General features: G+C 62.8%; 52 protein-coding genes and 3 tRNA genes (1 of these 55 running past the window's edge). 11 read left to right on the top strand and 44 right to left on the bottom strand.

Annotated features, from left to right (window positions below; all coding sequences use genetic code 11):
• From ACMGE0_RS11225 to ACMGE0_RS11210, 4 genes are all read right to left on the bottom strand, one after another.
• Positions 1–342 carry the 5' portion of a type I restriction endonuclease gene (locus ACMGE0_RS11225; protein ID WP_436815938.1) on the bottom strand. 717 nt of this gene lie to the left of the window's left edge, so only the first 342 of its 1,059 coding nucleotides appear in the window; it begins with the start codon at positions 340–342; its stop codon lies off the left edge, out of view.
• Positions 343–630: 288 nt separating this feature from the next.
• The gene (locus tag ACMGE0_RS11220) at positions 631–2,253 is read right to left on the bottom strand and encodes an ABC-F family ATP-binding cassette domain-containing protein (protein ID WP_436815937.1); all 1,623 of its coding nucleotides are present in this window, start codon (positions 2,251–2,253) and stop codon (positions 631–633) included.
• Positions 2,254–2,336: 83 nt separating this feature from the next.
• Positions 2,337–3,833 (bottom strand): trigger factor, encoded by a 1,497-nt coding sequence (tig, locus tag ACMGE0_RS11215; protein WP_436815936.1) that lies wholly within the window; start codon positions 3,831–3,833, stop codon positions 2,337–2,339.
• 148 nt (positions 3,834–3,981) lie between these two features.
• Positions 3,982–4,066: transfer RNA gene (locus ACMGE0_RS11210), tRNA-Leu, on the bottom strand.
• Between the two features lie 723 nt (positions 4,067–4,789).
• On the opposite strand from ACMGE0_RS11210, the gene ACMGE0_RS11205 reads away from it, so the two are divergent.
• From ACMGE0_RS11205 to trmFO, 3 genes are all read left to right on the top strand, one after another.
• Positions 4,790–4,936: a DUF1127 domain-containing protein gene (locus tag ACMGE0_RS11205; protein WP_436815935.1), complete on the top strand. Its 147-nt coding sequence runs from the start codon at positions 4,790–4,792 to the stop codon at positions 4,934–4,936.
• A gap of 248 nt (positions 4,937–5,184) precedes the next feature.
• Positions 5,185–5,328, top strand: a complete 144-nt coding sequence (locus ACMGE0_RS11200) for a DUF1127 domain-containing protein (protein ID WP_085424168.1) — start codon at positions 5,185–5,187, stop codon at positions 5,326–5,328.
• A 168-nt stretch (positions 5,329–5,496) separates the two neighbouring features.
• On the top strand, positions 5,497–6,906 hold the full coding sequence (gene trmFO / locus ACMGE0_RS11195; protein ID WP_436815934.1) for a methylenetetrahydrofolate--tRNA-(uracil(54)-C(5))-methyltransferase (FADH(2)-oxidizing) TrmFO: 1,410 nt from the start codon (positions 5,497–5,499) through the stop codon (positions 6,904–6,906).
• Here trmFO and ACMGE0_RS11190 read toward each other — a convergent pair.
• From ACMGE0_RS11190 to yajC, 4 genes are all read right to left on the bottom strand, one after another.
• Positions 6,884–7,375, bottom strand: a complete 492-nt coding sequence (locus ACMGE0_RS11190) for a hypothetical protein (protein WP_436815933.1) — start codon at positions 7,373–7,375, stop codon at positions 6,884–6,886. The two genes, trmFO and ACMGE0_RS11190, sit on opposite strands and share 23 nt — an antisense overlap.
• 74 nt (positions 7,376–7,449) lie before the next feature.
• Positions 7,450–8,301, bottom strand: a complete 852-nt coding sequence (locus ACMGE0_RS11185) for a phytoene/squalene synthase family protein (RefSeq protein WP_436815932.1) — start codon at positions 8,299–8,301, stop codon at positions 7,450–7,452.
• A gap of 3 nt (positions 8,302–8,304) precedes the next feature.
• The gene (locus tag ACMGE0_RS11180; RefSeq protein ID WP_436815931.1) at positions 8,305–8,691 is read right to left on the bottom strand and encodes an Mth938-like domain-containing protein; all 387 of its coding nucleotides are present in this window, start codon (positions 8,689–8,691) and stop codon (positions 8,305–8,307) included.
• 93 nt (positions 8,692–8,784) lie between these two features.
• The gene (yajC, locus tag ACMGE0_RS11175) at positions 8,785–9,132 is read right to left on the bottom strand and encodes a preprotein translocase subunit YajC (RefSeq protein WP_436815930.1); all 348 of its coding nucleotides are present in this window, start codon (positions 9,130–9,132) and stop codon (positions 8,785–8,787) included.
• A 198-nt stretch (positions 9,133–9,330) separates the two neighbouring features.
• On the opposite strand from yajC, the gene ACMGE0_RS11170 reads away from it, so the two are divergent.
• Positions 9,331–10,215, top strand: coding sequence for an ATP-binding protein (locus ACMGE0_RS11170; protein WP_436815929.1), 885 nt, complete (start codon positions 9,331–9,333; stop codon positions 10,213–10,215).
• A 60-nt stretch (positions 10,216–10,275) separates the two neighbouring features.
• Here the strand turns inward: ACMGE0_RS11170 and ACMGE0_RS11165 are convergent, their stop codons facing one another.
• From ACMGE0_RS11165 to ACMGE0_RS11100, 14 genes are all read right to left on the bottom strand, one after another.
• Positions 10,276–11,880 carry a peptidoglycan DD-metalloendopeptidase family protein gene (locus ACMGE0_RS11165; protein ID WP_436815928.1) on the bottom strand — a complete coding sequence of 535 codons (1,605 nt, stop codon included), beginning with the start codon at positions 11,878–11,880 and terminating at the stop codon, positions 10,276–10,278.
• Between the two features lie 149 nt (positions 11,881–12,029).
• Entirely contained in the window at positions 12,030–12,671 is a 642-nt protein-coding gene (locus tag ACMGE0_RS11160; RefSeq protein WP_436815927.1) for a protein-L-isoaspartate(D-aspartate) O-methyltransferase, read from the bottom strand.
• Positions 12,672–12,679: 8 nt separating this feature from the next.
• Positions 12,680–13,453 (bottom strand): 5'/3'-nucleotidase SurE, encoded by a 774-nt coding sequence (gene surE, locus ACMGE0_RS11155; protein ID WP_436815926.1) that lies wholly within the window; start codon positions 13,451–13,453, stop codon positions 12,680–12,682.
• On the bottom strand, positions 13,453–14,736 hold the full coding sequence (serS, locus tag ACMGE0_RS11150) for a serine--tRNA ligase (RefSeq protein WP_436815925.1): 1,284 nt from the start codon (positions 14,734–14,736) through the stop codon (positions 13,453–13,455). Before serS ends, surE begins: the two co-directional genes overlap by 1 nt.
• Positions 14,737–14,787: 51 nt before the next feature.
• Positions 14,788–15,612, bottom strand: coding sequence for a twin-arginine translocase subunit TatC (gene tatC, locus ACMGE0_RS11145; protein WP_436815924.1), 825 nt, complete (start codon positions 15,610–15,612; stop codon positions 14,788–14,790).
• Positions 15,609–16,325 carry a Sec-independent protein translocase protein TatB gene (tatB, locus tag ACMGE0_RS11140; protein WP_436815923.1) on the bottom strand — a complete coding sequence of 239 codons (717 nt, stop codon included), beginning with the start codon at positions 16,323–16,325 and terminating at the stop codon, positions 15,609–15,611. Before tatB ends, tatC begins: the two co-directional genes overlap by 4 nt.
• A gap of 32 nt (positions 16,326–16,357) precedes the next feature.
• Positions 16,358–16,570 (bottom strand): twin-arginine translocase TatA/TatE family subunit, encoded by a 213-nt coding sequence (locus tag ACMGE0_RS11135; protein WP_085424155.1) that lies wholly within the window; start codon positions 16,568–16,570, stop codon positions 16,358–16,360.
• A gap of 39 nt (positions 16,571–16,609) precedes the next feature.
• A complete protein-coding gene (locus ACMGE0_RS11130; protein ID WP_436816194.1) occupies positions 16,610–17,707 on the bottom strand; it encodes an ABC transporter ATP-binding protein in 1,098 nt (365 codons plus the stop codon).
• Between the two features lie 52 nt (positions 17,708–17,759).
• Positions 17,760–18,452 (bottom strand): SMC-Scp complex subunit ScpB, encoded by a 693-nt coding sequence (gene scpB / locus ACMGE0_RS11125; protein WP_436816193.1) that lies wholly within the window; start codon positions 18,450–18,452, stop codon positions 17,760–17,762.
• Positions 18,453–18,472: 20 nt separating this feature from the next.
• Positions 18,473–19,330, bottom strand: a complete 858-nt coding sequence (locus tag ACMGE0_RS11120; protein ID WP_436815922.1) for a segregation and condensation protein A — start codon at positions 19,328–19,330, stop codon at positions 18,473–18,475.
• 26 nt (positions 19,331–19,356) lie between these two features.
• Positions 19,357–20,373, bottom strand: coding sequence for a beta-N-acetylhexosaminidase (gene nagZ / locus ACMGE0_RS11115; protein WP_436815921.1), 1,017 nt, complete (start codon positions 20,371–20,373; stop codon positions 19,357–19,359).
• Positions 20,374–20,452: 79 nt separating this feature from the next.
• A complete protein-coding gene (locus tag ACMGE0_RS11110; RefSeq protein ID WP_436815920.1) occupies positions 20,453–23,452 on the bottom strand; it encodes an SPOR domain-containing protein in 3,000 nt (999 codons plus the stop codon).
• A gap of 66 nt (positions 23,453–23,518) precedes the next feature.
• Positions 23,519–25,276, bottom strand: a complete 1,758-nt coding sequence (argS, locus tag ACMGE0_RS11105) for an arginine--tRNA ligase (RefSeq protein WP_436815919.1) — start codon at positions 25,274–25,276, stop codon at positions 23,519–23,521.
• 62 nt (positions 25,277–25,338) lie between these two features.
• Complete coding sequence (locus tag ACMGE0_RS11100) at positions 25,339–26,556, bottom strand: deoxyguanosinetriphosphate triphosphohydrolase (RefSeq protein WP_436815918.1); 1,218 nt, start codon at positions 26,554–26,556, stop codon at positions 25,339–25,341.
• Between the two features lie 174 nt (positions 26,557–26,730).
• Here ACMGE0_RS11100 and erpA point away from each other — a divergent pair, with 174 nt between their 5' ends.
• Together erpA and xth are read left to right on the top strand one after the other, a co-directional pair.
• Positions 26,731–27,060 (top strand): iron-sulfur cluster insertion protein ErpA, encoded by a 330-nt coding sequence (gene erpA / locus ACMGE0_RS11095; RefSeq protein WP_436815917.1) that lies wholly within the window; start codon positions 26,731–26,733, stop codon positions 27,058–27,060.
• Positions 27,061–27,159: 99 nt separating this feature from the next.
• Positions 27,160–27,963 carry an exodeoxyribonuclease III gene (gene xth, locus ACMGE0_RS11090; RefSeq protein ID WP_436815916.1) on the top strand — a complete coding sequence of 268 codons (804 nt, stop codon included), beginning with the start codon at positions 27,160–27,162 and terminating at the stop codon, positions 27,961–27,963.
• A 9-nt stretch (positions 27,964–27,972) separates the two neighbouring features.
• On the opposite strand, the gene exoR is transcribed toward xth, so the two are convergent.
• From exoR to ACMGE0_RS11055, 7 genes are all read right to left on the bottom strand, one after another.
• Entirely contained in the window at positions 27,973–28,743 is a 771-nt protein-coding gene (gene exoR / locus ACMGE0_RS11085) for an exopolysaccharide production regulator ExoR (RefSeq protein WP_436815915.1), read from the bottom strand.
• 542 nt (positions 28,744–29,285) lie between these two features.
• Positions 29,286–30,425, bottom strand: coding sequence for an OmpP1/FadL family transporter (locus ACMGE0_RS11080; RefSeq protein WP_436815914.1), 1,140 nt, complete (start codon positions 30,423–30,425; stop codon positions 29,286–29,288).
• Between the two features lie 359 nt (positions 30,426–30,784).
• Positions 30,785–33,616, bottom strand: a complete 2,832-nt coding sequence (locus ACMGE0_RS11075) for a valine--tRNA ligase (RefSeq protein WP_436815913.1) — start codon at positions 33,614–33,616, stop codon at positions 30,785–30,787.
• A gap of 205 nt (positions 33,617–33,821) precedes the next feature.
• Positions 33,822–34,679 (bottom strand): PopZ family protein, encoded by an 858-nt coding sequence (locus ACMGE0_RS11070; RefSeq protein WP_436815912.1) that lies wholly within the window; start codon positions 34,677–34,679, stop codon positions 33,822–33,824.
• Between the two features lie 246 nt (positions 34,680–34,925).
• Positions 34,926–35,579 (bottom strand): protein-L-isoaspartate O-methyltransferase family protein, encoded by a 654-nt coding sequence (locus ACMGE0_RS11065; RefSeq protein WP_436815911.1) that lies wholly within the window; start codon positions 35,577–35,579, stop codon positions 34,926–34,928.
• A 154-nt stretch (positions 35,580–35,733) separates the two neighbouring features.
• Complete coding sequence (locus ACMGE0_RS11060; protein ID WP_436815910.1) at positions 35,734–35,931, bottom strand: hypothetical protein; 198 nt, start codon at positions 35,929–35,931, stop codon at positions 35,734–35,736.
• Between the two features lie 234 nt (positions 35,932–36,165).
• On the bottom strand, positions 36,166–36,459 hold the full coding sequence (locus ACMGE0_RS11055) for a hypothetical protein (RefSeq protein WP_436815909.1): 294 nt from the start codon (positions 36,457–36,459) through the stop codon (positions 36,166–36,168).
• A 380-nt stretch (positions 36,460–36,839) separates the two neighbouring features.
• On the opposite strand from ACMGE0_RS11055, the gene ACMGE0_RS11050 reads away from it, so the two are divergent.
• Positions 36,840–37,781 carry a lytic transglycosylase domain-containing protein gene (locus ACMGE0_RS11050; RefSeq protein ID WP_436815908.1) on the top strand — a complete coding sequence of 314 codons (942 nt, stop codon included), beginning with the start codon at positions 36,840–36,842 and terminating at the stop codon, positions 37,779–37,781.
• Between the two features lie 20 nt (positions 37,782–37,801).
• Here ACMGE0_RS11050 and ACMGE0_RS11045 read toward each other — a convergent pair.
• Positions 37,802–37,875 (bottom strand) — tRNA-Cys (locus ACMGE0_RS11045).
• Between the two features lie 379 nt (positions 37,876–38,254).
• Between ACMGE0_RS11045 and ACMGE0_RS11040 the strand changes: the two genes are divergently transcribed.
• A complete protein-coding gene (locus ACMGE0_RS11040; RefSeq protein WP_436815907.1) occupies positions 38,255–38,515 on the top strand; it encodes a DUF982 domain-containing protein in 261 nt (86 codons plus the stop codon).
• Between the two features lie 143 nt (positions 38,516–38,658).
• On the opposite strand, the gene ACMGE0_RS11035 is transcribed toward ACMGE0_RS11040, so the two are convergent.
• Positions 38,659–38,940 carry a hypothetical protein gene (locus ACMGE0_RS11035; protein ID WP_436815906.1) on the bottom strand — a complete coding sequence of 94 codons (282 nt, stop codon included), beginning with the start codon at positions 38,938–38,940 and terminating at the stop codon, positions 38,659–38,661.
• Between the two features lie 421 nt (positions 38,941–39,361).
• On the opposite strand from ACMGE0_RS11035, the gene ACMGE0_RS11030 reads away from it, so the two are divergent.
• Positions 39,362–40,003: an exopolysaccharide biosynthesis protein gene (locus tag ACMGE0_RS11030; protein WP_436815905.1), complete on the top strand. Its 642-nt coding sequence runs from the start codon at positions 39,362–39,364 to the stop codon at positions 40,001–40,003.
• 4 nt (positions 40,004–40,007) lie between these two features.
• Here ACMGE0_RS11030 and ACMGE0_RS11025 read toward each other — a convergent pair whose 3' ends face one another.
• Positions 40,008–40,262, bottom strand: a complete 255-nt coding sequence (locus tag ACMGE0_RS11025) for a hypothetical protein (protein WP_436815904.1) — start codon at positions 40,260–40,262, stop codon at positions 40,008–40,010.
• Between the two features lie 191 nt (positions 40,263–40,453).
• Between ACMGE0_RS11025 and ACMGE0_RS11020 the strand changes: the two genes are divergently transcribed.
• Positions 40,454–40,528 (top strand) — tRNA-Asn (locus tag ACMGE0_RS11020).
• Between the two features lie 167 nt (positions 40,529–40,695).
• On the opposite strand, the gene ACMGE0_RS11015 is transcribed toward ACMGE0_RS11020, so the two are convergent.
• From ACMGE0_RS11015 to ACMGE0_RS10985, 7 genes are all read right to left on the bottom strand, one after another.
• Positions 40,696–41,862 (bottom strand): CapA family protein, encoded by a 1,167-nt coding sequence (locus ACMGE0_RS11015; RefSeq protein ID WP_436815903.1) that lies wholly within the window; start codon positions 41,860–41,862, stop codon positions 40,696–40,698.
• Positions 41,863–41,865: 3 nt separating this feature from the next.
• Positions 41,866–43,770, bottom strand: coding sequence for a CocE/NonD family hydrolase (locus ACMGE0_RS11010; protein WP_436815902.1), 1,905 nt, complete (start codon positions 43,768–43,770; stop codon positions 41,866–41,868).
• A gap of 202 nt (positions 43,771–43,972) precedes the next feature.
• Entirely contained in the window at positions 43,973–45,547 is a 1,575-nt protein-coding gene (locus tag ACMGE0_RS11005; protein ID WP_436815901.1) for an ABC transporter substrate-binding protein, read from the bottom strand.
• An 18-nt stretch (positions 45,548–45,565) separates the two neighbouring features.
• On the bottom strand, positions 45,566–46,603 hold the full coding sequence (locus tag ACMGE0_RS11000; protein WP_436815900.1) for an ABC transporter ATP-binding protein: 1,038 nt from the start codon (positions 46,601–46,603) through the stop codon (positions 45,566–45,568).
• The gene (locus tag ACMGE0_RS10995; protein WP_436815899.1) at positions 46,600–47,583 is read right to left on the bottom strand and encodes an ABC transporter ATP-binding protein; all 984 of its coding nucleotides are present in this window, start codon (positions 47,581–47,583) and stop codon (positions 46,600–46,602) included. Before ACMGE0_RS10995 ends, ACMGE0_RS11000 begins: the two co-directional genes overlap by 4 nt.
• Before the next feature lie 5 nt (positions 47,584–47,588).
• Complete coding sequence (locus ACMGE0_RS10990) at positions 47,589–48,488, bottom strand: ABC transporter permease (protein WP_436815898.1); 900 nt, start codon at positions 48,486–48,488, stop codon at positions 47,589–47,591.
• Positions 48,485–49,459, bottom strand: coding sequence for an ABC transporter permease (locus ACMGE0_RS10985; protein WP_436815897.1), 975 nt, complete (start codon positions 49,457–49,459; stop codon positions 48,485–48,487). Before ACMGE0_RS10985 ends, ACMGE0_RS10990 begins: the two co-directional genes overlap by 4 nt.
• Positions 49,460–49,667: 208 nt before the next feature.
• Here ACMGE0_RS10985 and ACMGE0_RS10980 point away from each other — a divergent pair, with 208 nt between their 5' ends.
• Positions 49,668–50,573 (top strand): LysR family transcriptional regulator, encoded by a 906-nt coding sequence (locus ACMGE0_RS10980; RefSeq protein WP_436815896.1) that lies wholly within the window; start codon positions 49,668–49,670, stop codon positions 50,571–50,573.
• Positions 50,574–50,575: 2 nt separating this feature from the next.
• Here the strand turns inward: ACMGE0_RS10980 and ACMGE0_RS10975 are convergent, their stop codons facing one another.
• Genes ACMGE0_RS10975 through ACMGE0_RS10955 form a run of 5 tightly spaced genes read right to left on the bottom strand, consistent with a single transcriptional unit; the run spans position 50,576 to position 55,403 of the window.
• On the bottom strand, positions 50,576–51,268 hold the full coding sequence (locus ACMGE0_RS10975) for a hypothetical protein (RefSeq protein WP_436815895.1): 693 nt from the start codon (positions 51,266–51,268) through the stop codon (positions 50,576–50,578).
• Between the two features lie 9 nt (positions 51,269–51,277).
• Positions 51,278–52,330 carry an ABC transporter ATP-binding protein gene (locus ACMGE0_RS10970; RefSeq protein WP_436815894.1) on the bottom strand — a complete coding sequence of 351 codons (1,053 nt, stop codon included), beginning with the start codon at positions 52,328–52,330 and terminating at the stop codon, positions 51,278–51,280.
• A 16-nt stretch (positions 52,331–52,346) separates the two neighbouring features.
• Positions 52,347–53,189, bottom strand: a complete 843-nt coding sequence (locus ACMGE0_RS10965) for a carbohydrate ABC transporter permease (protein ID WP_436815893.1) — start codon at positions 53,187–53,189, stop codon at positions 52,347–52,349.
• The gene (locus ACMGE0_RS10960) at positions 53,179–54,111 is read right to left on the bottom strand and encodes a carbohydrate ABC transporter permease (protein WP_436815892.1); all 933 of its coding nucleotides are present in this window, start codon (positions 54,109–54,111) and stop codon (positions 53,179–53,181) included. The genes ACMGE0_RS10965 and ACMGE0_RS10960 overlap by 11 nt, the downstream gene beginning before the upstream one ends.
• A gap of 8 nt (positions 54,112–54,119) precedes the next feature.
• Positions 54,120–55,403 (bottom strand): ABC transporter substrate-binding protein, encoded by a 1,284-nt coding sequence (locus tag ACMGE0_RS10955; RefSeq protein ID WP_436815891.1) that lies wholly within the window; start codon positions 55,401–55,403, stop codon positions 54,120–54,122.
• Positions 55,404–55,508: the final 105 nt, after the last annotated feature.

The following is a 55,508-nucleotide window of genomic DNA, read 5'->3' as shown; positions in this document are numbered from 1 at the left end:
ACCATTTGTGAGAATGGCAAACTTTGCGTTCGTCACACTGAAATAACGGTAAAGCTGGTCGAGATGCTTCTTATCGAGTGCAACCGAAATAGGCTTGCATTCGATAAGGATGCGAATGTCATTGTCGATCTTAATCGCATAGTCGACTTTCTCGCCTTTCTTCCCTACCGCATCTGCAGTGAACTCCGGCACCACCTCGGTCGGATCAAAGACGTCGTAGCCCAGCGAGCGAAGAAATGGGAGAACGACAGCCGTCTTGACCGCTTCCTCTGTTGCCATCGTGCTGGAATGTGATTTTACGCGCTCCGCGATAGCGCGGAGGCTCTCTTCAACTGTGCTCATGATTCCCCTTACTCGTTATTCGCGAAAGGTGGCTGAACTGCTACCTGCCGTCAAGATGGTCGGAAGCGCCTGACATGGAGCACCCTCAGCAAGAAATTTCGGGATTCCCACCCCATCCCGTCCTTGAGAATTGGTGGAAGGAGTGGAAGCTGGTGCGCCCAACCGATCCCCCACCTGTGGGGGTGAGAGGCGGTCGGCGGAGCCGAGCAATCGATCAAGTGAATCGATTGCAGCCTCGAACGCTGGCAGAGGGGGGCGGAAACGGCACGCCCTTCCAAGGCAACCGCCTCAACTCCGCAAGCCCGGCGCCTCATAGCCGGTGCGCTCGACATATTCGGTATAGCCGCCGTCATAGCGATGGATGCCGCCGGGCGTCAGTTCGAGCACGCGGTTGGAAAGCTCACTCAAGAAATGCCGGTCGTGGCTGACGAAGAGCATGGTGCCCTCGTATTCGGAAAGCGCCCTGATCAGCATTTCCTTGGTGTCGAGGTCGAGGTGGTTGGTCGGCTCGTCGAGGACCAGGAAATTCGGCGGATCGAAGAGCATCGCCGCCATGACGAGGCGGGCCTTCTCGCCGCCCGACAGCACCCGGCACCTCTTCTCGACATCGTCGCCGGAAAAGCCGAAGCAGCCGGCGAGCGTGCGCAGCGCCCCCTGCCCCGCCCGCGGGAACTCCGCCTCCAGCCATTCGAAGACGGTGAGGTCGCCGTCGAGCAGGTCCATGGCGTGCTGGGCGAAATAGCCCATCTTGACGCTGGCGCCGATCGTCACGCTGCCCGCGTCCGGCTCGGTCGCACCCGCCACCAGCTTCAGGAGCGTCGACTTGCCGGCGCCGTTGATGCCCATGATGCACCAGCGCTCCTTGCGGCGGATCATGAAGTCGAGCCCTTCATAGATCGGGCGGCTGCCGTATTTCTTGTGGACGCCCCTCAAGTTCACCACGTCCTCGCCGGACCGCGGCGCCGGCTGGAATTCGAACGCCACCGACTGGCGGCGGCGCGGCGGCTCGACGCGTTCGATCTTGTCGAGCTTTTTCACCCGGCTCTGGACCTGAGCGGCATGGCTGGCGCGCGCCTTGAACCGCTCGATGAACCTGATCTCCTTGGCGAGCATGGCCTGCTGGCGCTCGAACTGCGCCTGCTGCTGTTTCTCGTTCTGCGCCCGCTGCTGTTCGTAGAAGCCGTAGTCGCCGGAATAGGTGGTGAGCGATCCGGCATCGATCTCGATTATCTTGTTGACGATGCGGTTCATGAACTCGCGGTCGTGCGATGTCATCAGAAGCGCGCCGTCATACCCCTTGAGGAAGCCTTCCAGCCAGATCAGGCTTTCGAGGTCGAGGTGGTTCGACGGCTCGTCGAGCAGCATGACGTCGGGGCGCATCAGCAGGATACGGGCGAGCGCCACGCGCATCTTCCAACCGCCGGAGAGCTTGCCGACATCGCCGTCCATCATCTCCTGCGTGAAGCTGAGCCCCGCCAGCACCTCGCGGGCGCGGCCTTCGAGCCCGTAACCGTCGAGCTCCTCGTAGCGCGCCTGCACCTCGCCGTACCGCTCGATGATCCACTCCATCTCGTCCATGCGATCGGGGTCGATCATCGCCGCTTCGAGTTCGCGCAGCTCCGCCGCGACTTCGCTCACGGGTCCCGCGCCATCCATCACCTCCGTGACGGCGCTCACGCCTGCCATCTCGCCGACATCCTGGTTGAAATAGCCGATCGTGACGTTCTTTTCGGTGGCGACCTGGCCTTCGTCCGGCTGCTCCTCGCCGGTGATCATCCGGAAGAGCGTCGTCTTGCCGGCGCCGTTCGGGCCGACGAGGCCGATCTTCTCGCCGCGATTCAGCGCCGCCGAGGCCTCGATGTAGAGAATGCGGTGGCTGTTCGACTTGCTGATGTTTTCGATGCGGATCATGGGCGGGAGGTTTCGGAGGTGTTGGGACAACAAAAAAGCCGGATCGTCGCCGACCCGGCTTTTCTATCTCTTGAGCGTGAAGCTTATTCGGCGCTCTCGTCAGCGGCCTTCTTCTTCGGCGCAGCCTTCTTCTTGGGAGCGGCAGCTTCTTCGCCTTCACCGGCGTCGGCAGCCTCTGCCTTGGCGGCAGCCTTCTTCGGAGCGGCCTTCTTCTTGGCCGGCTTCTCGGCGGCTTCCGCGCCGTCTTCGTCTTCGGCCATCAGCTCTTCCTTGCTCACGGTCTTATCGGTGACCTTGATTTCGGAAAGCAGCTTGTCGACGACCTTCTCCTCGAAGATCGGCGCGCGCAGCGAAGCGGAAGCGCCCGGCGTGTTGCGGAAGAAATCGAGGATTTCCTTCTGCTGGCCCGGGAACTGCTGGAGCTGCGCATAAAGCGCGCGCTGCATCTCTTCCTCGGTCACTTCGACGCCGGCCTTCTCGCCGATCTCGGAGAGAACGAGGCCGAGGCGGACGCGGCGCTCGGCGAGCTTGCGGTAGTCGGCGCGGGCGTCTTCCTCGGTCGTGCCTTCATCCTCGAAGGTCTTGCCGGACTGCTGGAGATCGGTGTTGATCTGGCGCCAGATGTTCTCGAACTCCGCGTCCACCAGGCCCTGCGGGGTGTCGAACTGGTACATCTCGTCGAGCTGGTCGAGGATCTGACGCTTGACCTTCTGGCGGGTGACGTTGCCGTACTGGCTTTCGATCTGCCCGCGAACGATCTCCTTCAGGCGATCGACGGATTCGATACCCAGCTTCGTGGCAAGCTCGTCGTTGATCTCGAGAGCGGCAGGAGCTGCGACGTCCTTGACGGTGATGTCGAAGGTGGCTTCCTTGCCGGCGAGGTTGGCGGCCGGATAATCGGCCGGGAAGGTCACGGTGATCTGCTTTTCGTCACCGGCCTTGACGCCGACGAGCTGGTCTTCGAAGCCCGGGATGAAACGGCCGGAGCCGAGAACCAGTTCGGCGTCTTCGGCAGTGCCGCCGTCGAAGGCTTCGCCATCGACCTTGCCGAGATAGTTCATGGTGACGCGGTCGCCCTCGGCGGCCTTGCCCTTCTTGGTCTCGTAGGTGCGGGCGCTTTCGGCAATCTTCTCGATCTGCTCGTTGACTTCGTCTTCCGAGACTTCGACGACTTCGCGCACGACGGAAATGTTGTCGGTCGGCTTCAGGTCGATCTGCGGGATCACCTCATAGGAGAGCGTGAACTCGAAATCGGCCTGGGCGTTCAGGATCTTCTCGGCCTCGGCCTCATCCTCGGTCATCGCGATCGACGGCTGGGTCGCCGACTTCTCGCCGCGTTCGGACAGGATCTGGCCCGGACGCTCGCGAACGATCTCGTTGACCAGGTCGGCCATCATGGACTTGCCGTACATCTTCTTCAGATGCGCAACCGGCACCTTGCCCGGACGGAAGCCGTTGATGCGGACCTTGTCCTTGGCATCGGCGAGGCGCACGTTGAGCTGCGCTTCCATATCCTGCTTCGGGATAACGACCTTGATTTCGCGCTTCAGCCCTTCAGCGAGCGTTTCGGTAACCTGCATTTTCATACCTTCATATCGTGGCGGCGGTGCTCAGACAGCCGTTGGTTTCAATGAGCACATCGCCGGAACTTTTCAGAGACCGGCCGCGGCTTCAAGGAGCGCCGATCCCTCAAACCGAAACCGGCTCGGACCGCACTCCCGGCGGTTCTGGTGCGGGTAGAGAGACTTGAACTCCCACGCCTTGCGGCACCAGAACCTAAATCTGGCGTGTCTACCAATTTCACCATACCCGCGCCCCAACCGCGTCGAAAATCCTCGTGGCCAGAGGCCTTCCGGAGCGCGCGTCTCTATATCACCCGTTTCAGCGCACGCAAAGGAAAAATGACGCTTTTTCGGCACTTCACAGAAACCGCGAGAGATGCCGATTATCCGGCAGGATCGGGTCGCGCCACGGGCTTCCGGACCCATTTAGCGTTTTATTAAATACTGATGCATACACTGTCATCGGCTGGGCGACGGAAGCCATGCAAGAACCGCATGTCATCCATTCATATATTGCACTGCACAATGGCCCGGCAATTTCATAGTATGCAGTCACAGGGATTGATCGGAACGGTTTCCGATCTCTCTGGTTCGGGCGGGATGGCGACCGCACGGAAACGAAATGCCCTCGAGAGCTTCTCGAGAGCAGGAATTCGGGCCGCGCACTCCTCCTCCCAGCGAAGGCCCGATGGGACTGGCGATCCTCCTCCTCCCAAGTCGCCGGTCATTACAAATGACGCCCACCGGACCTCCTCCCCCGGTGGGCGTTATTTTGTTCTGCAACGTTCGACCGCTCACAAATCTGCCTAGCATTTGCCCACCTTTGGCATGGTAAACGATCTCGTAATGCGCCAAGCGCATAGGTGGCATGACGAAAGGGCGCTTTTTCTTTTCGCAGCGCAGCATATATTCAAGCTCATGAGATTGAAGTCAGCGCCGCAGGGGCTGCTGGCAGGACCTAAAGGGACAAGATCATGAACATCGCAAAGAAGCTCACCACCTGGCGCAAGTACCGTGAAACCGTCACCGAACTCGGCCGCATGACCGACCGCGAACTCAGCGACCTCGGCATCGGCCGCGCGGACATCCGCCGCGTCGCTCGCACGGCTGTCGGCTACTAAGCCATTCAAATACAGATATAATGACCTCCAGAAACGCCTCCCTCGGGAGGCGTTTTCTTTTGTTTGCATAAAGCTTCACATTTAAAAGCTGCCGATTTTTCAGGCTCAGCTGCAAAATTCATCAACCTCCTGCACATTTGCATGGCAGTCGCATATTTATTGCACTGCACTTTTTTATTATGCGGCTGTATAAGACGGCCATCGCTGATGACGACAGAGCATCAGGACAAATTGTTGAGGAAACAACCATGAACCCGATCCGTATCGCTAAGAATTGGATCAGCTACCGCCGCACGATGAACGAGCTCGGCAACCTTTCCAACCAGGCTCTCAACGACATCGGTCTGACCCGCTACGACATCCGCAACATCGCGGCCCGCTCCTTCCGTTAATCCGCTCGCGAGCGGACCGCGCGGCAAGAAGCCGCTGCAATCGGCAGGATGAGGACATCCAAGGACGTATCAAAGGCACCTTCTCAGGTGCCTTTTTGATTCCGGCGCCTTTTGATTCTGGCCCATTTTTGATTCCGGTTGGGCGAACAGCGTGATAATGAGCCGCCCATGAGCAACAACTCCCTTTCTCCCATCCATGTCGTCGGCGGCGGGCTTGCCGGTTCGGAAGCCGCCTGGCAGATCGCGTCGGCCGGCGTACCGGTGATCCTGCATGAAATGCGCGGCGTGCGCGGCACCGACGCCCACAAGACCGACGGGCTTGCCGAGCTCGTCTGCTCCAACTCCTTCCGGTCCGACGACGCGACGGCGAATGCGGTCGGCGTCATCCACGCGGAGATGCGGCTCGCCGGCTCGCTGATCATGGCGTCGGCCGATCGCAACCAGGTGCCGGCCGGCGGCGCATTGGCCGTCGACCGCGACGGCTTTTCCGACGCCGTTACCAGGGCGATCGAAGAACATCCCCTGATCACCGTGGTGCGCGAGGAAGTCCAGGGCCTGCCGCCGAAGGATTGGGATCTGGCGGTCATCGCCACCGGCCCCCTCACCTCGCCCTCGCTCGCCGCCGCGATCCAGGCCGAGACCGGCAAGGATTCGCTCGCTTTCTTCGACGCGATCGCGCCGATCGTGCATCGTGATTCGATCGACATGAGCATCTGCTGGTATCAGTCGCGCTACGACAAGGTCGGCCCCGGCGGCACCGGCAAGGACTATATCAACTGCCCTATGGACGAAGCGCAGTACAACGCCTTCGTCGACGCGCTGATCGCCGGCGACACGGTGGGCTTCAAGGAATGGGAGGGCACGCCGTATTTCGACGGCTGCCTGCCGATCGAGGTGATGGCGGAGCGTGGCCGCGAGACGTTGAGGCACGGGCCGATGAAGCCGATGGGCCTCACCAACGCCCATAACCCGACGGTCAAGGCCTATGCCGTCGTGCAGCTCCGTCAGGACAACGCGCTCGGCACGCTCTACAACATGGTCGGTTTCCAGACGAAGTTGAAATACGGCGCGCAGGCGGAAATCTTCCGGATGATCCCGGGCCTGCAGAACGCGGAATTCGCCCGGCTCGGCGGCCTGCACCGCAACACCTATATCCATTCGCCGGTCCTGCTCGACAAGACGCTGACGCTCAAGAGCCGGCCGGGCCTGCGTTTCGCCGGCCAGATCACCGGCTGCGAGGGCTATGTGGAAAGCGCCGCGATCGGACTGCTCGCCGGCCGCTTCGCCGCCGCGGAGCGGAAGGGCGAGCCGCTGTCACCGCCTCCGGCCACGACCGCCTTCGGCTCGCTGCTCGGGCATATCACCGGCGGGCATCTCGTTTCGGAAGACGAGCCGGGCAAGCGCTCCTTCCAGCCGATGAACGTCAATTTCGGGCTGTTTCCGGAGCTGGAGCCGGGTTCGATCGTCAAGCCGGAAGGCGTCAAGCGCTTCCGGGGCAAGGACAAGTCGGTGATGAAGCGGCAGCTGCTCGCCGCCCGCGCGCTTCAAGATTGCGCTAGGTGGCTCGGTCGGGAGTGACGTTGCTGGACGAGGTTTGTGCCTTTTCCTCCTCGACTTCGCGATCGGCGACGTTGACGTAGTTGTCGAGCAGCCAGAGGGAGACTTCGGCCGCCTCCTTCTCCGTCGCGAAGACGAAGGTGCCGTTCTGGCTCGGCGCATCCAGGAACTCGACCGCAAAACCTCTGGCATTCGGCAGAGGCATGACGCGTACACGGCCGGGTTCGATCAGATGGCAGGCATAATGGTTGCGATGGCCGCGCATGAAGCCGGCCTTGTTGTCGTGCAGGCGCACGAAGATCGCCTCGCCATCGGCCGTGGCGTGCAGGCTGCGGATCGCCTCCTCAGGAAAGGCGCGGCCGAATTCCAGGATGGCAAGTCCGGTATCGTGACGATTGCCTTCCTGATCCTTGCCGGCCAGGCGGGTGACGTAATAGGCGAGCACCACGAGGAGCCCTAATATGATCGACCAGACGATGACGGGGCTCACACCGCTTCTCCTTTGATGCGCCTGCCTTGCCTGCGCCGTTCTAGCCGACGAGCCTTGCGCGAATTTGGCGTCCGTCAAAAACGGCGGGTGACGGCCGATTTCAGGAGCTTGATCTGGCGCCGCCATTGCGGCGGTTGAAGGGCCGTGTCGAGCACCGCAGCCCCCGCACGCACAGCGCGGCGCAGGACCGGTTCGGCAAGCGCCACCGGCAGGAAGGCCGGGAAGACGGAAGCCGGGACAGAGCCGGTTTTGCGCGCCTTGGCGAGATGTTCGAGCCCGAGCCCCGCAAAGGCCTCGATCGCTGCGGAGATACGCGGCTTGTCCTCCCCCTTGAGAAATGCGTCGCGGTCGAGGCCGGTCGCGGAAAGGATATCGAGCGGCAGGTAGAGCTGGTGGCGGCGACGATGAATCGGCATCAAAAGCAGGAAACCGGCGATCGCCTGCGCCACGCCTGCATGACCGGCCGCCTCGGCGGATTTTGCCGCATCCTCGGCCGATAGAATCAGGCTCGCGAGCTGGATCAGCGCCGAGACCGTCTCGCCTGCATAGCCCTCCAGCGCGTTGCGATCGCTCAGCGGGTCGTCATAGAGATCGAAAATGCGCGCCTCGGTCATGTCGACAAGCGTCTGACGCGGCAGGTGGTGGGTCTCGACCGCGTTCAGCAGGCCGGCCGCGATCGGATTGCCCGAACCGTCGCCACGGGCGTTGCCTTCCAGGAGATCGCGCCACCACTGCAGGCGGATTTCGCCGGGCAGCGGCTCGCGCACCACGTCGCGCACGCGGGCGATCTCGGCATTGAAGGCATAGAGAGCGGCCAGCGCACCGCGCTTTTCCTGCGGCGAGAGCAGGCAGGCAAGATAGCGGTCGCGGTCGGTATCCCTCAGCGTCGCGAGGCAGATGTCATCCGTTTGGGCTTTATCGGGCATGCGTCAGACCGCGATCAATGCGGCCGCGACGGCGCGCGATTCGGCGAGCATGATGTTGAAGGTGCGCACCGCCGCCCCCGTGCTCATCGGATCGGAGGCGATGCCCCTCGCCTTCAACGCCGCCTTCAGGTCGGCCGGGATGGGTTTGAGATTGGCGCCGGTGCCGACCAGCAGCACTTCGATCTCGCCCGCCTCGGCGAGCACCTTGGAAAAGGCCTCGACCGCCAGCGGATCGCCTTCCTGCATGTCCCAGCCATGGATGCCGGAGGGCAGGCAGAGCAGCGAGCCTTTATGCGACATGTCGGCGAAGCGGAAACCGCCATTGCCATAGGCATCGATCGGAGCGCGACCGGGAAAATGGGCTTCGCGGATTTCGATGCCTTTCGCCATGGCCGTACACTCTCTTGAAAAAGTTTCGGGCCGGATGATCCGGCCCTCTTCTGAAAGTTCAACGGGTTCGCGGACAGCGCGTTCCCGTCTTCGTCAGGCTTCGGTCTTGACCGGCTCGCCCTTGACGCGGACTTCTGCGATATAGGCGCGCATGGCGCGGATCTTCACGCCTTCGGCGATTTCGACTTCCAGTTCGGCGTCGTCGACCACCTTCGTCACCTTGCCGGTAATGCCGCCACCCAGCACGACCTGATCGCCGCGGCGGATATTGGAAAGCGTCTCCTGGCGCTTCTTCTGCTGGGCGCGCTGCGGCCGGATCAGGAAGAAATACCAGACCACCATGAGGGGCGCGAAGAGGAAAAGCATTTCGAGGCCGGAGCCGAATGCGGAGGCTCCGGGTGCGGCGCCTTCGGCCTGGGCGAATGCTTCAGTAATGAACATCGACAACTCCTAAGATTAGCGGAGACGTCCGAAGCCCCCGTTTCAAGCCGCCGGAATATAGTTGTGATAGGCCGGAATGCAACAGAAACACGTGCCTCCCGTACCAAATCCACGGCTCTCAGGCTTTTGATACACAAACGAGCGTGTTACCGCACCGGAAAACGGCCCCAGGCAGGCCGAAAGGACCGGAGAAACATCATGAGCGACGAATTCAAAACTCAGATCCTGGCCGAGGTCCGCAGGCTCGCGGACGCGCTGGAACGCCTCGCCGGCCCGCCTCCCGCAGTCAACGACTGGGACGCCGCCGACTGCTTCGTCTGGGTGCCGGTGAACCAGCGCCTCACGCCGGTACCGCGCCCGAACCGCGTGGCGCTGAAGCTCATCCGCGGCGTCGATCACGTCCGCGATATCCTGCACGAGAACACGCAGCGCTTCGCCGAAGGTTTTCCGGCCAACAACGTGCTTCTGTGGGGCGCGCGCGGCATGGGCAAATCATCGCTCGTCAAGGCGGTGCACGAGGATGTGCGCGCCGCGACTGGCGTCTTACTGAAGCTTGTCGAGGTGCATCGCGAGGACATTTCCTCGCTGCCCGACCTCCTCGAAATCCTGAAGGCCTCCGGCCACCGGGTCATCGTCTTCTGCGACGACCTCTCCTTCGACCATGACGACACCGCCTACAAATCGCTGAAGGCGGCGCTCGACGGCGGCATCGAGGGACGGCCGGACAACGTGCTCTTCTACGCCACGTCGAACCGGCGCCACCTCCTGCCGCGCAACATGATCGAGAACGAGCAGTCGACGGCGATCAATCCGTCCGAGGCGGTCGAGGAGAAGGTGTCGCTGTCCGACCGGTTCGGGCTGTGGCTCGGTTTCCACAAGTGCAGCCAGGAGGATTACCTGACGATGATCGACGGTTATGCCGACCACTTCGATCTCGGCCTCGCCAGCGGGATAGATCGGGAGACGCTGCACGCTCAGGCGCTGGAATGGGCGACGACGCGCGGCGGACGCTCTGGCCGCGTCGCCTGGCAATATATCCAGGACCTCGCCGGCAGGCTCAGGAAGCCGCTCGACAAGGACTAGAAATACAAAAAAGCCCGGCAATGCCGGGCTTTTTCGTCGTCCCCTTGAAAACGCACTACTCTATTCAAGGAAGGTGATCGGGTTGACCGGGGTCGCGTCCTTGCGGACTTCGAAATGGACCTGCGGGCGCTTGGCGTCGCCGCTCATGCCGGAGGAGGCAAGCGTCTGGCCGCGCGTGACCTTCTGGCCGCGGCTGACATTGATGCTGCCCGCATGGCCGTAGACGGTAACCTTGCCGTCGTCGTGACGCACCAGAACCGTGTTGCCGAGTTGCTTCAAGCCATTGCCGGCGTAAATGACCACACCGTTTTCGGCAGCCTTGATCGGCGTGCCTTCCGGAACCGAGATGTCGATGCCGTCGTTGCGGTTGCCGTCGACGTTCTGGCCGTAACCGGCGATCACCGCACCGTTGACCGGCCAGCGATACTTGCCGATGCCGGTGGACTGTGGCGCCACGGCGGCCACATCCGCCTTCTTCTCGACCTCGGAGACGGAAGCGGTTTCGGCGGCGACTTTCGCGGCGGCAGGAGCAGAAGCCTGGACGACCGGAGCAGCCGGCTTCGGCGCCGCGGCCGGCTTTTCGACCGGTTGCTGCGGAATGGAGGCGGTCTTGACCGCATCGGCGGGGGCGGCAACGCCCTTCGCGACCTTCAGCGTCTGGCCGATCCGGACATTGCCACTCGTCAGGTTGTTGGCGGCCTTGAGCTGGTCAACCGACGTGCCGGTCTCGCGGGCGATCTTGGTGAGCGTATCGCCGGGCTTGACCGTATAGGTGCCGCCGAGCGGCTTGCCGCCTGCAGGAGGCGTGATCCTGGCGGGCTCGGCGAGCGCCTTGTCGCGCGAAGGCGTCGGCAGGACGGCGACCTTCTGCTCCGGTTCGCGGGCGGGCGCCGGAACCTTGTTCTGCAGATCGATGTCGCCGGCGGCGGTCTTTGCGGAGTTGCGGGCGGGACCGAAAGTCGGGATCACCACGGGCTGGCCGGCAGCGATCGCGCCGCCGTTTGCCTTGAGGATTTCCTTTTCCGGAACGCCGTAACGCTTCGAAAGCGTCGAAACCGTTTCGCCGGGCCTCAGCGTCACCTTCGGTGCGTTGACCGTCGACCAGCCGGACATTGGAGCCGCTTGAGACTTGACCGTGCCGGTTACGACATCGTCGGCCGCGCTTCGCGGAGCGGACGGGGCCGAAAGCGCGGAGCCGCCCTGACGGCCCGGGAACGGCTGCGCGAGCGCTTCGCGGCGGGTTGCCGGCTCGCCGTCCATCGACGGCGCGCTGCGCGAGGCGCTCATGCCGGCCGGCGCCGCGAGTTCGGAACGCTGAACGGAAACAGGTGCGGAGGCGGCGCGGGCGGGCGATGCATAACCGCCAGAGTTGGCGGCGGGGTAAGGCTGAGCCATCGTCGCGTTGCGGGAGCCGTAGTCGCTCTGCGGGATCGGAGGCAGCGCCTGACCGTTGCCGAGATCGGCTTGCGGGGTCGGAGCCTGGCCGTAAGCGCCGCTTCCCTGGCGCTGCGGGATGGAGGCCGTCGTTATGTTGTCCGAGCTGGAGAAGAGACCCGAAAAGCGTGTCGCATCCGAACTGCACCCGGTCGCCACGCTGGCGAGAAGTGCCGCGACAGCGAGCTTGGCAACGGATTTTCCAGAATTCGGGAGACTCTTCATACGCATGACTCGACCTACAGATACGCAACCATCGTGTGAGTCATTAAAACGCGTTAGTCTTACCGCCCGGTTAAAGCGGCTGCATTGCTCCAATTTTTTTGGCAAATTGATAACCATGACTCGCGGAAAAGCCCGCAAGGCCGGGAACAAGGGGCCTATAGCGCCGCCGCGACATGCGGAACGATCGGCAGATAGGGGGCGGTGAAGAGGTCTTCACGCTCGAATCGGCTGCCGGTCTTGGTCAGCCGCACCATCATGCAGGTCTCTTCATCGAGCATCAGCGGCGCCACCATGGAGCCGCCATGGGTCAGCTGTTCGGCATAAAAGCGCGGCAGGGACGGGAAGGCCGCCGTCACCAAAATGCGGTCGAACGTGCCCTCGCCCGGCATGCCGTTGCTGCCGTCCGCCTGGCGCACCACGACATTGCGAAGTCCGAAGGCGTCGACGCGGCTCTGGGCGGCGGTGACGAGCGTGCGGTAGCGCTCGATGGTCAATACCCGTTCGGCGATCCGGGCGATGACGGCGCCGGTAAAGCCGCTGCCCGTGCCGATTTCCAGCACCCGGTGGCCGGGCTTCACCTGAAGGCGGTGAAGCAGCCGCACGGCAAGATCGGCGCCTTCCATGAAGGACCCGCAATCGATCGGCACGGTGCGGCTGGAATAGGCGTCCTCGGCGAGCGGCGCCGGCACGAACTGCGAGCGCGGGGTCTGCTCGACGGCCGTCAAAAGGTCGAGGTCGGAAATGCCTTCCGACCGGAGCCGCAGCACCAGAGCCGCAAAACCTTCCTTTTCGACCATGCCCGATTTCAATCGGCCGCTCCGAATCCCAATGCCTTCGCCACCCGATCCTGAACCGAATAGTCGGTCAGGTCCAGCTTCAACGGCGTCACCGAGATCTTGTTTTCCTTCAGCGCCTGGATGTCCGTGCCATCGCGGAAGTGGCCCTTCCGGTCACCGAAGCGGAGCCAGTAATAGGGACGGCCGCGGCCGTCCTCGCGGGCATCGATCGTCAGGCCGAAATCGAGCTTGCCCTGCGAGGTCACTTCCACGCCCTGAACGTCCTTCGGCTCGCAGCTCGGGAAATTGAGGTTGAGGAAGGTGCCGTCCGGCAATTCCAAATCGCCCAGCTTGCGAATCAGATCGGGCGCGTAGGCTTCGGCGATTTCCCAAGGGGCATAGCGGCTGCCGTTTTCGCGACGGACGGCCTGGCTCAGCGCAAAGGACCGGACACCCTGGATAGTGCCTTCGATCGCGCCCGCAATCGTGCCGGAATAGGTGACGTCGTCGGCCATGTTGGCGCCGTCGTTGACGCCGGAAAGCACGAGATCCGGCCTTTCCGGCAGGATTTCCCGGATGCCCATGATGACGCAGTGGGTCGGCGTGCCGCGCAACGCGAAATGCTTGTCGCCGACCTGGCGGAGCCGAAGAGGCTCGGAAAGCGTCAGCGAATGGGCAAGGCCGCTCTGGTCGGTCTCCGGCGCGACGATCCAGACATCGTCCGAAAGCGCCCTGGCGATGCGTTCCAGCACTGCGAGGCCCTCGGCGTGGATGCCGTCGTCATTGGTCAGCAATATTCTCATCAGGCGGCCCGTTCGATCTTCGTGAGGCCGCCCATATACGGGAGGAGCGCGTCCGGAATTGTGACCGAACCGTCTTCGTTCAGATAGTTTTCCATGATCGCGATGAGGCAGCGGCCGACCGCGACGCCCGAGCCGTTCAGCGTGTGGACGAATTTCAGGTTCTTGTCGTCCTTGACGCGATAGCGCGCATTCATGCGGCGCGCCTGGAAATCGCCGCAGACGGAACAGGACGAGATTTCGCGATAGGTATCCTGCCCCGGCAGCCAGACCTCGATGTCGTAAGTCTTGCGTGCGCCAAAACCCATGTCGCCGGTCGAGAGGGTCATGGTGCGGAAATGCAGGCCGAGACGCTTCAAAACGTTCTCGGCGCATTCGGTCATCCGCTCGTGCTCGGCGATCGACGTCTCCTGATCGGTGATCGACACGAGTTCGCATTTCCAGAACTGGTGCTGGCGCAGCATGCCGCGCGTGTCGCGGCCGGCCGAACCCGCCTCCGAGCGGAAAGACGGCGTCAGCGCGGTGAAGCGCAGAGGCAGCTTTTCCTGCTCCAGCACTTCGCCCGAAACGAGATTGGTGAGCGTCACTTCGGCCGTCGGGATCAGCCAGCGGCCATCCGTGGTGCGGAACAGGTCCTCGGCGAATTTCGGCAGCTGGCCGGTGCCGTACATGGCCTCGTCGCGTACCATCAGCGGCGAAGAGACCTCCGTATAGCCGTGCTCGGTCGTGTGCATGTCGAGCATGAACTGGCCGAGCGCGCGTTCGAGCCTGGCGAGCGGACCGGTCAAGACCGTGAAGCGGGCGCCGGAAAGTTTCGCGGCACGCTCGAAATCCATGTAGCCGAGCTCTTCGCCGATCTCGAAATGCTCTTTCGCGGCGTGATTCCAGCGCGGCTTTTCGCCGACGACGTGCTTCACAACGTTGTCGTGCTCGTCCTTGCCGACCGGCACGTCATCCAACGGAATGTTCGGGATGCGCGACAGGGCGTCATCGAGAGCGGCGACAGCCTCGCGCTCCTCCTGTTCGGCGGCGGGCAGCGTGTCCTTGATCCGCGCGACCTCGGCCTTCAGCTTCTCGGCGAGCTCGCTGTTCTTCTGGGCCATGGCCGCGCCGATCTCTTTGGAGGCGGCATTGCGGCGGGACTGCATGTCCTGGAGCTTCTGGATGACGGAGCGGCGCTTGTCGTCCAGCGCCACGAGGGTTGCCGCCATGGGTTCGGCGCCGCGCTTCCTCAGCGCTTCGTCGAGAGCCCCTTCGTTTTCACGTATCCACTTGATATCGAGCATTGTTTCCTCGCCTTTGAGCGGAATACCGCATACCCGGCGAGAGACGGAAGCTCAAGCCTTCTCCGTCTCTGCAACGCTCGAAGAGGCCTGCTCCCGGAGAGCGTCTTCAGCACGTCTGCGCTCGACGAGTCGTGCGGCGTAGATGGAAATCTCGTAGAGAAGGATGGTCGGCAGCGCAAGGCCGATCTGGGACATCGGATCGGGCGGCGTCAGCACCGCGGCGACCACGAAGGCGATGACGATCGCGAACTTGCGCTTCTCCCTCAGCCAGTCGCTGGTGAGCAATCCGACGCGGGCGAGCAGCGTCGTGACCACCGGAAGCTGGAAGACCAGGCCGAAGGAGAGAACCAGCGTCATGATGAGGCTGAGATATTCCGAGACGCGCGGCAGAAGCGAAATGCCGAGCTCGCCCTCGGTCGGCGCCTGCTGCATGGCCAGGAAGAACCACATGACCATGGGCGTGAAGAAGAAATAGACGAGCGCGCCGCCCATCAGGAACAGGATCGGCGAAGCGATCAGGAAGGGCAGGAAAGCCGCCCGTTCGTTCTTGTAGAGGCCGGGCGCCACGAACTTGTAGAGCTGGGAAGCGATCACCGGGAAGGCGATCACCAGCGCGCCGAACATCGCCACCTTCACCTGCGTGAAGAAGAATTCCTGCGGCGCGGTGTAGATCAGCTCGGATTTCGTTAGATCGAGTCCGGCCCAGATGACCGCCCATTTGTAAGGGATGACCAGCAGGTTGAAGAGCTGCTTGGCAAAGAAGAAGCAGACGACGAAGGCGACGAAAAACGCCGCGATCGACCAGATCAGCCGGGTGCGCAGCTCCATCAAGTGTTCGATGAGCGGCTGCGGCTTGTCTTCGTAATTACCGCTCATGCGTCATCCTTCGGCGTATCGGGCTTTTTCGGCGCACGCTTGCGTGCCGGCACCTTCACGGCCGCCTCTTCCGCGGCCTTCGTGGCGGGCGCGGGCTTTGCCGCGCGGCTGCGCTTCGGCTTCTCCGCGGCTGCACCCGCCGCTTCTGCGACGGGTTTCGCCCTGGCGGGCGCCTTGCGAACAGGCTTCGGCTTCTCGGCAACCGCAACGGGCGCAGCAGCCGCCTGTACGGCAGGCACGGACTGTGCCGGCGCGGGAGCCGGGGCGGACACCGGCGGCGGAGTCGAGGGCAGCGTCACGGACGGTGACGGGAAGTTCGCGGGAACTTCCGGCACAGGCTCCGCGGACTGCGTGCCTTCGATAGCCTGCTGCGCCTCCGCATCGGCCTCAGCCACGGCCGGCGTCGGAACCTGCGTCGCCTTCTGCAGGTCCGCCTTGATCTCCTGCCCCATCTGCCGCAGCGGATTGATCGCCTCGCGCAGCGCATTGGTCGGATTCAGACGCTGCGCATCCGAAATCGTCTTGCGCACGTCGTCCAACTCGGATTCCCGCAACGCCTCGTCGAACTGCGTGCGGAATTCGCCGGCCATCTTGCGCAGATTGGCCGTCATCTTGCCGAACGCCCTGAGCATAGGCGGCAGGTCCTTCGGGCCAACGACGACGATAAGTACGATCGCGATGACGAGCAGCTCGGTCCAGCCGATATCAAACATTCAAGGAGGCTCCCGAAACCCTTGGACCGATCTTAGGACCGGCCGGTTTCCTTGACCTCTTCAGGCTTGTGATCGACGGTCTTGGCCGTGTTTGCCTCCTGGGCTTCGTCGTCGGTCATACCCTTCTTGAAGCTCTTGATGCCCTTTGCGACGTCGCCCATCAATTCCGGAATCTTGCCGCGTCCGAAGAGAACGAGCACGATGACCAGAACGATCAGCCAATGCCACACACTGAAAGAACCCATAGTCCAACTCCATTAAACCGTTTTACCGATGTAAGCCCTTTAGGATGCTTTTTCAAACACCAAAATATCCTCAGGGATTACCGTTATAGAGACGTCGTTAACCCCGGCCGGCAAGCGGCCGGCGCGGATGCGCGACCGCACCGGCTCGCGGGCTCCCGGAACCGCAAGCGTCAGGAATTCCGCCTCGCCCAGGAACCGCCGCGAGAGGATGCGTGCCGCGATCGCCCCGCCTGCCGGAGCCACATCGACGTCCGACAGCCGGACCGCGACGGAGACCGCCCTTCCCTCGCCGATGCCAGCCGCCGGCGCATTCCCGAGCGGCGTCGCCACCATGCCGTCCTTCACCATGCCGTCGAACTCATTGATTTCCGAAAAGAAACCGGCGGCGAACAGACTGGAAGGCCGGCGATAGAGATCATCCGGCGTGCCCATCTGCACCAGCCGGCCGTCTTTCAGAAGCGCGATCCGATCGGCCATCCGCATCGCCTCCTCGGCATCGTGGGTGACGATGATCGCGGTCGCCCGGCTTTCTTTCAGGATCGCCAGCGTATCGGCGCGGATAGCATCCTTTAGCCGGGAATCGAGGCCGGAAAAGGGCTCGTCCATCAAAAGCACGCCCGGCCGCGGGGCGAGCGCGCGGGCAAGCGCGACGCGTTGCTGCTCGCCGCCGGAGAGCGCATGCGGGTATTTTGCCGCATGGTGCGACAAGCCGACGCGCTCCAGCGCTGTCGCGGCCTCGGCAACCGTTTCCCTAGCAGGGAGCGCGGCCAGTCCGAAACGGACGTTTTCCATCACCGTCATATGCGGAAAAAGCGCGAAATCCTGGAACATCAGCCCGACGCCGCGTCTCTCCGGCGGAAGAAACCCTTTGGGGCCAGCCACTTCGCGGCCGTCGATGACGACGCGGCCGTGGCTCTGCGCCTCCAGCCCGGCGGCGATCCGAAGCAATGTCGTCTTGCCCGAGCCGGACGGCCCGAGCAGGCAGAGAACCTCGCCCGGCTCAGCCGTCAGCGAGATTCCGCGGATCGTCTCCCTGCCGTGATAGGAATGGCGGATATCTTCAAAGGCCAGCCGCGAGGAAAAGGCGCCGGCGGGCGCGTATCTCGTCTCGTCCGTGGCCGACTGTGCCGGTCTCATCATGTCCCTGCCCGCTCGCACCCGCAAAGCCGGGCTTTTTCAGAGGAATGCGCTATTCCTGCGCATCGCCGCCGGGTGTCAAGAGGCCGAGTTCTTCAAGATCGAGTTGGGTGATCGGGTCCTCGTCCTCGGAAAGCTCGTCAACATTCTGCGGAATAGGGATCGCGAAGCCCGGCGGAACGCGTCCGGACAGCAATCCCGCGCCCTTCAATTCTTCGAGACCGGGCAGGTCGCGCAGCTCTTCAAGGCCGAAATGGTCGAGGAAATCCGGCGTCGTGCCGAGCGTCACAGGCCGGCCCGGCGTGCGGCGGCGGCCGCGGAAGCGCACCCAGCCGGACTCCATCAGCACGTCGAGCGTGCCCTTGGAGGTCTGGACGCCGCGGATCTCCTCGATCTCCGCCCGCGTAACGGGCTGGTGATAGGCGATGATGGCGAGCACTTCGAGCGCCGCGCGCGACAGTTTCCTCGCCTCCGTCTCGTCCTTGCGGATGACGAACGAGAGATCGGCCGCCGTGCGGAAGGCCCAGCGATCGCCGGTCCTGATGAGGTTGACGCCGCGCGGCGCATAGATATCCATCAGCCGCTGCATGACGGCCCCGACATCCACACCGAGTGGCAGGCGTTCGACCAGAAAGGCTTCCGAAACCGGCTCTGCAGAGGCGAAGACCAACGCTTCGGCGATCCGCTCGACTTCCTCCAGCGAAAAGGATTGGCGCTCGGCGCCCTCCTCCGCCGCGACCGGCAGTTCGTCGTCCTCTTGCCGGCTCAATCCGCGCCTCCCGTGGCCACGCCTCCCGTGGCGGGTTGCGGTACGGCCCGTGGCGTCTGGCCCTTGCGCAGGTAGATCGGCTGGAACGCCCCCTCCTGGCGGATTTCGAGCGTGCCTTCCCGCACCAGTTCCAGCGAGGCGGCAAAGGCGCTGGCGGTCGCGGTCACCCGATCCTCCGGCGGAAGAAAAGGCAGCAGATAGTGCTGCAGCGCCGTCCAGTCGGCGACCTCGCCGAGCATGCGGGTCAGGAGGTCGCGGGCATCGACCAGCGACCAGACCTTGCGCCTCTCGATCGTGACTTGCGTGACCGCGTTGCGCTGGCGCAGGTTCGCGTAAGCCGACAAGAGATCGTAAAGCGACGCATCGTAGGCGGATTCGACGCGATGCGGGATATGTTCCGGCGCGCCGCGGGCGAAGACGTCGCGGCCAAGGCGGTTGCGATTGATCAGCCGGGTCGCAGCCTCGCGCATCGCCTCCAGGCGCTTCAGCCGGAAGGCGAGCGTCGCGGCCATTTCCTCGCCGCTCGGACCGTCATCGCCCTTGGCCTGCTGCGGGATGAGGAGCTTCGACTTCAAATAGGCGAGCCAGGCCGCCATGACGAGATAATCGGCTGCCAGCTCGATGCGCACCCGCCGGGCGCTCTCGATGAACTTCAGATATTGCTCGGCCAGCGCCAGGACAGAGATGCGGGAGAGATCGACCTTCTGATTGCGGGCGAGATGGAGGAGCAGGTCAAGCGGACCTTCGAAGCCGCCGACGTCGATCACCAGCGCCGGGTCGTCCGTCGCCCGTTCCGCGACGCCCTGCCAGAGCTTGTCCATCGGAATGGCATTCTGCGATATGTTCATGGCCATTCCCAACCTCGTCCTGTCGCCGGCCGTCAGGAGACGGCGAGCAATTCGTGAAACTCGGCGCGGATCGCCTCCTCGTCGGCGTCGTCGCCCGGTCTGAAGGCTGCTTCCACCGCCTTTGCGCGCCTCAGCGCTTCGCCCGCAAGCGGGATAGCCTCCTTCACCACGGCCTTCATTTCGTCCATGACGCCGTTGCAATGCAAGATGATATCGCATCCGCCCCCAACTATCCTCGCCGCGCGCTCGCCGATCGTGCCCTTCAGCGCGTTCATCGAGGTGTCGTCGGACATCAGGAGACCGTCGAAGCCGATATGCCCGCGGATGATCTCGTCGATCACCTTGGCTGAGATGGTCGCCGGCTCGTTCGGGTCGATCGCCGTGAAGACGATGTGGGCGCTCATCGCCATCAGCTCGTTCTTCATGGCGACGAACGGCAGGAAGTCATGCGCTTCGAGCTGGGCGCGCGAGGCGGTGACGACCGGCAGCTCGTGATGGGAATCCGCCATGCCGCGGCCGTGGCCGGGCATATGCTTCATGACCGGCAGCATGCCTCCGGCCTTGAGCCCTTCCGCCGCCGCCTTACCCATATCCGCCACCGCCTTGGGGTCGAAGCCGTAGGCGCGGTCGCCGATGACGTTGCTCGCGCCTTCGACCGGCACGTCGAGGACCGGCAGGCAATCGACGTTGATGCCGAACTTCATGAGGTCGAAGGCGTGCAGGCGCGACATCAGCCAGGCGGCTCTGAGGCCCTTCGTCCGATCCTGCCGGTAGAGTTCGCCGAGCACCGCGGCAGAGGGATAGCGCTCGATCATCGGCGGACGGATGCGCTGCACGCGGCCGCCCTCCTGGTCGATCAGCACGGGCGCATCCGGCCGGTCGATCGCGTCGCGCATCGCCGCCACGAGATCGGCGATCTGCGCCGGCTCGACGCAATTGCGGGCGAAGAGGATGAAACCCCAGGGCCGCTCGTCCCTGTACAGCGCGATTTCATCCGGGGTGAGGGCCGGGCCGCTCGAGCCCAGGATCATTGCTTTTGATTCGCTCATGGTCCGATCTTAGCCGATTGAAGGCGCAATAAAAAACGGGGCGACAGGCGCCCCGTTCCACTTCCTCCGCTGCAGGTCCTTACCGGGCGACCAGGCAGCTTCCGCCGGCGGCGCGATAGCGTTCGCAGAGCGCCACGGCATCGTTCTTGCTGCCTGCCGGGATGCGGACGCGATAGAACGTGCCTTTGCCAGCGATTTCGGCGGCCTTGATGTCCACGCCGCGGCCACCGATCACGCCGCCGAACTTGGCGGACAGGTTCTGGTAGGATTTCCGGGCATCGGCCTCGGACGGCAGCGAGGCGATCTGGATCACGTAACCGCCCTCGCCGAGCGAGGCGGTCTGCGTCGCGGCAGGCTGCTGGCTCGGAGCAGCCGGCTGGTTCGAAGCGCGGACATTGCCCTGATCCGTCACGGCCGCGACGACGTTGACCGGCTGTTCGGAAGGCCGGGCGATCGGAACCGGAGCCCTGAGCGCGGGCGCGGAAGCGGGCGTCTCAGCCGGTGCGGCAGGTGCGGCAGCCGCCTCGACGGGAGGCAGCGCGATGTCCGGTGCAACCGGATCGAACGGTTCGGATGCGGCTGCCTGTGCTGCCGGCGCGGAGACAGGGGCGACGCCGGCGCTCGGAGCGGGCACAGCCGGCTGGGTCTGGACAGGGGTTGCAGGAGCCGAAACCGGCGCCTGCCCCGAAGCAGCCGCAACTTCCGGCAGCTTTGCGCCCGATGCGGGTATCTTGGCGGGCTCCGGTGCGGCAAGCGCGGGGGCGGAAACTTCCTGCTCCACCAGCGTCCCATCCGGACGGACGATCATCGTCTTCACCTTGCGCGGCATGACCGTGACGGGCTGCTGCTCGGCAGATGCGGCCGCCTGCTCAGGCTGATCCTGCGGCAGAAGACGCGCGTCTTCGGTGTCTGCCACATCGGTCGGCTCGATGTCGTTTTCACCCTCCAGCGGCAGCGTGTCAGGCATCAGCGTCTTCTGGACGACGTCGACGGGCTCCTCGTTGGAGGAAATCAGCGTCTCCTGCTTGGGATCCTGCGACGAAAGGCCGGCCACGCGATCGTAAACAGCCTTGTCCTGGTTCGGGACGGTCTTGCCGCCCGGGTTTTCGGGGGCGACCTTCACCGGCTCGGTATCGGCGGCGATGATGACCGGCTCGCCGCTTCCACCAACGCCCGGCACGCCATTGCCAAGCCAGGCATAGGCGCCGACGCCACCCAGGATGACGACACCGGCGAGAACTGCCGGCACAGCCCAGCTTCGAGCGGAACTGCGCGCCTTCTCCACGGTGGCGAGATAATCGGCCTCGGCATAATGCAGCTCTTCATTGTCTGCCGGCGGCAGGGGAGCGGCAAGACTGCGCCGGAAATCCTCCTCCAGCGCGCGTTCGAAATCGTCAAGATCGGTATAGTTCGGCGCACGGCCAGCCTGAGCAGGGCGATCGGCCGCGCCCTGCGCCGCGGAAGCGATGGCAATCTCGGGCTTGCGTGCCGGGGCCGCATCCGCCTTTTCCGGCGTCATCAGGAGCGTCGCGAGTTCGGCATCGATATCGAGATCGTAATCGGGGCGATAGACCGGCGGCTGTTCCGGCTCTTCCGCCGGCAGCGAGGGCACGTCGAGCTCGGCTATGGCCTCCACCTGATCCTCGGAGTCGGCGATCTGGGCCGGATCGAAAGGCAGGTCGGCAATCGTTTCGACGTCTTCCTTCGCCTCAGTCTCCGCCGTCACCGCCGGCGCAGCCGCCGCGACGGGCACCGGGGGGACGGCCGGCATCGCGGACTTGGCGGGGGCCGTTTCGGCTTTCGCGGCAGGCGCGGTCTTTTCCGGCTGCTTCTGCGCCTCATCCTCGACAAGGTCGGCAAGATCCAGTTCGAGATCGCCAAGCGCAAGCTCGAACTCCTCGTCGGAGAAAGGATCCTTTTCTTCAACCGCCGGAGCCTTCGCTACCGGAGCTTCGGGAGCCGGAGCCTTGGCGACCGGCATTACCGGCTCAATGGCGGGCGTCGCGAGAGGCTCCGATGGAGCCGGTTCGGGCACTTTGGAGAAAGCGGCCGCGGGCAAACTCGCCGCCGTCGGCAACGAATAACGCTGGACGTCGTAGATCAGCTCGTCCAGTGCGGAGAACCGAGTTTCTGCCCGTGCCGGCTCGGTGGAGGCCGGAGGAACGACGGATGCCGCGGGAGCAGCCGCCTGAACGTCTGCAGGCTTAGCCGGCTCGGATACCAGCGTCTCGGCAATGGAAGCCTGCTCCGGCTTCAGGTCCGGAAAATCTTCCTGGGCTGGCAGATCGAAAGCCTGCCCGGCCGGTTCCGGCGCGACCGGCTCCTGTCGCGGAGCCGGTACCGACGCGGAGGCAAAATTGGCGAGCGGCATCCGGAAGCCCGGAACGTAGGCGCCCTTGCCCTTCGGCTCGGACCTTACATCGGACTGGCCTTCGACCGCAGATGCTGCGCCGATTGAGCTTTCCAGCTCGGCGGCAAGATCGAACTCCTGGGCGGACTGCTCGTCCAGCCCGGAGAACGATGCCTGGGGGACGGCCGATACCTCGCCCATGACAGGAAGGTCGGGCAGATCGACAATCGGATCGGCACGATCGGACTGCTGCACCGGTTCGACAGCCGGCTCAGCCTCGACGGGCTCGGCCTCGACCTTCTCAACGGCAGCATCGAACGCGGCCGGCGCTTCCTCGTCGCCGAAATCCAGATCGCCGTGAACGAACGCTTCGCGATCGGACGGCAAAAAGGCCGGCAGTTCGGCGGCGCTTGCCTCGACGGGAATGAAATCGAGTTCATCCGCCTCCAGCGATCGGCCGGGAACGGAAGGCGCCTCGTCCAGCGTTATGTCGTGTACGGGATCGAGACGGGGCGCGTCATAGCGCTCGAACTCGCGAAGCAACTCGTCTTCGAGATTGAGCGCCGGTTCATGCCTGGGCTCAGGCGCGGCAGCGCCAAGCGGCGCCGCGGGGGTTGCGACGGGCCGATCCTCATAACCTACAATGCGGGCGAGTTCTGCCAGCGGGTCGTCATCGGCAAAGAAATCCGGCAAATCATTCCGGCTACGCGCAAGGTTGTTATCTGCCATTACCTCGTCCACTCACCTACATTACAACGCATATGCCAGTGCAATGTGGGGAAATGGTGGCGTTTTCTACCGCATTTCTTCCGGTGCTGCTGTGCCTGTAATTGCAAGTCCTGACTTCAAAACGGAGGCGACAGCATGCACCAGCCCAAGTCTGGCAACGCTTAATTGTCGGTTTTTATCGTTAACAAAGCGTAAGTCGGCATTTTCGGAGCCTTTACTCCAAAGAGCATGGAATGAACTTGCCAGATCATAGAGGTAAAAAGCAAGCCGATGGGGCTCCTGCGCCTGGGCCGCGGCCTCAATAACCCGTGGATATTCTGCGAGCTTCGCAACCAGCCTCAGTTCGTGCTCTTCCGAGATCAGGCCCACATGCGCCGCAAGGTCGAGAGCCTCGACATCCATATCCGGAAACGCCTTCTGCGCCTGCCGGAAGACCGACGCGCAGCGGGCATGCGCATACTGCACGTAAAAGACCGGATTGTCCTTCGACTGCTCCGTCACCTTGGCAAAGTCGAAGTCAAGCGGCTCGGAACTCTTGCGATAAAGCATCATGAAACGCACCGCGTCGCGCCCGACCTCGTCGACCACGTCGCGCAGCGTGACGAAATTGCCGGAGCGCTTCGACATCTTCACCGGCTCGCCGTTCCGGAACAGCTTGACGAGCTGGCAGAGGAGCACGGTGAGCTTCGCCTTGCCGCCGGAAACGGCGCGCGCCAGCGCTTCCAGACGCTTCACATAGCCGCCATGGTCGGCGCCGAGCACGTAGATCATCTCGTCGTAGCCGCGGTCGAACTTATCCTTGAAGTAAGCAACGTCGGCGGCAAAATAGGTATAACTGCCGTCCGACTTGATCAGCGGCCGATCCATGTCGTCGCCCACTTCCGTCGAGCGGAACAGCGTCTGCTCGCGATCTTCCCAATCTTCCGGCAACTGCCCCTTCGGCGGCGGCAGCGTTCCCTTGTAGACATGCCCCTTGAAAGTCAGGTCGTTGATGGCCGTACGGATGCGCTGCGCCCCGTTGGCATGCAGCGTGCGCTCGGAGAAAAAGATGTCGTGATGGACGTTCAGCGCGTCGAGGTCGTCGCGGATCATCGCCATCATGGCATCGATCGCCTTGTCCTTGACGATCGGCAGCCAGTCCTCTTCCGGCATATTGTGCAGCCGCGGTCCGTATTCGGCCGCAAGCTCCCGGCCGACCGGCACGAGATAATCGCCCGGATAAAGGCCTGACGGGATTTCGCCGATCGTCTCGCCGAGCGCTTCGCGATAGCGCAGGAAGACGGACCGGGCCAGCACATCGATCTGGCTGCCGGCATCGTTGATGTAATATTCCTTGGTCACGTCATAGCCGGCGAATTCCATGAGATTCGCAAGCGCGTCACCTACCACGGCACCGCGGCAATGGCCGACATGCATCGGACCGGTCGGATTGGCCGAAACATACTCGACATTCGCCTTCCTGCCCTGCCCCAGCGTCGAGCGGCCGTAGCTCAGGCCCGATCCGATCATCGACGCCAACAGGTTCTGCCAATAGCCGGTCGAAAGCCGGATGTTGATAAAGCCGGGGCCGGCCACCGAAACCTCGCTGACATCCGCATCGGAGCGCAGCGCCTCGGCGATGACATCGGCAAGCGCGCGCGGATTGGTGCCGAGCGGCTTTGCCAGAACCATGGCGGCATTGGTGGCGACATCGCCGTGGCTCTGGTCGCGCGGCGGCTCCACGGTGACACGCCCGAAATCGACCTCGCTTCGCTTTTCCTTGATGATCTCAAGAGCTTCCAAAGCGTTCTTAATTCTGATTTCGAAGTCGGCGAACAGGTTCATGTCACTCATCCGGGCATATTGGCCCATGCAGGCAGCTAAAGCCGTTAACGTTTGCGGGGTGCCTAGCGCAAATCGGGAGTCTGGTCAAACAGCTCGCCATGCGCCTTGATCGCATAGGTGTCCGTCATCCCGGCGAGATAATCCCCCACATGACGCGCTCTCGCCGCCTCGCCGAGACCGGAAATGTGGTTGACCCAGTAATGGCTGCGCATCAGCGACGGGTCATCCATATAGGCCCTGAACAGATCCTGGACGATCTGCGTGGCGCCGGCGCGGATGCGCATAATGTCCGGGTGGCGGTAGATGCGCGAGAACAGCAGCTTCTTGATGCAGCGGTCGGTCTCGGCCATGTCCGCTGAAAACGTTGAGATCACGTAGTCGGCAGCGCGGATGTCGCCGGCGCTTTCAGGCTTCAGCTTCTTGAGGTTATCCTGCGAGACGCCGATTACGTCCTCGACCATGCGGGTGATCTGCCGGCGCGTGACCTCGTAGGCAAAGCGGCTGGCTTCGAGATGCGGATAGCGCTCTCTCACATCCGCCATCAAGCCCGCCAGGAACGGCACGTCCTCCAGCATGTCGAAAGTCAGCAGCCCGGAGCGCAGGCCGTCATCGATATCGTGCGTATTGTAGGCGATGTCGTCGGCGATCGCCGCGACCTGCGCCTCGAGGCTGGCATAGCTTGCGATTTCCAGGTCGTGAAGCTGGCAATAGTCCAGGATCGGCTGCGGAACAGGCCCGCGCGTGCCCTCGCCCGTCTTGGTCAGCAGCGGTCCGTTGTGCTTGACCAGCCCCTCCAGGCTTTCCCAGGTGAGATTGAGCCCGTCGAATTCCGCATAGCGCCGTTCCAGCTTGGTGACGACCCGGAGCGACTGGGCATTGTGGTCGAAGCCGCCATAGGGCTTCAGCATCTCGTCCAGCGCGTCCTCGCCGGTATGGCCGAAGGGCGTATGGCCGAAATCGTGCACCAGCGCCACGCCCTCGGCGAGATCCTCGTCGAGCTTCAAGGCACGCGCCAGAGCACGGGCGATCTGCGCCACCTCGATCGTATGGGTGAGCCGCGTGCGATAATGGTCGCCGTCGGGGCTGATGAACACCTGCGTCTTGTGCTTCAGCCGCCGGAAGGCGGTCGTATGGACGATGCGGTCGCGGTCGCGCTGGAACTCCGAACGCGTCAGGCTGACTTCCTCCGGGAACATCCGGCCGCGCGACGCCCACGGATTGGCCGCATAGACCGCACGCTCGCCGCTACCGAACCCAAGCACCCCGGTATCGATCGTCATGCCTTCACCTGCTTCCTCATGCGCACCCCACCCATTGACGCGCGGTTCCCGTCTTCATACCTATAGTGAAGCCGTGCGCAATGCCGGTGACAGTTATTCGAGCTTACCCTCCGGGCTTTGCCCGGTACTCACTTTGTCAGGACCACCGGGCCTTGACCCCGGCAGGAGACGGAAATGAATGCAAATGTAACCCTCTCGGATGCGGCGGCAAAGCGTATCGCCGAAATCGTCGGAGGCGAGACCGGCAAGCAGGCGCTGCGCGTCTCGGTCGAAGGCGGCGGCTGTTCGGGCTTTTCCTACAAGTTCGACCTTGCCGAGGCACCCGAAGCCGACGATGTCGTCGTCGCTAACGGCGACGCCAAGGTGCTGATCGACAGCCTCTCGCTCGTCTACATGGCGGGTTCGGAAATCGACTTCGTCGATAACCTGCTCGGCCAGTCCTTCCAGATCAAGAACCCCAACGCCGTCGCGAGCTGCGGCTGCGGCACCAGCTTCTCCATCTGATATCGATCTTCGGCTGATATCGGCCGCTCCGGTTCACTTCGCCCTTCCCAACGCTTCCTCTTTCGCTAAAAGAGGAAGCGAACAGACGGAGGGACCGGCATGAAGATCGCCACCTGGAACATCAACGGCGTCAAGGCGCGCATCGACAACCTGCGCCAGTGGCTCACCGATTCCCAGCCTGACATCGTCTGCCTGCAGGAGATCAAATCCGTCGACGAGACTTTCCCGCGGCTGGAGATCGAGGCGCTCGGCTATCACGTCGAGACCCACGGCCAGAAGGGTTTCAACGGCGTGGCGCTTCTCTCGAAGATCAGGCCGGACGAGGTGATGCGCGGGCTTCCGGGCGGCCAAGGCCCGGACGGCCAGGTGGACGAGCAATCACGTTACATTGAGGGCGTCTTTTCCGTTCCCGGCGGCGCGATTCGCGTCGCCTCCATCTACCTGCCGAACGGCAATCCTGCCGACGACCCGGTGAAATACCCTTATAAGCTCTCCTGGATGGAGCGGCTGCGCCAGCACGCGCAAAATTGCCTGTCTTTCGAAGAGCCGCTCATTCTTGCCGGCGACTACAACGTCATTCCCGAGCCGCACGACTGTTTCGATCCGGCCGTCTGGGCAACGGATGCGCTCTTCCTGCCCGAGACGCGGGCCGCCTTCCGCCGCCTCGAAAACATCGGGCTCGTCGATGCGGTGCGTGCGACGACCGACGCAACCAAACTCTATTCTTTCTGGGATTATCAGGCCGGCGCCTGGCAGAAGAACAACGGCATCCGCATCGATCATCTGCTCCTCTCGGCGGAAGCAGCCGACCGCCTGAAGTCGACCGCGATCGAGAAGCATGTGCGGGCATGGGAAAAGCCGTCCGACCACGTGCCGGTCGTCGGGATTTTCGACTTCAACTAATCGAGGACGTCAGTCGCCGCCATTGGCGAATTGCTGCGACAGCGCAATCGCGCCGCGGCGATCTTCCTCGCCGGCCACGGAAAACGCCTGTTCCTGCAATTGCTGCATCCAGATGCAATCCTTCTGGGTGCATCTGTCGAGCGCCGCCGTCATGAAGGCGAGCCCCCGCACCGTCTGGCCCTCTTGGAAGAGCACGTTACCGAACACGGACATGGCGCCCGCATGCCCGTTCCTGCGGGCCTGATTCAGCCATTTCTTCGCCTGCTGGATACTGGCGGTGCCGCCCTCGCCCGAAAGCATCATCTTCGCAAGCTGAAACTGCGCCTCGGCAACGCCGAAGGTCGAAGCGACCTGGAAATAGATCTGCCGCGCCTGCGAAAGATCGGGCTTGACCGGGCTGCCCGGAATGCCGCGACGGTAATAATTGGCGAGCGACAGGAGCGCGTTGATGAAGAAGCCCGTATCTTCCGAACCGGGCTCGACGCCTTGGGCAGCGATCTCGTTGTAGATCTTGAAGGCTTCGAAATCGTCCTTCGCCACGCCGTCGCCATAGGCATACATGTTGGCCAGCGCCCAACGCGAGCCCGTATGGCCCTTTTCGGCGGCATAACGATAGGCTTCGACCGCATCTTCCTTCTGGCCGTTCTTGTAGGCCTTGAAGCCGAACTTGAAGAGATCGAAAGGCCCCGATTCCTTGGTAACCCCCGATTTGATGTCGAAGGCCGCCGCCGATCCCGCCAGAGCCGAGGCGAGCGACATTCCAAGAAGCAATACTCTCATGGATCCTATGTCAGACTTCGGCATGGTTCAGTTTCTTTCACTCCGCACACGGCTTCCTACGGCAGCCCGAGCTTCGCCCGCTGCCGGAAAAAGGTTCATCCGGTTGTATCCGGTGCCTGTTCCTCCCGAGAGAGGGATGAAACTGTAACTGCCGTTTTCGGCAAGACTAGGACCCATTGCGGCCGCATCCGCCGCATGAGAGGACGGCATCAGAATCCGCCCGCCGGCGCGCGAAAAGCCCGGCTTTTCATAAAGAAACCCGCCCATGATACTCCAAAAACGCGCCCCGCCCCCGCGGTCCGCGACCGTTACCCCTCTACCGCTGCGCCCTGTTTGTGGCGGGAAATGGACAGAAACAATCCCTCTCAAGGCGCCTGATAATAGTCCCTCAAAAGTGTTGCCAAATCGTCACAAGAATCTTGCGGCAGAACGTCAAAAAATCTCCGGAACGAATAGATGCCCCGGAGATAGTCCGCCGGCAAAACCGGCACCGGATCAAGACGGCCAGGCCGTCCGTATCCAGCGCCGGTTCCCGGTCGCGTTCAGAACTTGATGGTATAGTTGGCCGTCAGGGCGTAAGCCCAGTCGCCGTCCGCCGTGGCATCGAAGGTCGCTCCGTCGGCGAGAGACTGGCTGCCGGAGGTCAGATAGCTGACGGCGCCGCCAAGCCGAAGCTGGCCCGGCCCGCAATCGATCGCCGCGCCGGCGCCGACAGTCCAGGTATCCGTCATGATGTCGGCCCCGGTTCCGACGCCCTTGTCCCAGCGTATGTTGACCGTACCGGCGATCTTGTCGGTGAACTGGTGCCCGACGCCGGCCATGATCGTCCAGCCGTCGCGCCAGTTATAGACGTCCTGGCGGTCACCGAGGATGTCGATGTTATAGTTCAGCGTCTGCAGAACGCTCCAGTCCGTCCATTCCACCGAACCGTAGACCAGCCAGCCCGGCGCGACGCCGCTCTGCAGGCTGAGCTTCAGCGACTGAGGCAAGGAACCGTGACCGTTTGCATCGAGAAGCGCCGGCAGACCGAGCAACGGATTGGGCGTGAAATCGCCGTCTGCCTCATGCTTGACTTCCGACCGATACATGAGCTGCGCGCGGAGCGCATACTCGGGAATATCGTAGCCTACGCCCAGCCGGTAACCGAATGCGGAGTCATCCTCCAGTCTCAAGGTTCCGATGTTTGCGACCGCCTCGTAATCGAAGTCCTGCATGAAGCCGCCGCCGATGAAATGCAGACGGCCCTTGCCCAGTTCGAAGCTGACGTCGCAGGTCCCGCCATATTCGTTGGTGTGGAATTTCTTGCTGCTGTAGGATGTCGGAGGGCTCGAAATCAGATCCGCCGTCTGCGCCTGAGTGCCGTATTTCGAGTCGCCGCCGAACGGCCTCGTGTAGGTGAACGCGCAGGCGAACATGTCCGAGAGGCGTCCCATGATGGCGACATCCGGAATGAAATAGTCCTGCGAGTAACGGCTGTCGGAAGAGCTCACGCCGCTGATCGTATCGAATTTGCGGTGCGGATTCACATAGATCACGCCGGCTTCCGCCGCCGCGTTGCCCCGTTCGTAGAGAATATCGGTGCTGGCCTCTCCCCACGAAAAACCACCGGCGAGGACCTGGGTCTGCCAAAGTCCGACGGCTCCGAGAGCCAAAAGTCCCCTTGTAATGCGTCTGCTTATCATAATTGCTCCCACTCCCAGATAAGTGACCGGAATCACTTGTAGATGGTTCGTTCCGAATGACAACTTTCCGGTGTTGCGATTGCAGCTTCGCAAAAGCTTGCCTGATTTACGTAAAAAAATCGGGAACACAGGTCCGGGGAGCCATTCCTGCACAAATTTACTACTGCTGCGCGTTACACCCCAGGAATGTTAGAATTTTATCATTTCACGGCGACAGACTGTGTTCATATCGCAACAGTTCGGCTTTCTGCCTGTGAGCAGGCGCACACTTTGGAGCACCGCCCGCGATCACAGCGCCTGAAAAAAGAAAATGCCGCGACCGTTTCCGGCGCGGCATTTCGATCACCCAGGGGAACCGATCAGCCGGCTTCGCTGATTCTCCGCAATGCCGTCTTCAGATTCGCAAGCTGCACTTCGAGTTCGGCGAAGCGCTCGCGTTCGGCCGCGACCACTTCCGGATCGGCATTGGCGACGAACTTCTCGTTCGCCAGCTTCTTGGCCGTCCGGTCCATCTCGCTCTCCGTCTTGGCGACCGCCTTTTCGATGCGTGCCTTTTCGGCCGCAAGGTCGATCAGATTGCCGAGCGGCAGGCAGGCGGTCGCCTCGCCGACGACGATCTGAGCCGCTCCCTTCGGCGCGACGCCGGCGAGTTCGATGGCCTCGACGCGCGCCAGGCGTTTGATCGCCGCCTCGTGGCGCTTGAGGCGCGACTGGCTGGTTTCATTGGCGCCGACGACGATCAGCGGCGCGACAGCCGACGGCGGCACGTTCATTTCGGCGCGCGCCGAGCGCAGGCCGGAGACGAGATCGACCAGCCAGTTGATTTCTTCGGCTGCCGCCGGATCGGAAAACTCCGGCGCCGGCCATTCGGCATGGCAGAGCAGGCCATCGCGCGTATCGGTATGGGCCCAGAGCTCCTCCGTCATGAACGGCATGAATGGATGCAGCAGCTTATAGGTCTCTTCCAGCACATAGGCCGCGCAGGCCTGGGCTTCCGCCTTGGCCGTCCCGTCCTCGCTCGCGAAAACGGGCTTCAGGAATTCGAGATACCAGTCGCAGACCTGGTTCCAGACGAAACGGTAGAGCGAGCCCGCCGCCTCGTTGAAACGCTGGGTCTCGATCGCCTCGGTGACGTCGCGGATCGTCGCCGAAAGCTCCGTCAGGATCCAGCGGTTGATGGTGAGCGTGGCGGTTTCCGGAATGAATTTCGGATCGGCCTTGACGCCGTTCATCTCGGCGAAACGGGTGGCGTTCCAGAGCTTCGTGCCGAAGTTGCGGTAGCCTGCGATGCGGGCCGGATCGAGCTTCACGTCGCGGCCCTGCGCCGCCATGATCGCCAGCGTGAAACGCAGCGCGTCGGCGCCGTATTCGTCGATGAGGTTCAGCGGATCGATGACGTTGCCTTTCGACTTCGACATCTTCTGACCGTTCTTGTCGCGGACCAGCGCGTGCACATAGACGGTGTGGAAGGGCTCGACCGGATTGCCCTCCTCGTCCTTCATGAAGTGAAGGCCCATCATCATCATACGGGCAACCCAGAAGAAGATGATGTCGAAGCCCGTGACCAGAACGCTGGTCGGGTAATATTTTTCCAGTTCCTTCGTCCTGTCCGGCCAGCCAAGCGTCGAGAAAGGCCAAAGGGCCGAGGAGAACCACGTGTCGAGCACGTCCTCGTCGCGGGTCAGGATCTCGCCCGGCTTGAAGTTCTCCAGCAGATCTTCGACATAGGCCTTCATCGGCCCTTCGTGGGACAGATAGTGCTGGATCGCGGCCTGAAGCGCCTCTTCTTCCGTCTTTTCGACGAAGACCTGGCCATCCGGGCCGTACCAGGCCGGAATCTGATGGCCCCACCAGAGCTGACGCGAAATGCACCAGGGCTGGATGTTCTCCATCCACTCGAAGTAGGTCTTTTCCCAATTCTTCGGCACGAACCTGGTGCGGCCCTCACGGACCGAAGCAATCGCCGGCTGAGCGAGCGTATGGGCATCGACATACCACTGCTCCGTCAGGCGTGGCTCGATCGGCACGCCGCCGCGATCGCCATGCGGAACCATGTGCTTGTGCGGCTCGATCTTGTCGAGCAGGCCCGCTTCCTCGAATATCTCGACGATGACCTTGCGGGCATAGAAGCGGTCCTGCCCGTCCAGCCGGTCCCAGGCGCCATGCAGTGCCGCCGGATGATCGAGCCCTTCGAGGAAATCCTCGTTGTCCTTGATGGTGATCGTGCCGTCGACATTCATAATGTTGATGGCGCGCAGGCCCGCACGCTTGCCGACCTCGAAGTCGTTGAAGTCGTGCGCCGGCGTGATCTTGACGGCACCGGTTCCGGCGGTCGGATCGGCGTAACTGTCGGCCACGATGGGGATGCGGCGGCCGACGATCGGCAAGATCACATGCTTGCCGACGAGCGACCTGTAGCGGTCGTCGTCCGGGTTTACCGCAACGCCGCTATCGCCCAACATGGTTTCGGGACGGGTGGTGGCGACGACGAGATAATCCCGCGTCTCGAACTCGGTCGGTCTGCCGTCCTCGTCGAAGGCGACCGGATATTGATAGGTGACGCCGGGCTCCAGCGGATAGCGCAGATGCCAGAGGTTGCCGTTGATCTCGTGCTGTTCGACCTCAAGGTCGGAAATCGCGGTGAGCAGCTTCGGATCCCAGTTGACGAGACGCTTGTCCTTATAGATCAGTCCCTGCTTGTAGAGCGTGACGAAGACTTCGAGGACGGCCTTCGAAAGCCCCTCGTCCATGGTGAAGCGCTCGCGCGACCAGTCGCAGGAGGCGCCGAGGCGCTTCAACTGGTTGAAGATCAGACCACCGGATTCCGCCTTCCATTCCCAGACCTTCTCGACGAAGGCCTCACGGCCCATCTCGCGGCGGCCCGGAAGCTGGCGCTCCATCAACTGGCGCTCGACCACCATCTGGGTCGCAATGCCCGCATGATCCATGCCCGGCTGCCACAACACGTCCTTGCCGCGCATCCGCTCGAAGCGGACCATGATGTCCTGCAGCGTGTTGTTGAGCGCATGGCCCATGTGCAGCGAACCGGTCACGTTCGGCGGCGGAATCACGATCGTGAAGGTTTCCGCTCCCGGCTTCGCATTGACGCCGGCGCGGAAAGCATCCGCCTCGTCCCAGGCTTTTGCGATCTTCGGTTCTACGGCTGCGGAATCATAGGTCTTTTCGAGCATTTTCTGACCCGTTTTGGTCTTTGAAGAGATATCGGCGTGTAAATAGGAAGGGGTGTTCCAAGTCAATAAAAAAGCCGCCCCGTCACCGGAGCGGCCGTTCCATGTCGGGTCGGGCTGGCGGATCGGCTGCGCCGACCGCTGGATCGGCTGGGTTGACCCGGGACCAGCTATGCTGACCCGTGGACCAGCTATGCTGACCCGTGGATCAGCGGCGCGGACCGCGGGCCACGCGCTCGATCTCCTCGCGCACTAGGCGCTCGACCAGCGTCGGCAGGTTGTCGTCCAGCCATTCCTGCAGCATCGGGCGCAGCATGTCCTGCGCCATCTCCTCGAGAGAACGGCGCTCCATGCCGTTGAACACGGCGGCGAGATCGCCGAAGGATTTCGCGACCTGGGCGCCCGCTTCGGCGGACAGAAGATTTGCGGCCTCTTCGATCTTGGCCGGCAGGCTCCGCGGTTCGGGAGCGGCAGCAAGCTTCGGCTCCTGCGGGGCAGGCGCTTCGGCCCTTGCCGCCACCGGCCGGGGCGGTTCGAAAGCCGGCGGGGTGGAGCGGTCCATGGCTTCGGGCTGCGGCACGACCGGAGCGGGCTGGGCAACCGGCGGCTCGCGGAATTCAGGCATGCGGGAGGTCTGGGGACGCAACGGAACCTGCTCCTCCTGGCGGGCTGGCGGAGCAGTCGGGGCCGGAACAGCCGCAACCGGAGCAGTCGAGGTCATAGCGGGGCGCATATTGCCCGTTTCCTGCTGGCGCGCGGACGCTGCGCGCACCCGTGCGGCGACATCGGCCAGAGACAGCGAGCGTTCCGGCTGGGCCGGCTGGCCCGCCGGTGCCGGCGCGTAGTTCATCGTCTCGTTGCGCGTGGGCAAGCCGGGATCATTGGCAGCCATGTCCGGGCCAAAACCCGCCTCTTCGGATTCGTCGATTTCCTCCTCGTCGAAGGCCGGAGGCAGCGGGCGAAGCGATGCATTCTCGGCGTTCGGTTCATTGCTTTCAATGATCCGGCGAATGGACGCCAAGATTTCTTCCATGGAGGGTTCACGCGCTACATTTGGCTGAGCCATTTTCATCCCCTGTTACCGGCACTCGATTCGGCCTGGTGGAAACGCGTTCCGAATCGCAGTCAGTTTAAGGCGCTAGGGGAGTCGGAAACAACGACAAGTGCCTAACGCCCCTGACCGATGCACAGTTTTGTGGCGACGTGAATCCCGTATGTCACACTTCAATGGAACGGGAGCTATATTCGTCCAAAACGAAAAAGGGCCTCGAAGGCCCCTTTCCCATCGATGCATTCGGATCCCTTCCGGCGATCAGAAGACGAATTCCCGTGTCTTGCGGAAACCCGGCAAAGGCTTCACCGAGGCATTGAAATGGGCGCCTTCGGAAATCACGCCCTGCTCGCGCACGAGCACTTTCGCCTGGGCGGCGTTGCCATAGCCCACGACGGCGACAAGACGGCCACCCTCGCGGAGCTGCTCCAGCAATGCGGCCGGCACTTCCTCGACTGCACCGTTGACGAAGATCAGGTCGTAAGGCGCTTCGTCGGCATATCCTTTTTCCAGCGCGCCGGTCACCACAGCGACATTGTCGTAGCCGAGCGAAGAAAGCGTTTCCGCAGCCTGGGCCGCCAGGGCCTCGTCCACCTCCAGCGAAACCACGGAACCCGCAAGCAGCGACAAGACGGCGGACGCATAACCGCTGCCGGTCCCCACTTCGAGCACGACGTGGTCCCTGGTGATCGCGGCAAGCTGCAGGAGCTTGGCGAGCGGCGAAGCCTCCATCAGGTAACGGCCCGGCGCCACCTCGATATCCGTGTCGATATAGGCGAGCGATTTGGCCTTGGCCGGCACGAAGGCTTCGCGCGGAACGGTGTAGAAGGCCCGCAGAACCGAGTGCGACGTGACATCGGTGGTGCGTATCTGATTTTCCACCATCTTCGTCCGTGCTGCTTCGAAATCCATCATCTCTGTCGTCCTAAAAACACCCGGCGAGAAGCCGGTCCAATGCGTTCCGTCTTACTGACGCTGCGGCACGCTTTCAAGACGCTGCTCCGCTTCCAAGCAAAAAAGCGGAGAAGATCGCGGAAACGTTCGTCGCGGATGGGAGGAAGCGGATGGATCAGGCGTAGGCCGGAGGCGCCACGTCGAGCTTGCGGGCGGCAAGATAATCCCTTCCATAGGAGGAGCGCAGACCGTGATCCCTGTCGAAGGCGAGTTGTTCTGCGGAAGTCAGCGGGAAAATCCCGTCGGCAAAAGTGCCGGTACCCTCGACCTCGTTGGCCGGCTGGCGCTTTACGGTGATTGTCCTGGTGATCATATCGCTTCCCTCCGTTCCGCCCATAAAGCCATGAACAGGCCTTTCCGTTCCCAGGCTAGGATGAGAAAGTTAAAAATTAACCATATTGCGGCGCATGCGAAGCGCAGAACCGTTCGATGGAAGCCGAGGGATTTCAGGAAAAATGCGCGTCATGGTTCGACGATCGCGCAACCGGCGCCGGCCCTTCAGGCAACGCGAGAAAAAAACATTAAGGAATACTTAGATAGATATTTTTTACTGCACGTTGAGCGAATAATATTGCACGCCTAACGCATCTCCAGCCGCCAAATCCACCATCACCTTGGCGTGAAACAGGATATTCATCAACGTAGTGTCGGGAGCGATTCCGGCAATCTCCGACACTCTCATCGCGTATTGCGACAAGATGGTGCTAACTGTATCGTCTGAAATATTGATCGCCTGGCCGTCGATCATCGCATTGAGAAAGGCTTCGGATATGTCGCCCGGATCGTCGCCCAGCGTATCTATAAGTTCACGCATCTTTGCGAATGCTGTCAGCTTTGACATGTGGATTCTTCCCCGGGCACCTCAATACATGAGACAACTAATCAGAGTTTTGTCAATACCCCAATACCACACGGCCATATAAATATGATCTCATCATGGGCAATGGATCGTTCTCGGTCACAGGGTCTGTCACGGCGATCGGGCCCGGCCTCACAACGCCCGGGAACCACAGGCAATCGGATCCTTTCGCAGCGGGGGTTGCCACTCTCGGAGACCACCCCTATCTCACCCTTGCCGCCATCGAAGCGGCAGCAAAGCCGGACAGAACGGGACGGAGGCGTTGGTCGCGATGAGAGAGGTTGCAGGCAACCCGCCGGGGCCGAGGTCGTCGGAGCCGACCCATCGATGCAAGCGCTGAGGCAGACGCTGGGTTAGGACCGATGACGATCGCGCGGTTGACAGTGGTCCGTGGTCTCATCGCCGTAGGTTTGGCCTCGTCCGGTGCAGCGGCTTACCCTGGCGGAGCCTATTCCGCAGGCGAGGAGGCAGCGGTCGACGGCTGCCTGTATGAACGCCCGGAAAAGGACGAGACCGAGCCCTTATGCATCCGGCGCGAAAGCTACAACCGCGACCTCTGCCATGTGATGGAGCGTGTCGCCGCCGCCAATGCGCTGCCGCCCGAGTTCTTCGCGCGCCTTATCTGGCGGGAAAGCCTGTTCCGAGCGGAGGCGGTGAGCCCCAAAGGCGCGGAGGGCATCGCGCAATTCATGCCGGGAACAGCGCGGCTTCGCGGGCTTTCCAACAGTTTCGACGTCATAGAGGCGCTCGCCGCATCTTCGCGGTACCTGGACGACCTGCGCGGCCGTTACGGAAATCTCGGCCTTGCCGCAGCCGCCTACAATGCGGGCGAAACGGGCCTGGAAACCTTTCTCAAAGCGGGGCGGTTGCCGATCGAGACCCGCGACTACGTGTTCGCCATCACGGGATACCCGGTCGAGATCTGGAAGGACAAGCCGCCGGAGACCGCAGCCCCTCCCCTCGATGCTTCCAAACCTTTCATGGACGGCTGCGTGGAACTCGCGAGCACGCGCCGCATCAGGGAACCGGTTCTGATCGGCTCCGCCGATTGGGCTCCCTGGGGCGTGCAACTCGCCGCTCATTATGACCCGAGCGTGGCCGGACGGCTCCTCACAAATGCCGTCAGCAGGCTTCCGGAACCGCTCAATTCCGAAAGGGCCCTCATGGTTCGTCAGCGAGGCGGAAATTTCGGCCATCGGCCGCGATACGCGGCAAGGATCGGGCGGGAAACCCGGGCGGAGGCGACGCAGCTCTGCAGCGAGATCAAGGCCGCGGGAGGGGCCTGCACCGTGTTCAGGAACTGATGACGTAGCTGTAAAGAGATTGGAGGCCTCGCCGAGAATCGAACTCGGGTGCAAGGATTTGCAGTCCTCTGCGTCACCACTCCGCCACGAGGCCATCCGAACGCATGAAGAGCGAGTGGTGTCGGGCGTTTAGAACGAATCGAATGACGGTGCAAGCGGGTTCGGGCGGATTGTCTTCTTTTTCCTGAACAAGGCGGAAGACGGTTACCGAAGGGCGAAAACTCCGCGGCTGCGTCCGCCGATATCCACAAGCCGAGGCCGGGCGCCGACAGCAACAGAACTCCGGCTCCCGCCACCCCGATCTTCAGGAGATATCCTGCGACCGATGCGGCGCCTCGGGAGCAGTTTCCGCCAAGTTTCGGAGCCATCGCGGGCAAGCGCCGGCCAGACCTGGGAAGGGGAAAAATTTATCAAAAATGATGGAACCAAACCCCATCTTGTGGGTTGTTCGCGCCGCAATACGAGGTGTGGAAATGATGAGTGACGTAACCGAAGCAAACGAAGCCTTGTGGAGTTCCCCAGTCAGAGTACGTGTCGGATACGGTTTTCCCGAAACAATCCGCGGCCCGCGGGAGGCCCTGGAATATCTCAAGTGGCGGTGGCCGGTGCGCGAGGGTACCTACTATATCAAGGCTCTGAGAGAATGCGCAGCCTGCCTGCAACGCGGGATCCCCCTGGAGAAAGTTCGGGAAACATTCGTGCTCGCCAGCATCGAAGCGAAAATGCTGGGCTGACCGCGGCGCCTTAAGCGGCGGTTCGATATTTTGTCGCGCGTTCGCCGGAAGGCGGAACGGGTGCGTCTTCACGGCAGGAACTGCCGTGGGAGGAGGTTACCCTTTCCCGATGATCGGCGGCAGCCGCATACGTCCCGCGGCGCTCAGCCGGGCCAATAGATGTCGGAGCGGAAATCAGCCGGAATGTCGGTCAATCTGCCGATGGCTTCCGCCACGTAACCGATCTGCATGGCCAAGTAACGGATCTCGCGCGGGATGGGAATGCCCGTCAGCGCTTCGCGATTGCGCCAGGTTTCGAAGCCGGCCGCCCGGATACGCCGTTCGGCTTCCCGAAACACTTCTTCCCGGCTCGGAACCGCGTCATCCGCCGGCCCGGCAGCCATCGGCGGGCGGGCCGAGAGGCCGCCCTCTATCACTCTGAACATCAATATTCGCCCTCGTCTTCAATCCCGCCGATATCCTACCGATTCGGGGCGAAACGCGCCAGAGTCCGTGCATGAATGCTCATGTAGCGAAGCGGGCGGAACTGTGTTAGAATAATGGCGTTGTCAAGGTGGGGAGTCACCGGGCGGCGAACATGCGGTAGGAGGAACCGTCGTGGAATATCTGGAATTCATCACAACCCTCAATCCGGTCGTCATCGCGATCCTCGCGATCGTGCTGGCGTGCGGCGCCTATGACCATTGGGTGCAGTGGAAATAGAGCGTCGGCCATTCGGGTCCGAATAAGGCTCCGCTCGACGCCGTGAAACCCGCGCATGCGGCTTCGCGTCTTTGCTCAGGTCTTTGCTCACAGGCCGAATGCTGCTATGCATCCGGCCCGAAAGAGGCTGAGCGGAGCATCGATTTGGACGCAGACATCGAATTTCAGGATACCTCGACCTCGCTCAGCGAGACGCTGCGCAAGCTCATCGACGGCATCAAAGGACAATCGGTCACGCTGCGCGAGCTGATGGATGCGGTCGGGGAACAGGGCCTGCTTCTCATCTGCGCCGTCGCCTCCCTGCCCTTCCTCATTCCCGTTTCCATTCCCGGCGTCAGCACCGTGTTCGGCGCCGCGATCATCCTGATCAGCCTGGCGATCATGGCCAACCGCCTGCCCTGGCTGCCGAAGAAGATCCTCGACCGCCAGCTCGACACCAAAAAACTGGTGCCGGCGCTGGAAAAAGGCGTCAACATCGTCTCCCGCCTCGACCGATTTTTAAAGCCGCGTCTTTCGGCGCTGACGACCGGCAAGCTCGTCAACCGGGTGAACGGTCTCGCGATCACGGTCGCCGGCGTGCTGCTGATGTTCCCGCTCGGCCTCGTACCGTTCTCAAACACGCTGCCCGGCATCGCCATCCTGCTGCTCTCGACGGGCATGATCCAGCGCGACGGGCTCATCGTGCTCGGCGGCTACGTCTTCAACGTCATCACGGTCATCTATTTCGGCGCGCTCGCCTATGCCGCCTTCAGCGCCGGCCAGGGGCTTGCCTCGCTGTTCGGCTGAACCTTCAGTTCTGCTCGGCCTTGCGCGCCCGGCGCCTTGCCCACCAGAGTGCGATGCGACGCCTTTGCCGCCGTACGAGCGGCAGGTCGTGCGAGAGAACCAGGAACCCCAGCGGCATCATCCAGAAACCGAGAATCGGCAGGAACCCCAAGGTGCCGCCGAATATCAACACAACACCGACAATGACCCGACCGATCCGCGAACGCGGCATGGGAATCCGCAAGCTGCCGAGCGCCAGCTTGCCGCTCTGCGGGTCCATTCCGAATCTCGACGACTTCCGCTCGTCTGCCACCAGGGATGAAACTCCTTATCCCAAAAGCCACCTTTTCCGTGCAAATGGGGCTTCAACGGGGATAAAACAACCAAGTTGGATTTTTTTGCAAAAACCGCTTGGCAAAACGCCAAAGCATTTGTATTACCCCCCGCACACGCCGCGACCCAAGCGGATGATCCCTGGTAGCTCAGCGGTAGAGCATTCGACTGTTAATCGACAGGTCGCCGGTTCGAATCCGGCCCGGGGAGCCAGTTTCTTGCCAGAGCGCGCCGAAAGGCGCGCTCTGGCCGTTTCAGGCCATCGATTGCGGGTTGTGAGCAGGCGCCACAGGATTCGGTTGTCTTTCTGCCAGCCTTGAATTCAGCTCTGTCTTTTATGAGATCGGAAGCCCCCCGAACCTGGTTGCGGGGCACTGGACTCATAGGATCAAATGGCTGTCCGCGGCGGCTATCCCAGAAAATGCGCGATCACGGATTTCATCCGCATCCCTACCATGCAGCGGCGCAGGTCCATGCGGCTGTCCTACCGTCGCCGGCCTGCCGACAGCCAAGGGCAACAGCATCAGCCTTTGGCAACTGCCGTCGTCGGCAAGCGTGAGTCGGATCGCGGCGCTGCGCCAGACGTCGACGCCTTTTTCATCGTAGGTTTCGGGGCGGCGAGTGTGGAAGATGAAATTGCCGAGGCCTGGAATGATCGCCCGCCCGCGATAAAAGGCGATGGGCTGCATGACCGGCGCGCCGGTGCCGAGGATCAGATCCGCGCCGTCGTCGATCAGGCTGCGGCAAAGATCGAGCAGCCAATCCGGCGTCACCTTCCAGTTCGAATCCCAATGATGGCCGTGGACCGCCACCGCCGCCAGGTGTCCGGCAGCCTTGGCGGCGGCGATGCCGGCGGTGAGGCGCTGCATGTCCTTCTCGTCGGCGGACCAGCGGGCACCGATTTCGTCACCCAGGGCGACCGGCGTGCCGAAGACTTCGAGTCCCGGACGCGTTCCGATGTCGTAGCCGACCGCCGCGCGTGCCACGGCGCGCTTGTCGTCGCCAAGCGAACTGGCGATCCGCTGCAGCGTCTCGAATTCGGTGGGCGGCACGATAACTGTCCGCTTCATCCGGAGCGGGGAAATCCCGGCGCGGTCGGTGGAGGCATAGTTGATATCCGGCTGCGGCCCCAGATCGACGGAAAAGACCGCCAGCGATCGCCCCGGCCCCGGCACGACGGCTGGTGCCGCAGCCTCGTCGATATCGGCGCCGCTGCCGGCGAGCTTCAGCCCGGCCGCCTCCGCCGCAGCGCGCGTGGCGGCAATGCCCGGGGGACCAAGATCAAAGGCATGGTTGTTGGCATGCGTGACCGCATCGAAGCCTAGCTCCCGCACGGAGGCGAGCGCTTCGGGGGAGGCCAGATGCAGCGTCTTCGTCTTGGTGGGCCATGCGCCGCCGGCATCACCCGTTGGCTCCACCGTCGCCTCCAGATTGCCGAAGGCGATATCGGCCTTGAGAAAATCCCGGACCTCACGCTGTCCCTCGCCGGAGAGATCGAGCGGACCGTGGATCAGGATCTGGCCGGTGACGGCGACGGTGAGCGGCATGGGCTATTTCTTGATCGGTTGCAGCGCCACCATCGCCTCCCCGCTGACGATCGGCAAGCGGATCGCCGACGGCCGCGCCGCGTCGCAGAACACGGTGTTGCGGGCGACCTGTGTCGTACGGCCCCGGCCCTCAGCGGCGTAGGTGTTTGGGTTGACGTCGTATTTCGGGAAATTGGACGAGGAAATGTCGAGCCGGATGCGATGTCCCTTCGCAAAGAGGTTGGCGGTCGCGAAGGGCTCGATCGTCACCTTGAAGACCTCGCCCGCCACGATCGGCTCCGGCTTCTCGAAGGATTTCCGATAGCGGCAGCGGATGATGCCGTCGGTGATGTTCAGTGCATAGCCGGTCGGATAATCCTGGCTCGGCGGATAGACATCGATCAATTTGGCCGTGAAATCCGTGTCCGGCGCATCCGAGGAGACGTAAAGCTCGACGGTGATCGGGCCGACCACGGCCACGTCTTCCGCAAGCGGCCCGGTCTCGAAGGAGAGCACGTCGGCGCGGGCGGACAAAGGTAGGCCCGGGTGCCTTGAGCCGTAGAACTTCTCGCCTTCCCGCTGGTCGAAGCCGCCCCCCTCGAAAATCGGTTGGCCGCTGGTCAGCGAGCCGCCGATCGTCGGCACCGGGTTCCTCGGGTCGAAATCATAAATGAACGGCGCGGCATCGGCCTTCGGCTTTTCCACTGAAAGCGAGCCGTTCTCGTGAATGTGGAAGTTGCGGTATTGCGTGCCCGGCAGAGGCCAGTCGGCTGCCTCGATCCAGTGGCCGCCGTGGTCCAGCAGGCCCTCCGCATTTCGCTTGCCGGAACGGCCGCCCATGACGAAGGCGCGTACCACCGGCCCTTCGGAGACGCCGTTCTCCCGGCCCTTCAGCCAGCGGTCGAACCAGTTGCGGCGGAAGGCGAGCCAGCTTTCGGTGACGTTACCGCCGAGCGGGGCGGCACGGCCGAAAGACGTGTCACCGGCAAGGGTCGTGTTGCGGTTGCCGTGCAGCCAGGGCCCCATGATGAGCTGAAGCGGCCGCGTTCTCTTGCCGGAAAGGCCGCGGTAGTTGTCGAGCGTCGACTTCACATAGGCGTCGTACCAGCTCGACATCAGCACGATAGGCACTTCCGGAAACGTCTCGTAGAAGCCTTCCATATAGAGGCCGACGCGGCGCCAGCTTTCGTCGAACGTGCCGCTTCGCCACTGGTCGAGCAGGTAGCTCTCGTATTCCGGCATCCAGCGAACCGGCGAAACGCCTTCGCTCCAGGGCATGACGGAGAACCAGGCGTGGATATCCTCGGCCTCGATCGCGGCGCTGGCCAGTTCATCGCCTTCGCCGATGGCCTGGTTATAGGCCCAAGTGGCCTGTTTGAGTTCGAAGGCGCCGCCCTGGCGGATGCCGCATTGGTAGGCGTTCGAAAAGCCGCCCGAATCCAGCACCATGCAGGCGAGGCCCGGCGGATTGAGGCAGGCGAGCGCCGCCTGCGTATGGGCCGCATAGGAAAGGCCCATCGTGCCGAACTCACCGTTCGACCAGGTCTGCTCCACCAGCCAGCGGGCGGTGTCGTAGCCGTCCGCCGCTTCGGAAATATACTTGCTGAATTCGCCTTCGGAATTGTAGCGGCCGCGGCAGTCCTGATAGACGACGGCGTAACCGGCCCGGACGAAATAGGAGGCGACCTCCTCCCGCTTCATCGGCGTCGACATGCCCACTTCGATCTCGGAGCGCGAACGTTCGCTCTTGCCGTAGGGGGTGCGCTCCATGATCGCCGGCAGCCGCCCCTCGATCACCTTGCCGTCCTTGGCCGGGCGGTAGACGTCGGTCGCGAGCCTGATGCCGTCACGCATCGTCACCATCACATCGCGTTCGACGACCACGTCGTCGGCTATCACTTCCAAGCGCGATGGTGTCAGGGTATCCATGTCTTTGATCCTTGAAAATATTGAGGGAACCAGCTTTGGTGGCAAACCTTCGCACCCTGCTCTACGTCATCCTCGGGCTTGTCCCGAGGATCTAACCACGCCAGCAAATCAACCGCTGCAGATCCGCGGGGACAAGCCCGAAGATGACGGCGAGAGAGGTTCGACAGCTTTGGGCTGCTTGCCTCTCCCGTTTGCAAAAATCTTATTTCGCAATCCCCGCCAGCACGGGCGTCGTGTCTTCCGTCATGTTGGCGACATAGGTGAGGTTCGCCTTGCCGGCCCAATGGACCTTCTGCCAGTAGAGCGGGATGACCGGGACATCGGCGAAGACCATCTTCGTCGCCTTCTGCAGCAGTTCCACCCGCTTTTCGGCATCGAACTCGGCGGTCGCGGCGCGCATCGCATCATCGAAGGCCGGGTTCGAATATTTGGTGCGGTTGAACGAGCCGGTTCCGGCGTCCTTGTTGGCGGTCATCAGCAGGTTGCGCAGGCCGGTCGCCGAGGTCGGCGTCGAGTTGCCGAGCGAGAAGACGAAGGCGGAGAATTCGCCGGCCGAAGCGCCCTTGGTGTAGACGTTATAGGGTTGGGCAACGACGCCGTTCACCTTCAGGCCGCCGCGCGCGAACATCTGGCCGAGCGCCTGGGCGACTTCCGCATCGCCGGGGAAGCGGTCGTTGGACGTGTGGATGGTGATGCCGAAGCCGTCCTTATAGCCTGCTTCCGCGAGCAGCTTCTTGGCATCTCCGGCATTGAAGGCCGGCGCGGGGATCGACGGATCGTTGCCGGCAACGCCGTTCGGCACGAGCTGGCCGGCGGGCTCGGCCGAACCGTCAAGGATACGGTCGATGATGAGCTGACGGTTGACGAGGTCGGAGAGCGCCTGTCGCACCTTCACGTCCTTCAGCGGGTTCTTGTCGAGCGGCCTGCCGTCCTTGTCGGTGACGAAGGGGCTCTTGTCGCGGGCGCTGTCGAGCGCGAGGTAGATCAGGCGCGACGAGGCGATCGAGAAAACCTTGAGGCCGGAAATGCCTTCAATGGTCTTCACGTCGCCTGGCGGCACGGCGTCGATCAGATCAACGGCGCCGGAGCGCAGAGCCGCGACGCGCGAGGCGTCGTTCGAGATGAACTTGATCGTGACGTTGTCGAAGTCCTGCTTCCTGCCCCAGAAATCGTCGTTCTTGGTCAGGACCAGGTTGTCCCCCGGTGTCCAGGACTTGAACTTGTAGGCGCCGGTGCCGATCGCCGCCTTGCCGCTGTTGAAGTCCTCGATCGAGGCGCCTTCGGCGACCTTCTTCTCGACAATGTACACGAAACCGATCTGCTCCATGAAATCCGGCGTCGGCTTCTTGGTCTTGAACTCGACCGTCAGATCGTCGAGCGCCTTCATGCTGTCGATCGCAGCGACGTTGCCGGAGAACGGTGCCGGGCTGTTCGGGATGTTCCTGGCGCGATCCAAAGAAAAGATCACGTCCTCGGCCGTCAGCGGATTGCCGTCATGGAACTTGACGCCTTCGCGCAGCTTCACCTGCCAGGTCAGCGGATCGGTGTTGGTCCAGGAAGCCGCAAGCGCCGGCTCCATGTTGATCGCCGCGTCCGTCTGCACCAGGCGGTCGAACACCGACTGGGCGATGTTCTGGTTGTTGCCGGTGCGCGAGAACTGCGGGTCGATCGCGGACGGCTCGGTGGCGCTGCCGAGCACGAGGTCGGCCGCCTCGGCCGAGCTCAGCGCGAGCACGGTGGCCGCGACTCCGGCCAACAGGAATTTCATCGGTTTCATAAGTCTGTTCCCTTCCTTTTAGATGGCCGGTTCGGCCGTTGCATTTGTGGTTTCGCTTGCCGGCAGGTCGTTCAGGTGGCAGGCACTGACGTGACCGGCTGCGTTCTCCTTCAGGACCGGCCGCTCCACGCGGCAGCGGTCGAAGGCCTTCGGACAGCGGGGATGGAAATGGCACCCCGGCGGCGGATGAAGCGGCGACGGGATTTCGCCCCTGATCGGCGTGAAAGTGCGGCGTCGATCGGCAACCGTCGGCAGTTCGCGGATGAGCGCCTGGGTATAGGGATGCTTCGGGTTGTCGAAGAGCTCGTCCGGCGTGGCGCTTTCCACCACGCGGCCCAGATACATGACAACGACCCGGTCGCAGATATGCTTCACCACGCCGAGATCGTGGCTGATGAAGAGGTAGGTGAGACCGAATTCCCGCTTCAGGTCCATGAAGAGATTGAGGATCTGCGCCTGGATCGAGACGTCGAGCGCCGCGACGGATTCGTCGCAGACGAGAAGCTTCGGCTTCACAGCCAGGGCCCGGGCGATGCCGATGCGCTGCCGCTGGCCGCCGGAAAACTGGTGCGGATAGCGGTCGAGGTAGGAGGCATCGAGGCCGACGCGCTCGGCGAGCGAGGCGACATAGTCCCTCACCTCGCGACCCTTGACGATGCCGTGCACCCTGGGCGCCTCGCCGATCAGGTCGATCACCCGCTTGCGCGGATTGAGCGTCGACATGGGATCCTGGAAGATCATCTGGGCCGAAAGCCGCATGGCGCGCTTTTCCTCGCCCTCAAGGGCGGTAAGCGGCTTGCCCTGCCAGCGCACCTCGCCGCCGCTGGCCGGCATGATGCCGGCCATCACGCGGCCGAGCGTCGATTTTCCGCAGCCGGATTCGCCGACGAGGCCGACCACCTCGCCCGGATAGACGGCAAGATTGACCTCAGCGACCGCGTGGACCGTCTTCTCCGTGAGCCCGGCGCCGAAGAGATTGGCGATCTTTTCCGCATAGTCGAGCTTGCGGGAAAAGCGCCGACTGACATCGACGGCTTCAACAAGTGGCGTCGTCATGCGGCGCTCCAGAGATGGGGGTGGAAGCAGCGGAATTCGCGATCGGCGGCGATCGACCGTATGGGTTCGGTGGCGCAGATTTCGGTGGCGCGGGCGCAACGGTCGCGAAAGGCGCAGCCGGAGGGACGCGAAAGCGGCGACGGCGCGAAGCCCGGGATCGGCCGCAGAGGCTCGCCGCGCGGCACGGCGGCCGGAACGGCGCTCAGCAGGCCGGACGTATAGGGATGGCGCGGCTCGGTGAGCACGCCGTCCACCTGGCCCGCCTCGACGATCCTGCCCGCATACATGACCATGATGCGGTCCGCGAGCGCCGCCACCACGCCGAGGTCGTGGCTGATCCAGATCAGCGCCATGCCGAACTCGGCGGCGAGCCGCTTGATCTCGAAGAGGATCTGCGACTGGATCGTCACGTCGAGCGCCGTCGTCGGCTCGTCGGCGATGATCAGGTCCGGCCGGTGCAGGAGGGCGATGGCGATCGCCACGCGCTGGCGCATGCCGCCGGAGAACTGATGCGGATAGGCGTCGAGCCGTTCTTCCGGCGAGGGAATGCCGACGAGACCGAGCGCATCGCGGGAACGGGTACGCGCTTCGGTGCGGGAAACCTTGTCATGGGCCAGCACCGTCTCGACCATCTGGGTGCCGACCGAGAGCACCGGGTTCAGCGTCATCATCGGGTCCTGGAAGATCATCGCGATGCGCTTGCCACGGATCGTCCGCATGGCCTTCGGCGACATCTTCAAGAGATCCTCGCCGTTGAAGAGGATCTGGCCGGAGACGACGCGGCCGGGCGGATCGACGAGGCCGAGGATCGAGAAGCCGGTGATCGACTTGCCGGAGCCGGATTCGCCGACCAGTCCGACGATCTCCCGCTCTCCGACTGAAAAGCTCACATCGTCGACAGCCTTCAGCACACCGCGGCGGGTCATGAAATGGGTGGAAAGGTTCTTGACCTCGAGGACATATGTCCCAGCACTTGTCATGGCACTCACCTTTCGCCCAGCCGGGGATTCAGCACTTCGCGGAGGCGATCGCCGACGATGTTGATCGAGAAGACGAGGAGCAGCAGCAGCACGCCCGGATAGACGCTGATCCAGTATTCGCCGGACATCAGCAATTGGTAGCCGTTGGCGATCAGGAGCCCGAGCGAGGGTTCGGTGATCGGCAGGCCGATGCCGAGGAAGGAAAGCGTCGCTTCCGCCGAGATGGCATTCGCCACCTGCAGCATGCCGATGACGATCAGCGGCGGCAGACAGTTCGGCAGGAGATGGCCGACAAGGATGCGCGGGGTGGAAATGCCGAGCGTCTGGGCCGCTTCGACGTAATCCTTGTTCTTCTCGACCAGTGCGGCGCTGCGCACGGCGCGGGCAAACGTCGCCCATTGCACCAGGATCAGCGCGAAGACGACCTTCCAGAGCCCCTGCCCCAGCAATGCCAGCAGCATCAGCGCCACGAGAATGGTCGGGAAGCCAAGCATGAGATCGACAACACGCATGATCAGCGCATCGATGCGGCCGCCGAAATAGGCGGCGATCAGGCCGAGGACGGTGCCGACGATGAGCGCCACGAGACCGGAAAAGACGCCGACGCCGAGACTGGTGCGCAGGCCATAGACCATCGCCGAGAACATGTCGCGGCCCTGCCCGTCCGTGCCGAGCCAATAGACGAGACCGTCCATGCTTTCCGAACCCGGCGGCAGCTTGGCGTCGAGAATGTCGAGAACCGCCAGATCATAGGGGTCCTGCGGCGTGATGTAGGGGCCGACGATCGCAGCGAAGAGCAGGACGAGGCAGACGATCGCGGCGATGACGGCCTTCGGGCTGCGGCCGATGCCGATCACCAGCCGGCCGAGCAGCATGTCTTCGCCGAGGAGTGCACGGGCGATCATTGGGCGTCTCCCAGCCGGACACGCGGATCGACCAGCGAATAGAGCACGTCGACCACGAAGTTGATGAAGATGAACAGGCTGACGATCACGAGCAGGTAGGCGACCACCACGGGGCGATCGAGCCGCATGATACTGTCGATCAAAAGCTTGCCGATGCCCGGCCATGCGAAGATCGTCTCGGTGACGACGGCAAACGCCAGCATGCTGCCGAGTTCCAGGCCGATCACGGTGATCAGCGGGATCAGGATGTTCTTGAAGACATGTACGAAGACGATGCGCTTTTCGGACAGGCCCTTGGCGCGGGCGAATTTCACGAAATCGAGCGGCATGGTCTCGCGCACGCCGGTGCGCGTCAGGCGGATCACCAGCGACACCTTGAAGAGCGACAGGTTGATCGCCGGCAGGATGAGATGTTTCAGCCCGTCCAGCGTGAAGAGGCTCGATCGGATGCCCAGGAATTCACCCATTTCGCCGCGTCCGGTCGACGGCAGCCAGCCGAGCCAGACGGAGAAGATCATGATCAGCATCATGCCCTGCCAGAAGCTCGGCAGCGAAAAACCGAAGATCGAGCCGGTCATGATCGCCTCGTCCGTCGCACTGTTCGGCTTCAGGCCGGAAAGGAGGCCGAGCGGAATGCCGATGACGAGCGCGATGATCAGGCCCACCAGCGTCAGTTCCAGCGTTGCGGGAAGACGCTCGATGATCAGGCTGATGGAAGGGCGGTTGAAGACGAAGGAACGGCCGAGATCGCCGTGCAGCGCGTTCCAGGCGAAGGTTAGGAACTGCTGCCAGAGCGGCTTGTCGAGACCGAGCGAAGCGATGACCTGGGCACGTTCGGCCTGGGTCGCGTCCGGCGAGATCAGCATCTCGACCGGATCCCCGATCGCATAGATGCCGATGAAGACGATGACGGCGGTCACAGCCAGGACGGCGATGCTCTGCAGGAAGCGGCGGATGACGAAAACCGTCATTTCGTGCATTCCCACTCACGAGGCGTCCCGCAGGGACAGTAAATTTCCATGGAGAAGGTTCCCCTGTTCTATTTGTGACGGGACGATAACGGTGCGCGAAAGATGCGCAATATTATGAGCGGAATGCATTGGCCTATGCGTTTTGCGCGAATAAACCCTGTTTCCGGTCTTCGCTTGCCTTCGGCACGCCGCACCGTAGGATCGACGAATGAACTTCAAGCAGCTCGAAATCTTCAAGACAATCATGGATACCGGCTCCACCATGGCGGCGGCGGCCCAGCTCGGCCTGTCGCAGTCGGCTATCAGCCGGCAGCTCGCATCACTTGAAGAAGAAATCGGGCGGGAACTTTTTCTGCGCGACAAGGGCCGGCTCATTCCCCGTCCCGAGGCACATCTGCTTGTCGACGAGGTGGACGATGTCGCCCAGAGCGTCGCAAGGCTCAAAGTCAAGATCGGCGACGTCCGGACCGGCGCCTTCGGCGAAGCTCTCGTGCGGGTCGCCTTTCCCCACAGTCTTTCGACCACCATGCTGCCGCTGCTGGTCGCCCGCTTCAAGGCGGATCATCCCCGCGTGACGGTGGAGATCCTCAGCGGCCCCTATGACGCGATCGAGCGCATGGTTCACAACCGCACCGCCGATCTCGGCTTCGTGCGCCTGCCGGCAGAGCAGCATTCCTTCGATGCCCGGCCGCTTTTCACCAGCGGCACGACCTGCGTCATGCCGATAGGCCATCCGTTGGCGGCAAAGCAGGCAATCGACGTCAACGACCTCGCCCGCAACGACCTCATCCTTCTCGGGCGGCAACGGATCAACCGCAATGAGCTCGAACACGAGCTGCGCCGCATGGTTCCGACCTATCGCTGCAGCCTGGAGGTCCATTCGGTGGAAACGGCCTGCGCCTGTGCCGCACAGGGGCTCGGAATCGCCATAGTCCCGACGCTGATCGCCGAATTCTTCCGCAGCGATGCGGTCGCGATGCGCCCCTTCCTGCCCGACAAGATCTCCGACTACGGGATCATCACCCTGCCCGGCACGCCGCTCTCATGGACGGCGGAAGCGTTCATAAATATCGTCCGGAACAGCAGCGGCACACCTGATCAAAACGATTCCTGAGCTCAAGTTCGGGCGGACTCGACGATCGGACGCACCGCCGCTTCCATGCTTTCCGTCGTTGTGCCCGTGACGATAACGCCGAGCAGCGGCGCGGCAATGCCGGCGGCTTTCAGTTTCGGCATGTCGTCCGGCACGAAACGCTTCTGGCTCGGCGCGATCACCGGAATGCCCGCCTTCGTGGTGATATCCCCGTAGCGGGCGAGATCGGTTTCGTTGAGCGGCTTGCCGTAATCGGCAAAGGCGGCGACGGATGCCTCCATCATTGCGCCCGGAATTTGGAGGATTTTCTTGAGGTCCTTGTCGGTGCTCTTTTCACCGAGCGCCGGCATCGGCCTCAGCCGCGATTGCAAGAGATGCGGCTGCATGTCGCTGAAATAAATGTTGAACCCCTCGAAGCCGAGATCGGCGAGCGCATCCATTTCCTCGGCGCTCGGCACCTTCTCCTGTCCGGCCATGACCAGCAGCGGCACGCCGAGCGTCGCAAGCTTTTCGTAGAAAGGCCGCTCCTCGGCAAAGCTGCCGAAGGTCGTGCCGGTCGCGCGATGATAGGCGTTGAGATGGACCTTGATGGCGAAGGCGCCTGCCCCGCTCGCTGCCTTGGCAAGATCGATGTCATGCCGGGCGAGCGAGACGATGACCGGGAATTCGCCGCCGCGCAGCGCCCTGGTGAGCTTGGTTTCCGGGTAAGTGGGCATTTCAAGGCCTCAGTTCAGACGCTGGCCGCCGTCGGCGGCAAAAAGATGGATACTGGCGAGGTCCGGACGAACGCGGATGGTCGCGCCGGGAGAGAGGGAGACGCGCTCGCGGAAAACGCCGGTGACCTGTGTTTCGCCAAGCCTCATCGTCACCTGGGTTTCCGAACCCATCGGCTCGACGAGCACGATCTCCGCCGGCACGCCATTGTCGTCCAGCGCGAAATGCTCGGGGCGGATACCATAGACCGCCTTGCGATCGCGGAATTCATGGGCTGCCTCCGGCAACGGCAGCAGGATGCCGGGCGCGGCGAAACCTTCCGGCGTGATCGTGCCGCTCAAAAAGTTCATGGCCGGCGAGCCTATGAAACCCGCCACGAACTGGTTGGCCGGGCGGTCGTAGAGGTCGAGCGGTGCGCCGATCTGCTCCACCCGTCCGCCGTTCAAGACGACGATCTTGTCGGCCATGGTCATCGCCTCCACCTGGTCGTGCGTGACGTAGATGGTGGTCGTCCTGAGCTTCTGGTGCAGGCTCTTGATCTCGCCGCGCATGACGACGCGAAGTTTCGCATCGAGGTTCGAAAGCGGTTCGTCGAAAAGAAACACCTGAGGATCGCGGACGATGGCGCGGCCCATGGCGACACGCTGGCGCTGGCCGCCGGAAAGCTGCCGCGGGTAGCGATCGAGCAGATGCGTGAGACCGAGGATATCGGCGGCCCACTTCACCCGCTCGGCGATTTCCGCCTTGCTCGTGCCGCGATGCTCCAGCGAGAAGCCCATGTTCACTGCAACCGTCATATGCGGATAGAGCGCGTAGTTCTGGAACACCATGGCGATGTCGCGGTCCTTGGGGTCGAGGTCGTTGACCACGCGCCCGCCGATCCGGATATCACCGCCGGTGATCGTCTCCAGCCCGGCGATCATCCTGAGCAGCGTGGACTTGCCGCAGCCGGACGGGCCGACCAGCACGACGAACTCGCCGTCGCGGATTTCGAGATCGACGCCGTGGATGATGTCGACGGCGCCATAACTCTTGCGGACACGGGAAAGGGTAACTTCAGCCATGGAGAAATCCGATTCTTCAGCCCTTGAGGCCGGTATGCGCGAGCCCTTCGACGAATTGCTTCTGCGCGATGATGAAGACGATGAGGACAGGCAGCGCCGTCAACGTCGCAGCGGCGAGCTGGATGTTCCACATCGGCCCGCCATAGGCGTCGGTATATTGGGTAAGCGCCTGCGGCAGCGTGAACTTGTCGGCACTCGACAGGAACACGATCGGTTCGAGGAAGAGGTTCCAGGAATGCAGGAAGGTGAAGATCGCGACCGAGGCCAAGGCGGGCCTGGCGAGCGGAAGGGCGATCTTTCGAAAAATCTTGAAGCGGCCGAGGCCGTCGACACGCGCCGCCTCTTCCAGCTCGCTCGGCAGCGTCACGAAGAACTGCCGCATCACGAAAGTGGCGAAGACGCTTGGCGCGCCGAATATCGGCACCAGGATCAGCGGCCAGTGGGTGTTCACCATGCCGGCCTTCAGGAACATCTGGAAGAGCGGCACGATCGTGACTTCCGACGGGATCAAGAGGCCGAGCAGGACGATCATGAAGATCGTGTTGGCGAACGGAAATCTGATCCGCGCGAATGCGTAGCCCGCCATTGAGGAGACGACCATCGTGCCGATGGTGACGACGGCGGCGATATAGGCGGAGTTCCAGTATTGCTGCACGAAAGGCTGGAGCTCGAAGACTTTGGAATAGGTCGTCCAGTCGTAGCTCTGCGGGACGAGCTGCGGCGGAAAGGCGAAGATGTCGCTGATCGGCTTTACCGACGATGTCACCATCCACCAGGTCGGGAAGACGAAGGGGATGAGCAGCACGCACATCAACCCATAGAGGAAAACCTTCATGCGCGGGGAGAGCTCAGCTTTCATAGAAGACGATCCTCTTGCGCATCTGCCATTGGGCGAAAGTCAATACGGCGACGATCACGAAGAGCAGGATCGACAGCGTCGAGCCGTAGCCGAAGAAATGGAATTGGAAGGCCTGCTGGTAGAGGTAATAGACGAGCACCGTGGTCGAGAGGCCCGGCCCGCCCTGGGTCAGAACCGCGATCTGCGCGAAGACCTGCAGCGAGCCGACGATGGTGATGATCGAGGTGAGCAGGATGGTCGGGCTGATCAGCGGCAGCGTGATGCGGCGGAACTGCTTGAAGCGCGGCGCGCCGTCGATGCGGGCGGCCTCGTAGAGCTCGTTCGGCACGCCCTGCAGAGCCGCGAGGAACAGGATCATGTTGAGGCCGACATTCTTGAAGACCTGCACGACGATGACCGAGATCATCGCGGTCGTCTCCTCGCGCAGCCAGTTCGGCCCCTCGACCCCGAAGACCTGCAGCATGCCGTTGATGCCGCCGTTTTTCTGCAAGAGGAAGCCCCAAACGATCGTCCAGGCGACCAGCGACACCACCACCGGCGAGAAGAACAGCGTCCGGAAGATGGTGATGCCGGCGAGCTTCTGGTTCAAAAGCACCGCGAGCAGCAGCGCCAGCGACAGGTTGAAGACCACGAGACCGGCGGAAAAGATCGCGGTCGCGCCCAGCACTTCGAGGAGGTTCGTATCCTCGATCAGCATCCGGTAGTTCTGCGCGCCCGTATAGGTGAACGTATTGGCGAGCACGTTCCACTCGTGCAGCGAATACCAGAAGACGAGCCCGAGCGGGATCAGCACGAAGACGGTGATGCCGATCAGCTGCGGAGCGATGAAGAGGAAGCCGGCGAGGCTGTCGCGCCGCGCAACCGTCCAGAACGGCGATGAGGCACGGTCTTCCGGAGCTACGTTTTCCTGCGCGACAGCCATACCGCCCCTTAGCGCTTCAACAGCGGGCCGATCTGGCCGCAGATCTTCTGGAGCGTGCCCGCGATATCCGCATCCGGACGCCAGACGGCATCGAGGCCGGAGCGCACGGTCTGCTGGATCTGCGCGAAACCGGTATGGCCGGGGATGACCTTGCCGGTGGCGATGCCGGAGATGACGACCCTGTCGATCTGTTCCTGGCTCAGGAGCGGATTCGTCTTCTTCAGCACTTCGGCGTTGAGCAGCGACTTGCGGGCAGACGGGAAGAACTGGCTGAGCTTGGCGGAGTTTTCCGGGTTCGTCATATAGGCGACGAATTCGGCCGCCGTCTCAGCGTTCTTGCCCGCCTGCATGACGCCGATGCCGGCCTGGCCGATCAGCGCGTATTCTCCGGCCGGTCCCTTCGGCAGCGGCACGAGATCCCAAGCGAACGGCTTGTCCTTCGGCAGCAGCGAGGCGCGGCTGATCTGGGTGATGGTCATCGCCGCGTTGCCGGCAAAGAAATCGACGTTCTCGCCGGGTCCGGGGATCGCCTTCTTCTTGAAGATCGCGTCATGGATGAAGGTCACGGCGTCGACCATCGGCTTTTCGGTCATCGTGCAGGTCTTGCCGTCGGCGCTCCATGGCGAGGCGCCCCAACCGTTCCAGATCGAGGCGAGGTTCTGCCAGATCTGGTAGTTGAAGTCGCGGACGATCAGGCCGCCCTTTCCTGTCTGGCCGGCGGCGGAAGCGGTTTCGATAGCGTGATCCCAATCCCACTGCCCTGCGGCGATGAGTTCGGCCGGCGTCTTGGCGCCGGCCGCCTTGATGACGTCGTTGTTGACGAACATCGCAAACGGCGAGGTCGAGAACGGATAGGCGTAGAGCGTGCCGTCCTTCGACCAGCGCTCCGCTGCCGTCGCGCTCAGCTCATCGAGATTGTAACCCTGTGCGGCCTTCAGAGTGGCGGTGAGCGGATAAAGCGCGCCGGAATTGACGAAGTCGTATGCCGCCGTCTCGAAGATCCAGGCCATGTCCGGCGCATTGCCGCCGGCGATTTGGGTGGTGAGCGCTGTGGTGTAAGTGTCGAACGGCAGCGACTCGTAGGTCACCGTGACGTTCGGATGGTCCTTCTTGAAGCCCGCTGCGATCTCGTTGAAGAGCTTCAGATGCGCCTCGTTGGCGCTCCAGATGGTCATGCGCAGGTTGACTGCATCCTGCGCGTTCGCGATGCCGCTCCCAACGGCCAGGATGCCGAGCGGCACGGCGATCGCCATTGCGGCAACTGCCGATTTCAGTGTCTTGTGATAGTTCATTCCCGTTCCTCCTCCAAAGATGGGTTGTTCAATAAGCTTCGATATTTGGCCAGCGGATTTCGATGCCCTGCCGGGTGAGTTGTCGCTGGAAGTCGTCGAGATGGG

Origin of the sequence: Neorhizobium descurainiae (genome assembly GCF_051400715.1) — a bacterium.
GTDB lineage: Bacteria > Pseudomonadota > Alphaproteobacteria > Rhizobiales > Rhizobiaceae > Neorhizobium.
This window is presented reverse-complemented; position numbering and strand designations above follow the sequence as displayed.

What these genes read in the sequence shown, in the direction of transcription:
- ACMGE0_RS10960 (WP_436815892.1), bottom strand. Translation starts at nt 54,111, where the DNA reads ATGGCTGTCGCGCAGGAAAACGTAGCTCCGGAAGACCGTGCCTCATCG.
- ACMGE0_RS10965 (WP_436815893.1), bottom strand. Translation starts at nt 53,189, where the DNA reads ATGAAAGCTGAGCTCTCCCCGCGCATGAAGGTTTTCCTCTATGGGTTG.
- ACMGE0_RS11165 (WP_436815928.1), bottom strand. Translation starts at nt 11,880, where the DNA reads ATGCGTATGAAGAGTCTCCCGAATTCTGGAAAATCCGTTGCCAAGCTC.
- ACMGE0_RS11135 (WP_085424155.1), bottom strand. Translation starts at nt 16,570, where the DNA reads ATGGGTTCTTTCAGTGTGTGGCATTGGCTGATCGTTCTGGTCATCGTG.
- surE (WP_436815926.1), bottom strand. Translation starts at nt 13,453, where the DNA reads ATGAGAATATTGCTGACCAATGACGACGGCATCCACGCCGAGGGCCTC.
- tatB (WP_436815923.1), bottom strand. Translation starts at nt 16,325, where the DNA reads ATGTTTGATATCGGCTGGACCGAGCTGCTCGTCATCGCGATCGTACTT.
- ACMGE0_RS11110 (WP_436815920.1), bottom strand. Translation starts at nt 23,452, where the DNA reads ATGGCAGATAACAACCTTGCGCGTAGCCGGAATGATTTGCCGGATTTC.
- ACMGE0_RS11075 (WP_436815913.1), bottom strand. Translation starts at nt 33,616, where the DNA reads ATGCTCGAAAAGACCTATGATTCCGCAGCCGTAGAACCGAAGATCGCA.
- ACMGE0_RS10975 (WP_436815895.1), bottom strand. Translation starts at nt 51,268, where the DNA reads ATGCCCACTTACCCGGAAACCAAGCTCACCAGGGCGCTGCGCGGCGGC.
- ACMGE0_RS10970 (WP_436815894.1), bottom strand. Translation starts at nt 52,330, where the DNA reads ATGGCTGAAGTTACCCTTTCCCGTGTCCGCAAGAGTTATGGCGCCGTC.
- xth (WP_436815916.1), top strand. Translation starts at nt 27,160, where the DNA reads ATGAAGATCGCCACCTGGAACATCAACGGCGTCAAGGCGCGCATCGAC.
- ACMGE0_RS10985 (WP_436815897.1), bottom strand. Translation starts at nt 49,459, where the DNA reads ATGACGGTTTTCGTCATCCGCCGCTTCCTGCAGAGCATCGCCGTCCTG.
- ACMGE0_RS11130 (WP_436816194.1), bottom strand. Translation starts at nt 17,707, where the DNA reads ATGAGACCGGCACAGTCGGCCACGGACGAGACGAGATACGCGCCCGCC.
- ACMGE0_RS10980 (WP_436815896.1), top strand. Translation starts at nt 49,668, where the DNA reads ATGAACTTCAAGCAGCTCGAAATCTTCAAGACAATCATGGATACCGGC.
- ACMGE0_RS11060 (WP_436815910.1), bottom strand. Translation starts at nt 35,931, where the DNA reads ATGATCACCAGGACAATCACCGTAAAGCGCCAGCCGGCCAACGAGGTC.
- ACMGE0_RS11100 (WP_436815918.1), bottom strand. Translation starts at nt 26,556, where the DNA reads ATGACGATCGATACCGGGGTGCTTGGGTTCGGTAGCGGCGAGCGTGCG.
- tig (WP_436815936.1), bottom strand. Translation starts at nt 3,833, where the DNA reads ATGCAGGTTACCGAAACGCTCGCTGAAGGGCTGAAGCGCGAAATCAAG.
- ACMGE0_RS11185 (WP_436815932.1), bottom strand. Translation starts at nt 8,301, where the DNA reads ATGCCCGATAAAGCCCAAACGGATGACATCTGCCTCGCGACGCTGAGG.
- ACMGE0_RS11070 (WP_436815912.1), bottom strand. Translation starts at nt 34,679, where the DNA reads ATGGCTCAGCCAAATGTAGCGCGTGAACCCTCCATGGAAGAAATCTTG.
- nagZ (WP_436815921.1), bottom strand. Translation starts at nt 20,373, where the DNA reads ATGAGCGAATCAAAAGCAATGATCCTGGGCTCGAGCGGCCCGGCCCTC.
- erpA (WP_436815917.1), top strand. Translation starts at nt 26,731, where the DNA reads ATGAATGCAAATGTAACCCTCTCGGATGCGGCGGCAAAGCGTATCGCC.
- ACMGE0_RS11015 (WP_436815903.1), bottom strand. Translation starts at nt 41,862, where the DNA reads ATGCCGCTCACCGTCGCCGTCACCGGCCAGATCCTGATCCACGGTCCG.
- ACMGE0_RS11170 (WP_436815929.1), top strand. Translation starts at nt 9,331, where the DNA reads ATGAGCGACGAATTCAAAACTCAGATCCTGGCCGAGGTCCGCAGGCTC.
- ACMGE0_RS11200 (WP_085424168.1), top strand. Translation starts at nt 5,185, where the DNA reads ATGAACCCGATCCGTATCGCTAAGAATTGGATCAGCTACCGCCGCACG.
- tatC (WP_436815924.1), bottom strand. Translation starts at nt 15,612, where the DNA reads ATGAGCGGTAATTACGAAGACAAGCCGCAGCCGCTCATCGAACACTTG.
- ACMGE0_RS10995 (WP_436815899.1), bottom strand. Translation starts at nt 47,583, where the DNA reads ATGACAAGTGCTGGGACATATGTCCTCGAGGTCAAGAACCTTTCCACC.
- ACMGE0_RS11065 (WP_436815911.1), bottom strand. Translation starts at nt 35,579, where the DNA reads ATGATGGATTTCGAAGCAGCACGGACGAAGATGGTGGAAAATCAGATA.
- ACMGE0_RS11205 (WP_436815935.1), top strand. Translation starts at nt 4,790, where the DNA reads ATGAACATCGCAAAGAAGCTCACCACCTGGCGCAAGTACCGTGAAACC.
- ACMGE0_RS11220 (WP_436815937.1), bottom strand. Translation starts at nt 2,253, where the DNA reads ATGATCCGCATCGAAAACATCAGCAAGTCGAACAGCCACCGCATTCTC.
- ACMGE0_RS11180 (WP_436815931.1), bottom strand. Translation starts at nt 8,691, where the DNA reads ATGGCGAAAGGCATCGAAATCCGCGAAGCCCATTTTCCCGGTCGCGCT.
- ACMGE0_RS11025 (WP_436815904.1), bottom strand. Translation starts at nt 40,262, where the DNA reads ATGGACCCGCAGAGCGGCAAGCTGGCGCTCGGCAGCTTGCGGATTCCC.
- ACMGE0_RS11120 (WP_436815922.1), bottom strand. Translation starts at nt 19,330, where the DNA reads ATGGCCATGAACATATCGCAGAATGCCATTCCGATGGACAAGCTCTGG.
- serS (WP_436815925.1), bottom strand. Translation starts at nt 14,736, where the DNA reads ATGCTCGATATCAAGTGGATACGTGAAAACGAAGGGGCTCTCGACGAA.
- exoR (WP_436815915.1), bottom strand. Translation starts at nt 28,743, where the DNA reads ATGAGAGTATTGCTTCTTGGAATGTCGCTCGCCTCGGCTCTGGCGGGA.
- yajC (WP_436815930.1), bottom strand. Translation starts at nt 9,132, where the DNA reads ATGTTCATTACTGAAGCATTCGCCCAGGCCGAAGGCGCCGCACCCGGA.
- ACMGE0_RS10990 (WP_436815898.1), bottom strand. Translation starts at nt 48,488, where the DNA reads ATGATCGCCCGTGCACTCCTCGGCGAAGACATGCTGCTCGGCCGGCTG.
- ACMGE0_RS11010 (WP_436815902.1), bottom strand. Translation starts at nt 43,770, where the DNA reads ATGGATACCCTGACACCATCGCGCTTGGAAGTGATAGCCGACGACGTG.
- ACMGE0_RS11005 (WP_436815901.1), bottom strand. Translation starts at nt 45,547, where the DNA reads ATGAAACCGATGAAATTCCTGTTGGCCGGAGTCGCGGCCACCGTGCTC.
- ACMGE0_RS11000 (WP_436815900.1), bottom strand. Translation starts at nt 46,603, where the DNA reads ATGACGACGCCACTTGTTGAAGCCGTCGATGTCAGTCGGCGCTTTTCC.
- ACMGE0_RS11160 (WP_436815927.1), bottom strand. Translation starts at nt 12,671, where the DNA reads ATGGTCGAAAAGGAAGGTTTTGCGGCTCTGGTGCTGCGGCTCCGGTCG.
- trmFO (WP_436815934.1), top strand. Translation starts at nt 5,497, where the DNA reads ATGAGCAACAACTCCCTTTCTCCCATCCATGTCGTCGGCGGCGGGCTT.
- ACMGE0_RS11035 (WP_436815906.1), bottom strand. Translation starts at nt 38,940, where the DNA reads ATGTTCAGAGTGATAGAGGGCGGCCTCTCGGCCCGCCCGCCGATGGCT.
- ACMGE0_RS11080 (WP_436815914.1), bottom strand. Translation starts at nt 30,425, where the DNA reads ATGATAAGCAGACGCATTACAAGGGGACTTTTGGCTCTCGGAGCCGTC.
- ACMGE0_RS10955 (WP_436815891.1), bottom strand. Translation starts at nt 55,403, where the DNA reads ATGAACTATCACAAGACACTGAAATCGGCAGTTGCCGCAATGGCGATC.
- ACMGE0_RS11040 (WP_436815907.1), top strand. Translation starts at nt 38,255, where the DNA reads ATGATGAGTGACGTAACCGAAGCAAACGAAGCCTTGTGGAGTTCCCCA.
- ACMGE0_RS11050 (WP_436815908.1), top strand. Translation starts at nt 36,840, where the DNA reads ATGACGATCGCGCGGTTGACAGTGGTCCGTGGTCTCATCGCCGTAGGT.
- argS (WP_436815919.1), bottom strand. Translation starts at nt 25,276, where the DNA reads ATGAACCTGTTCGCCGACTTCGAAATCAGAATTAAGAACGCTTTGGAA.
- ACMGE0_RS11055 (WP_436815909.1), bottom strand. Translation starts at nt 36,459, where the DNA reads ATGTCAAAGCTGACAGCATTCGCAAAGATGCGTGAACTTATAGATACG.